At 66.4% G+C, this 57,671-nt stretch carries 48 protein-coding genes and 1 pseudogene (2 of these 49 running past the window's edge); 22 read left to right on the forward strand and 27 right to left on the reverse strand.

From position 1 onward, the window contains the following. Both A5645_RS07925 and A5645_RS07930 read left to right on the forward strand, forming a co-directional pair. Positions 1-2,300, forward strand: the 3' portion of a protein-coding gene (locus A5645_RS07925) for an aconitate hydratase (protein WP_155767898.1). Its footprint begins 532 nt before the window's first position; 2,300 of the gene's 2,832 nt are visible here — the last part of the coding sequence; its start codon lies off the left edge, out of view; it ends in the stop codon at positions 2,298-2,300. A 20-nt stretch (positions 2,301-2,320) separates the two neighbouring features. Then, a complete protein-coding gene (locus A5645_RS07930) occupies positions 2,321-2,896 on the forward strand; it encodes a TetR/AcrR family transcriptional regulator (RefSeq protein WP_065129133.1) in 576 nt (191 codons plus the stop codon). Between the two features lie 59 nt (positions 2,897-2,955). Here A5645_RS07930 and A5645_RS07935 read toward each other — a convergent pair whose 3' ends face one another. From A5645_RS07935 to A5645_RS07955, 5 genes are all read right to left on the reverse strand, one after another. Next, positions 2,956-3,147 carry a helix-turn-helix domain-containing protein gene (locus A5645_RS07935; protein WP_065037646.1) on the reverse strand — a complete coding sequence of 64 codons (192 nt, stop codon included), beginning with the start codon at positions 3,145-3,147 and terminating at the stop codon, positions 2,956-2,958. Positions 3,148-3,224: 77 nt separating this feature from the next. Next, positions 3,225-4,853, reverse strand: a complete 1,629-nt coding sequence (locus tag A5645_RS07940; protein ID WP_065037647.1) for an ABC-F family ATP-binding cassette domain-containing protein — start codon at positions 4,851-4,853, stop codon at positions 3,225-3,227. A gap of 31 nt (positions 4,854-4,884) precedes the next feature. Beyond that, positions 4,885-5,721, reverse strand: a complete 837-nt coding sequence (locus A5645_RS07945) for an enoyl-CoA hydratase (protein ID WP_269199567.1) — start codon at positions 5,719-5,721, stop codon at positions 4,885-4,887. Between the two features lie 36 nt (positions 5,722-5,757). Further along, positions 5,758-6,102 (reverse strand): thioredoxin, encoded by a 345-nt coding sequence (trxA, locus tag A5645_RS07950; RefSeq protein WP_065037649.1) that lies wholly within the window; start codon positions 6,100-6,102, stop codon positions 5,758-5,760. 7 nt (positions 6,103-6,109) lie between these two features. Further along, positions 6,110-8,125, reverse strand: coding sequence for a heavy metal translocating P-type ATPase (locus A5645_RS07955; protein ID WP_065129134.1), 2,016 nt, complete (start codon positions 8,123-8,125; stop codon positions 6,110-6,112). 282 nt (positions 8,126-8,407) lie between these two features. Between A5645_RS07955 and A5645_RS07960 the strand changes: the two genes are divergently transcribed. The 3 genes from A5645_RS07960 (at position 8,408) to A5645_RS07970 (ending at position 12,218) form a co-directional block, all read left to right on the forward strand. Beyond that, a complete protein-coding gene (locus A5645_RS07960) occupies positions 8,408-9,490 on the forward strand; it encodes a PE family protein (protein ID WP_065129135.1) in 1,083 nt (360 codons plus the stop codon). Between the two features lie 79 nt (positions 9,491-9,569). After that, positions 9,570-11,399 (forward strand): acyl-CoA dehydrogenase, encoded by a 1,830-nt coding sequence (locus A5645_RS07965; protein WP_065129185.1) that lies wholly within the window; start codon positions 9,570-9,572, stop codon positions 11,397-11,399. Between the two features lie 69 nt (positions 11,400-11,468). Then, on the forward strand, positions 11,469-12,218 hold the full coding sequence (locus A5645_RS07970) for a hypothetical protein (RefSeq protein ID WP_253866873.1): 750 nt from the start codon (positions 11,469-11,471) through the stop codon (positions 12,216-12,218). A 39-nt stretch (positions 12,219-12,257) separates the two neighbouring features. Here the strand turns inward: A5645_RS07970 and A5645_RS07975 are convergent, their stop codons facing one another. The 7 genes from A5645_RS07975 to A5645_RS08005 are packed head-to-tail and all read right to left on the reverse strand — an operon-like array spanning position 12,258 to position 18,502. Further along, on the reverse strand, positions 12,258-12,626 hold the full coding sequence (locus A5645_RS07975) for a metal-sulfur cluster assembly factor (protein WP_065033748.1): 369 nt from the start codon (positions 12,624-12,626) through the stop codon (positions 12,258-12,260). Then, positions 12,623-13,090, reverse strand: a complete 468-nt coding sequence (sufU, locus tag A5645_RS07980) for a Fe-S cluster assembly sulfur transfer protein SufU (RefSeq protein WP_155767899.1) — start codon at positions 13,088-13,090, stop codon at positions 12,623-12,625. Before sufU ends, A5645_RS07975 begins: the two co-directional genes overlap by 4 nt. Then, positions 13,087-14,331, reverse strand: a complete 1,245-nt coding sequence (locus A5645_RS07985) for a cysteine desulfurase (RefSeq protein WP_065129136.1) — start codon at positions 14,329-14,331, stop codon at positions 13,087-13,089. Before A5645_RS07985 ends, sufU begins: the two co-directional genes overlap by 4 nt. 1 nt (position 14,332) lies before the next feature. Further along, positions 14,333-15,115 (reverse strand): Fe-S cluster assembly ATPase SufC, encoded by a 783-nt coding sequence (gene sufC, locus A5645_RS07990; protein ID WP_065129137.1) that lies wholly within the window; start codon positions 15,113-15,115, stop codon positions 14,333-14,335. Next, positions 15,112-16,281: a Fe-S cluster assembly protein SufD gene (gene sufD, locus A5645_RS07995; RefSeq protein ID WP_065129138.1), complete on the reverse strand. Its 1,170-nt coding sequence runs from the start codon at positions 16,279-16,281 to the stop codon at positions 15,112-15,114. The genes sufC and sufD overlap by 4 nt, the downstream gene beginning before the upstream one ends. 8 nt (positions 16,282-16,289) lie before the next feature. Continuing rightward, complete coding sequence (gene sufB, locus A5645_RS08000) at positions 16,290-17,729, reverse strand: Fe-S cluster assembly protein SufB (RefSeq protein WP_036355684.1); 1,440 nt, start codon at positions 17,727-17,729, stop codon at positions 16,290-16,292. Next, a complete protein-coding gene (locus A5645_RS08005) occupies positions 17,726-18,502 on the reverse strand; it encodes a helix-turn-helix transcriptional regulator (protein WP_253866881.1) in 777 nt (258 codons plus the stop codon). The genes sufB and A5645_RS08005 overlap by 4 nt, the downstream gene beginning before the upstream one ends. Before the next feature lie 60 nt (positions 18,503-18,562). Here A5645_RS08005 and mptB point away from each other — a divergent pair, with 60 nt between their 5' ends. The 4 genes from mptB (at position 18,563) to A5645_RS08025 (ending at position 23,105) form a co-directional block, all read left to right on the forward strand. After that, positions 18,563-20,284, forward strand: a complete 1,722-nt coding sequence (mptB, locus tag A5645_RS08010) for a polyprenol phosphomannose-dependent alpha 1,6 mannosyltransferase MptB (RefSeq protein WP_065129140.1) — start codon at positions 18,563-18,565, stop codon at positions 20,282-20,284. After that, positions 20,281-21,222: an ABC transporter ATP-binding protein gene (locus A5645_RS08015; RefSeq protein WP_155767900.1), complete on the forward strand. Its 942-nt coding sequence runs from the start codon at positions 20,281-20,283 to the stop codon at positions 21,220-21,222. Before mptB ends, A5645_RS08015 begins: the two co-directional genes overlap by 4 nt. Before the next feature lie 59 nt (positions 21,223-21,281). Beyond that, on the forward strand, positions 21,282-21,992 hold the full coding sequence (locus A5645_RS08020; RefSeq protein WP_155767905.1) for an ABC transporter permease: 711 nt from the start codon (positions 21,282-21,284) through the stop codon (positions 21,990-21,992). Between the two features lie 183 nt (positions 21,993-22,175). Then, on the forward strand, positions 22,176-23,105 hold the full coding sequence (locus A5645_RS08025; RefSeq protein ID WP_172830492.1) for a COX15/CtaA family protein: 930 nt from the start codon (positions 22,176-22,178) through the stop codon (positions 23,103-23,105). Here the strand turns inward: A5645_RS08025 and A5645_RS08030 are convergent. After that, the gene (locus tag A5645_RS08030) at positions 23,055-23,882 is read right to left on the reverse strand and encodes a DcsG N-terminal domain-containing protein (protein WP_065129143.1); all 828 of its coding nucleotides are present in this window, start codon (positions 23,880-23,882) and stop codon (positions 23,055-23,057) included. The two genes, A5645_RS08025 and A5645_RS08030, sit on opposite strands and share 51 nt — an antisense overlap. A 19-nt stretch (positions 23,883-23,901) precedes the next feature. On the opposite strand from A5645_RS08030, the gene A5645_RS08035 reads away from it, so the two are divergent. Next, entirely contained in the window at positions 23,902-24,879 is a 978-nt protein-coding gene (locus A5645_RS08035; RefSeq protein ID WP_065129144.1) for a quinone oxidoreductase family protein, read from the forward strand. Here A5645_RS08035 and A5645_RS08040 read toward each other — a convergent pair. Both A5645_RS08040 and A5645_RS08045 read right to left on the reverse strand, forming a co-directional pair. Continuing rightward, positions 24,876-26,423 (reverse strand): PPE family protein, encoded by a 1,548-nt coding sequence (locus tag A5645_RS08040; protein WP_081288229.1) that lies wholly within the window; start codon positions 26,421-26,423, stop codon positions 24,876-24,878. The two genes, A5645_RS08035 and A5645_RS08040, sit on opposite strands and share 4 nt — an antisense overlap. A 347-nt stretch (positions 26,424-26,770) precedes the next feature. Beyond that, positions 26,771-27,697, reverse strand: coding sequence for a heme o synthase (locus A5645_RS08045; RefSeq protein ID WP_065129145.1), 927 nt, complete (start codon positions 27,695-27,697; stop codon positions 26,771-26,773). 270 nt (positions 27,698-27,967) lie between these two features. On the opposite strand from A5645_RS08045, the gene tkt reads away from it, so the two are divergent. From tkt to A5645_RS08075, 6 genes are read left to right on the forward strand one after another with little or no spacing between them, the layout of a single operon-like run. After that, entirely contained in the window at positions 27,968-30,073 is a 2,106-nt protein-coding gene (gene tkt, locus A5645_RS08050; RefSeq protein WP_065129146.1) for a transketolase, read from the forward strand. Positions 30,074-30,089: 16 nt separating this feature from the next. Next, on the forward strand, positions 30,090-31,208 hold the full coding sequence (gene tal / locus A5645_RS08055; RefSeq protein ID WP_065129147.1) for a transaldolase: 1,119 nt from the start codon (positions 30,090-30,092) through the stop codon (positions 31,206-31,208). After that, positions 31,205-32,734, forward strand: a complete 1,530-nt coding sequence (gene zwf / locus A5645_RS08060) for a glucose-6-phosphate dehydrogenase (RefSeq protein WP_065129148.1) — start codon at positions 31,205-31,207, stop codon at positions 32,732-32,734. The genes tal and zwf overlap by 4 nt, the downstream gene beginning before the upstream one ends. Before the next feature lie 37 nt (positions 32,735-32,771). Beyond that, complete coding sequence (gene opcA / locus A5645_RS08065) at positions 32,772-33,683, forward strand: glucose-6-phosphate dehydrogenase assembly protein OpcA (protein ID WP_065033763.1); 912 nt, start codon at positions 32,772-32,774, stop codon at positions 33,681-33,683. Further along, a complete protein-coding gene (gene pgl / locus A5645_RS08070; protein ID WP_065129149.1) occupies positions 33,680-34,420 on the forward strand; it encodes a 6-phosphogluconolactonase in 741 nt (246 codons plus the stop codon). Before opcA ends, pgl begins: the two co-directional genes overlap by 4 nt. A gap of 51 nt (positions 34,421-34,471) precedes the next feature. Beyond that, positions 34,472-34,873 carry an ATPase gene (locus A5645_RS08075; protein WP_065033765.1) on the forward strand — a complete coding sequence of 134 codons (402 nt, stop codon included), beginning with the start codon at positions 34,472-34,474 and terminating at the stop codon, positions 34,871-34,873. A gap of 91 nt (positions 34,874-34,964) precedes the next feature. Here the strand turns inward: A5645_RS08075 and A5645_RS08080 are convergent, their stop codons facing one another. The 3 genes from A5645_RS08080 to A5645_RS08090 are packed head-to-tail and all read right to left on the reverse strand — an operon-like array spanning position 34,965 to position 40,331. After that, complete coding sequence (locus A5645_RS08080; protein ID WP_065129150.1) at positions 34,965-37,268, reverse strand: molybdopterin guanine dinucleotide-containing S/N-oxide reductase; 2,304 nt, start codon at positions 37,266-37,268, stop codon at positions 34,965-34,967. Between the two features lie 21 nt (positions 37,269-37,289). Then, positions 37,290-40,097, reverse strand: a complete 2,808-nt coding sequence (ppc, locus tag A5645_RS08085) for a phosphoenolpyruvate carboxylase (RefSeq protein WP_065129151.1) — start codon at positions 40,095-40,097, stop codon at positions 37,290-37,292. 33 nt (positions 40,098-40,130) lie between these two features. Continuing rightward, complete coding sequence (locus tag A5645_RS08090) at positions 40,131-40,331, reverse strand: hypothetical protein (RefSeq protein WP_065129152.1); 201 nt, start codon at positions 40,329-40,331, stop codon at positions 40,131-40,133. A gap of 254 nt (positions 40,332-40,585) precedes the next feature. Here A5645_RS08090 and secG point away from each other — a divergent pair, with 254 nt between their 5' ends. Continuing rightward, positions 40,586-40,819 carry a preprotein translocase subunit SecG gene (gene secG, locus A5645_RS08095; protein ID WP_036355638.1) on the forward strand — a complete coding sequence of 78 codons (234 nt, stop codon included), beginning with the start codon at positions 40,586-40,588 and terminating at the stop codon, positions 40,817-40,819. A gap of 7 nt (positions 40,820-40,826) precedes the next feature. Here secG and A5645_RS29415 read toward each other — a convergent pair whose 3' ends face one another. Both A5645_RS29415 and A5645_RS29420 read right to left on the reverse strand, forming a co-directional pair. Further along, the gene (locus A5645_RS29415) at positions 40,827-42,089 is read right to left on the reverse strand and encodes a putative bifunctional diguanylate cyclase/phosphodiesterase (RefSeq protein WP_436405477.1); all 1,263 of its coding nucleotides are present in this window, start codon (positions 42,087-42,089) and stop codon (positions 40,827-40,829) included. Between the two features lie 9 nt (positions 42,090-42,098). Then, positions 42,099-42,590, reverse strand: a pseudogene (locus A5645_RS29420) (PAS domain S-box protein); the annotation flags it as partial. A 362-nt stretch (positions 42,591-42,952) separates the two neighbouring features. Here A5645_RS29420 and A5645_RS08105 point away from each other — a divergent pair. After that, on the forward strand, positions 42,953-44,362 hold the full coding sequence (locus A5645_RS08105) for a hypothetical protein (RefSeq protein ID WP_065129154.1): 1,410 nt from the start codon (positions 42,953-42,955) through the stop codon (positions 44,360-44,362). A gap of 11 nt (positions 44,363-44,373) precedes the next feature. Here the strand turns inward: A5645_RS08105 and tpiA are convergent, their stop codons facing one another. Genes tpiA through gap form a run of 3 tightly spaced genes read right to left on the reverse strand, consistent with a single transcriptional unit; the run spans position 44,374 to position 47,440 of the window. Beyond that, on the reverse strand, positions 44,374-45,159 hold the full coding sequence (gene tpiA, locus A5645_RS08110) for a triose-phosphate isomerase (protein WP_065129155.1): 786 nt from the start codon (positions 45,157-45,159) through the stop codon (positions 44,374-44,376). 14 nt (positions 45,160-45,173) lie between these two features. Further along, complete coding sequence (locus tag A5645_RS08115; RefSeq protein ID WP_065033772.1) at positions 45,174-46,418, reverse strand: phosphoglycerate kinase; 1,245 nt, start codon at positions 46,416-46,418, stop codon at positions 45,174-45,176. A 2-nt stretch (positions 46,419-46,420) separates the two neighbouring features. Further along, on the reverse strand, positions 46,421-47,440 hold the full coding sequence (gene gap, locus A5645_RS08120; RefSeq protein WP_065129156.1) for a type I glyceraldehyde-3-phosphate dehydrogenase: 1,020 nt from the start codon (positions 47,438-47,440) through the stop codon (positions 46,421-46,423). 428 nt (positions 47,441-47,868) lie between these two features. Here gap and A5645_RS08125 point away from each other — a divergent pair, with 428 nt between their 5' ends. Beyond that, positions 47,869-48,660, forward strand: a complete 792-nt coding sequence (locus A5645_RS08125; RefSeq protein ID WP_065129188.1) for a hypothetical protein — start codon at positions 47,869-47,871, stop codon at positions 48,658-48,660. Positions 48,661-49,137: 477 nt separating this feature from the next. Here A5645_RS08125 and A5645_RS08130 read toward each other — a convergent pair whose 3' ends face one another. From A5645_RS08130 to A5645_RS08145, 4 genes are all read right to left on the reverse strand, one after another. Next, positions 49,138-50,571, reverse strand: a complete 1,434-nt coding sequence (locus A5645_RS08130; protein ID WP_065033775.1) for a phytoene desaturase family protein — start codon at positions 50,569-50,571, stop codon at positions 49,138-49,140. Between the two features lie 7 nt (positions 50,572-50,578). Then, positions 50,579-52,333 carry a DUF3556 domain-containing protein gene (locus tag A5645_RS08135; RefSeq protein ID WP_065129157.1) on the reverse strand — a complete coding sequence of 585 codons (1,755 nt, stop codon included), beginning with the start codon at positions 52,331-52,333 and terminating at the stop codon, positions 50,579-50,581. A gap of 207 nt (positions 52,334-52,540) precedes the next feature. Then, on the reverse strand, positions 52,541-52,876 hold the full coding sequence (locus A5645_RS08140) for a hypothetical protein (protein ID WP_155767901.1): 336 nt from the start codon (positions 52,874-52,876) through the stop codon (positions 52,541-52,543). Positions 52,877-52,969: 93 nt separating this feature from the next. After that, positions 52,970-54,220 (reverse strand): PucR family transcriptional regulator, encoded by a 1,251-nt coding sequence (locus A5645_RS08145; protein WP_065033778.1) that lies wholly within the window; start codon positions 54,218-54,220, stop codon positions 52,970-52,972. A 242-nt stretch (positions 54,221-54,462) separates the two neighbouring features. Between A5645_RS08145 and A5645_RS08150 the strand changes: the two genes are divergently transcribed. The 3 genes in view from A5645_RS08150 to A5645_RS08160 are tightly spaced (at most 3 nt apart) and all read left to right on the forward strand, a layout consistent with a single transcriptional unit that may run on beyond the window. Further along, on the forward strand, positions 54,463-55,194 hold the full coding sequence (locus A5645_RS08150; RefSeq protein ID WP_155767908.1) for a 1-acyl-sn-glycerol-3-phosphate acyltransferase: 732 nt from the start codon (positions 54,463-54,465) through the stop codon (positions 55,192-55,194). A gap of 3 nt (positions 55,195-55,197) precedes the next feature. Continuing rightward, on the forward strand, positions 55,198-56,820 hold the full coding sequence (gene fadD12, locus A5645_RS08155) for an acyl-CoA ligase FadD12 (protein ID WP_065129159.1): 1,623 nt from the start codon (positions 55,198-55,200) through the stop codon (positions 56,818-56,820). Further along, on the forward strand, positions 56,817-57,671 hold the 5' portion of the coding sequence (locus A5645_RS08160; RefSeq protein WP_065129160.1) for an alpha/beta hydrolase. 435 nt of this gene lie beyond the right edge of the window; the window shows 855 of its 1,290 coding nt (coding positions 1-855); the start codon lies at positions 56,817-56,819; its stop codon lies off the right edge, out of view. The genes fadD12 and A5645_RS08160 overlap by 4 nt, the downstream gene beginning before the upstream one ends.

A 57,671-nucleotide genomic window follows, 5' to 3' on the forward strand; every position in this document is an offset into this window, starting at 1 on the left:
TCGTGCACCAGGTCAACATCGAGTACCTGGCCAGCGTGGTGATGACCCGCAACGGACAGGCTTACCCCGACACCTGTGTGGGCACCGACAGCCACACGACCATGGTCAACGGCCTCGGCGTCCTGGGCTGGGGTGTCGGCGGCATCGAGGCTGAGGCGGCGATGCTCGGCCAGCCGGTGTCGATGCTGATCCCCCGGGTCGTCGGGTTCAAGCTGACCGGTGAGATCCAGCCGGGTGTCACCGCCACCGACGTGGTGCTCACGGTGACCGAGATGCTGCGCAAGCACGGCGTCGTCGGCAAGTTCGTCGAGTTCTACGGCGAGGGCGTGGCCGAGGTGCCGCTGGCCAACCGCGCCACCCTGGGCAACATGAGCCCCGAATTCGGCTCCACCGCAGCGATTTTCCCGATCGACCAGGAAACCATCGACTACCTGAAGTTCACCGGGCGCAGCGAGGAGCAGCTGGCGCTGGTCGAGGCCTACGCCAAGGAGCAGGGCCTGTGGCACAACCCCGAGCGCGAGCCGGCGTTCTCCGAATACCTCGAGCTGGACCTGTCCGAGGTGGTGCCGTCGATCGCCGGGCCCAAGCGGCCACAGGACCGGATCGCGCTTTCGGCAGCGAAAGCTGCGTTCCGCGAACAGATTCCGAACTACGTCGGGGACGACCCGGACAAGAAGGACTACTCCAAGCTGGACGAGGCGGTCGATGAATCCTTCCCGGCCAGCGACCCCGGACAGCCGCAGAACGGGCACGCCGACGACAAGCCCGAGGTGTTCTCCGCAGCCCAGAACGCCCAGGGCCGGGCGAGCAACCCGGTGACGGTGAAGTCCGACGAGCGTGGCGAATTCGTCCTCGACCACGGCGCGGTGGTGATCGCCGCGATCACGTCGTGCACCAACACGTCCAACCCCGAGGTGATGCTGGGCGCGGCGCTGCTGGCCCGCAACGCCGTCGAGAAGGGCCTCGCCTCCAAGCCGTGGGTGAAGACAACCATGGCGCCGGGCTCGCAGGTCGTCAACGACTACTACGAAAAAGCCGGTCTGTGGCCGTATCTGGAGAAGCTGGGCTTCTACCTGGTGGGCTACGGCTGCACCACCTGCATCGGTAACTCCGGTCCGCTGCCTGACGAGATCTCCAAGGCGGTCAACGACAACGACCTTTCCGTGGCCGCGGTGCTGTCCGGGAACCGGAACTTCGAAGGCCGGATCAACCCGGATGTGAAGATGAACTACCTGGCTTCGCCGCCGTTGGTGGTCGCTTACGCCCTGGCCGGCACCATGGACTTCGACTTCGAATCCGACCCGCTGGGTAAGGACAAAGACGGCAATGACGTCTTCTTGAAGGACATTTGGCCGTCGCAGAAGGACGTCTCGGACACCATCGCCTCGGCGATCAACCAGGAGATGTTCACCAGCAACTACGCCGATGTGTTCAAGGGTGACGAGCGGTGGCAGAACCTGCCGACGCCGAGCGGCAACACCTTCGAGTGGGACCCGGACTCGACCTATGTGCGTAAGCCTCCGTACTTCGACGGCATGCCCGCCGAGCCCGAGCCGGTGGCCGATATCGCCGGCGCCAGAGTGCTTGCCCTGCTAGGTGATTCGGTGACCACCGACCACATCTCCCCCGCCAGCAGCATCAAGCCGGGCACCCCGGCCGCGCAGTACCTCGACGAGCACGGCGTGGAGCGCAAGGATTACAACTCCTTCGGTTCCCGACGCGGCAACCACGAGGTGATGATTCGCGGCACGTTCGCCAACATCCGGTTGCGCAACATGCTGCTGGACGACGTGTCGGGCGGCTACACCCGCGACTTCACCCAGGACTCCGAGGATGGAAAAGCGCCGCAGGCCTTCATTTACGACGCGGCGCAAAACTATGCGGCACAGGACATTCCGCTAGTGGTACTGGGCGGTAAGGAGTACGGGTCCGGATCGTCGCGGGACTGGGCGGCCAAGGGGACGCGGCTGCTCGGGGTGCGCGCGGTGATCGCCGAGTCGTTCGAGCGCATCCACCGCTCCAACCTGATCGGCATGGGCGTGATCCCGCTGCAGTTCCCGGACGGCAAGTCCGCCAAGGACCTGGGGCTCGACGGGACCGAGGTGTTCGACATCACCGGTATCGAGGAGCTCAACAACGGGAAGACACCGAAGACGGTGAAGGTCAAGGCCAGCAAGGACTCCGGAGACCCGGTCGAGTTCGACGCCGTCGTGCGGATCGACACACCCGGAGAGGCCGACTACTACCGCAACGGGGGCATCCTGCAGTACGTGCTGCGCAACATGCTCAAGTCTGGCTAGCGGCCACACCAGACCCGCTCGTGCCCAAAGTCAGCGAGGACCATCTGGAGGCCCGGCGCCGTCAGATCCTCGACGGTGCCCGCCGCTGTTTCGCCGAGTACGGCTACGACCAAGCCACGGTGCGACGGTTGGAGCAGGCGATCGGGATGTCGCGCGGCGCGATCTTCCACCACTACCGGGACAAGGACGCCCTGTTCTTCGCGCTGGCGAGCGAGGACACCCAACGAATGGCGGAAGTCGCGTCGCGCGAGGGGCTGATTCAGGTGATGCGCAACATGCTTGCCACGCCCGAACAATTCGACTGGTTGGCCACTCGCCTGGAGATCGCCCGCAAGCTGCGCCACGACCCGGAGTTCAGCCGCGGCTGGGCCGAGCGGTCGGCGGAACTCGCCGCCGCGACCACCGAACGGCTGCGCCGCCAGAAGGAGGCCAAACGGGTGCGCGACGACGTGCCCAGTGACGTCCTGCACTGTTATCTGGATCTGGTGCTGGACGGCTTGGTGGCCCGGTTGGCTTCCGGGGAAGATCCGCAGCGGCTGGCAGCCGTGCTGGATCTGGTTGAAAACTCGGTGCGCACAGCCGATTTGACCGATTGAGCGGACCAGCGCAGCGCTACTGCGAGCAAAGGGATTCTCGCAGTCGCGCTACGCCGCGTTCAGCGGGGCCGGGCGCGGTGGTTGGGCCCGCCGCGGCTGCGCATCGTGGTGCCCGACTCGCGCAGCATGCTGTGGACCGACCCGTAGGACCGACCGGTGGTAGCCGCCAGGTTGCGGATGCTGGCGCCCTTTTCGTAGGCGTTGCGCAACTCGTGCAACATCTCCTCGCGGGTCTTCTTCGACTTCCGCATCGAGAACCTCCACGGCTACCCCCTGGCATTCAGGGTAAGAATCCCGCGGCGAATTGGGGATGTTTTGCCAAAACCGGTCAGGCCAACTCGATGAGGTCCCGGTACTCCTCGGACCAATAGTCCTCGGTGCCGTCGGGAAGCAGCAGGACACGCTGCGGATCCAGCGCCTCGGCCGCGCCCGGGTCGTGCGTCACCAGCACCACCGCGCCCTGGTAGCTGCGCAGCGCGTCCAGCACCTGCTCGCGCGAGGCCGGGTCGAGGTTGTTGGTCGGTTCGTCGAGCAGCAACACATTGGCCGTCGAGGCCACCAGCCCGGCCAGTGCGAGCCGGGTCTTCTCACCACCGGACAGCGTGCCGGCGGGCTGGTCGAGTTGCGGGCCGCTGAACATGAACGCTCCGAGTAGGCCACGCAGATCCTGCTCACCCGATTCGGGCGCGGCGTGGCGGATGTTCTGCCAAACGGTGGCGTCGTTGTCCAGGGTGTCGTGCTCCTGGGCGAAATACCCGATCCGCATGCCGTGCCCGGGCTCCAGACCGCCGGTGTCGGGTGTCTCAACCCCGGCCAACAGCCGCAGCAGGGTGGTCTTGCCCGCGCCGTTGAGCCCCAGCACGACCACCCGCGAGCCGCGGTCAATGGCCAGGTCGAGCCCGGTGAACACCTCGAGGGAGCCATAAGTCTTGCTCAATCCCTTGGCCACCAGCGGGGTACGGCCGCACGGTGCGGGCGTCGGGAACTTGATCCGGGCCACCTTGTCGGCCACGCGTTCCTCGTCCAGGGCGGCCATCATTCGGTCGGCACGGCGCAACATGTTTTGTGCGGCAACGGCTTTGGTCGCTTTGGCGCCCAATTTGGCGGCCTGGGTGCGCAGCGCTGCCGCCTTGCGCTCGGCGTTGGCGCGTTCCCGGCGGCGACGCTGCTCGTCGGTCGCGCGCGCGTCGAGATACTTCTGCCAGGTCATGTTGTAGACGTCGACTTCGCCGCGCACGGCATCGAGGAACCAGACCCGGTTCACGACGTCGGCGAGCAGGTCCACGTTGTGGCTGATGATGACCAGGCCGCCGGTGTGGGACCGCAGGAAGTCACGCAGCCAACCGACCGAATCCGCGTCGAGGTGGTTGGTCGGCTCGTCCAGCAGCAGCGTAGTGGCCGACCCGGCCCCACTGTCGGAGGCAGCGAACAGGATCCGCGCCAGCTCCACCCTGCGGCGCTGACCGCCCGAGAGGGTGCGCAGTTGCTGGGTCAGCACCCGTTCGGGCAAACCGAGGCTGGCGCAGATGCGGCCCGCCTCGCTTTCGGCGCCGTAGCCGCCGAGCGCGACGAATTGCTCTTCGAGTTGGCCATAGCGGCGGATGGCGCGGTCGCGCGCGGCGTCGTCGGCGACCTCGGCCATCAGCGCCTGCTGCTTCTCCAGATCGGTGAGCAGCACGTCGAGACCGCGGGCCGAGAGCACCCGGTCGCGCGCCAGCACGTCCAGGTCGCCCTCTTTGGGGTCCTGCGGCAGATAGCCGATGTCACCCTTGCGGGTGAGCGTCCCGGCATAGGGTTGGCCCTCCCCCGCCAGGATCCGCAGCGTTGTCGTCTTGCCGGCCCCGTTACGACCGACCAGTCCGATCCGGTCGCCGGGCTGCACGCGCAGGTCGGGCCCATCGGGAGACAGCAGAATGCGCGCACCAGCGCGGACCTCGAGGCCCGTAGCCGTGATCACATTCGCTCCCTAGTCATTTGTCTTGCTTGTCTTACTTGTCGTCGGTGAAAGCCGGCGGGCGCTTCTCCGCGCGCGCAGCAACCGCTTCTTCGAAGTTGGAGGTGAGCAGACGGACGAAAAGCTGTCCCAGGCCCTCGGCCTGCATATGCCCCTCAAGGCTGCCGGCGTCCAGTCCACTCCACAATGTGCGTTTGGTCAACTCGATTCCGGGCCGCGAGAACGCCGCGATGCGCGCGGCGATCGCATAGCAGGTGTCGAGCAACTGCGCTCCGGGCACCTGACAGGAGACCAGCCCGATCCGCTCCGCCTCCTCGGCGCTGACGTCCCGGCCGGTGAGCATGATCTCGAAGGCACGGGAGGCCCCGATGGCTCTCGGCAGCAGGTAGCTCAGCCCTAATTCGCTCGCGGTCAGGCCGTTGTTGATGCCGGCCGCCCGGAAATAAGCGCTGGTGGAGGCCACGCGGATGTCGGCGGCCAGCGCCAGGCACAGCCCTCCGCCGATGGCAGCGCCATTGACAGCGGCGATGACCGGTTGGTGCAGCCGCCGCAGCGCCAGGATGATGTCGTCGAGCAACTCCATCGACCGCAGCGCATAGGTCGGGCGGGTCAGGTCCTCGACGTGCGGGACGGTTCCCGCGGACTTGTGGTCAGCGCCCGAAGAGAAGCCGCGCCCGGCACCGGTGAGCACCACCACACGCACCGAGTTGTCGTAGGTGACCTGCTCCAGGGTCTCCTTGAGCGGCACCATGACGTCGAACGCCATGGAATTCATTCGCTCGGGGCGATTGAGGGTGATCAGGGCGATCTCGGGCCGCGGATGTTCCAGAAGGACCAAACTCACCTTTGAACGGTAACGCAGGCCCGAGATTGCTGCGGCGCTGACGAAGTCGCGTGCGCCGGGGGCTCAGACTTCGGTGGCCTCGTCGAACTCGTAGGCCTTGAGTTGCTGGACCAGGTCTTCCAGCGCCGCGGGCGGCAGCGCGCCGGGCTGGTTGAACAGCAACTTGCCCTTCTTGAACGCCATCAGGGTGGGGATCGAGCGGATCTGGGCGGCCGCGGCCAGTTCCTGCTCGGCCTCGGTGTCGACCTTGGCAAACACCACGTCGGGGTGGTTTTCCGAGGCGGCCTTGAACGTCGGCGCGAAGGCGCGGCACGGTCCGCACCAAGAGGCCCAGAAGTCGACCAGCACCATGTCGTTGTCGTTGACGGTGTCGTTGAACTGCGCAGCAGTTAAGTCTTGAGTGCTCACAGGCTGTTCAACGCCCGCCGGCTGGGCGTTGTTCCCGAGTCCGCGGCGTCCCAGCAAACCTTGCCATGGCGGCCCGCCAGCTGCGGTCGGTCAACAGTCGCATGCCGTTCAGCGCGACCAGCAGCGTGGACCCCTCATGGCCCGCCACCCCCAACGGCAGCGGGAGCTGCCCGAACAGGTCCCACAACACCAGCACAGTGATGCAAGCACTTGCGATGGCCAGGTTGGCCATCACCACCCTGCGAGCTTGCCGGGCCAGTGCGACGAGTGTCGGGATGGCGTGGAGCTCGTCGCCGACGGTGACGGCGTCGGCGGTCTGCAGGGTGAGGTCGGCGCCGGCGCCCATGGCCACCGAAGTCCATGCCGCGGCCATCGCGGGGGCATCGTTGACGCCGTCGCCAACGACGAGCACCCGCTGACCCGAGGCCTGCAACTCGCGCACCGCCTCGACCTTCTGCTCGGGCAGCAGCCCGGCGCGCACCTCGCCGATGCCGGCCTCGGCGGCGACCCGTCGCGCCGCGCGCTCGTTGTCGCCGGTCAACAACACCGGCGTCGTCGACGTCAGCTCGGTCAGTGCCGCCACGGAAGCGGCGGCATCGGAACGGATTCGATCGGTGAGCCCGAGCACTCCGACGGCCAGCCCGTTGACGAGCACGACGGCGGCGGTCGCGCCTGCTGCCACTACCGGCGCCAATTCGGCCGGGGCCGCCCGGCGGAAGCCGTGCGGATTGCAGACCTCGACGAAGTCGTGGCCCACGGTGGCACGCACCCCGCGGCCCGGCACGGCCCGAAAGTCCTCGGCGGCGGGAATCGCGACCTCACGGCGCCGCGCCTCCTCTACGACGGCGCGCCCCAACGGATGCTCACTGGATCGCTCTGCGGCAGCGGCCAATTGGAGAACCGCGGCCACGTCGAACAGTTCGGGCCGCAGCGTCTCGACGGTAGTGAGCCGCGGCGTGCCACAGGTCAGTGTGCCCGTCTTGTCCATTGCGACGACGCTGGCGTCGGCGAGGTGTTCCACCACCACCGCGCTCTTGACCAGAACCCCGTGCCGGCCCGCATTGGCCACCGTGGCCAGCAGCGGCGGCATGGTGGCCAGCACCACCGCGCACGGCGAGGCCACGATCATGAATGTCATGGCGCGCAACAGAACTGGTTGCAGCGGGTGGCCCAGCATCAGCGGAATGGTGATCAGGGCGAGGGTGGCGGCGACCACCCCGAGCGAGTAGCGCTGTTCGATTCGTTCAATGAAGAGTTGGGTTTTAGCTTTGGTGGCCGACGCCTCGGACACCAGTTGGACTATCCGGGCGACCACACTCTGCGACGGGTCGCGGGTGACGACGAGATGTAGTGCGCCCGAACCGTTAACGGTGCCCGCGAACACGTCATCTCCGGCTGCCTTGGCCACCGGCATCGATTCGCCGGTGATGGAACGTTGGTCGACTTCTGAAGAGCCCGACAGCACGGCGGCATCGGCGGGGATTCGTTCGCCGGGCCGGACCACGACGCGGTCGCCGACCACCAACTCGGCAGCAGGCACTGCCCTTTCCCGCCCGTCGCCGTCGAGCACGATGGCTCGGTCGGGCGCCAAGTCCAGAAGTCCCTTGACGGAGTCCGCGGTGTGCTTGGTCGCGACCTCGTCGAGGGCGCCGGAGGTCGCGAAAATCACTATCAGCAGCGCACCGTCGAAGATCTGTCCGATCGCCACCGCCCCGATCGCGGCGACGATCATCAGCAGATCCACATCGAGCGCCTTGTTGCGCAGCGCCTGCGCTCCGGCCCATGCCGAACCCCAGCCACCGGCCAGATAGCAGGCGAGATACAGCGTCCACCAGACCGCGTGCGGCGCACCGTTGAGCTGAGCCACCGAGCCGGCCAGGAACAGCACCAGCGCGACCGCCGCCCAGCGCACCGACATCACCGACCACAGCGCCGCATGCCAACTCATCGGACGGCCGACGCTGGGCGAAACGCGGGCGAGAGTGGCCTCAGAAGCGGTCGCTTCCAGGGCGGTCAGGGTCATTCCGGCGGCCTCGCAGGGGTGGGGATCGGTCGGGCTGCCCCGAGTGTATTGAGACCGGCCCGTGCGGAGGTCTCGGTTGTATTTCGGTATGTCATTGAATTGGCCTCTGGCACAAGGCATACGACGCCAATAGTGAATGGCGGTCCGGCCTGGGCGCCGCGACCGGAAACCGGCCTGTGAGCACGCAAATCCGTGGCCTAAAAAGAGTGGGAAATTTTGTGATCAACGTTGCGGAATGGAGATAGGATTCATCCGTTACAGACGCTTCGCAGGAGGTGCGGGATGTCGTTCGTGGTCGCAAATACTGATTTGGTTTCACAAGCGGCTGGGAATCTGTCCCGCGTCGGTGCGCTGATCAATGAAGCCAATTCGGCGGCGGCAGCTGAGACCACCGCCGTCGTGGCCGCGGGAGCCGATGAAATTTCCAGAGCGGTCGCCGCGATCTTCGGCGCACACGCTCAGGGCTATCAAGCCATCAGCACCCAAATTGCGTCGTTCCATGAGCAATTCGTGCGCACCATGGCCGGTGGCGCGAACGCCTACGCGCTCGCGGAGGCGACGAATTTGGGTCCCCTACAACCGGTGCTCGACGCGATCAATGCGCCTACCAATCTTCTGTTGGGCCGTCCGCTGATCGGCAACGGCGCCGACGGCACCGCCGCTAACCCGAACGGCCAGGCCGGCGGCCTCCTGATCGGCAACGGCGGCAACGGGTTCTCGTCAGGCGCCGTGGGAGTAGGCGGTGGCAGCGGCGGGGCCGCGGGTCTCCTCGGTTTCGGCGGGGCCGGCGGTAAGGGCGGATTGGGCGCGAACGGCGGTGCCGGCGGTGCCGGCGGGCTGCTCTTCGGCGGCGGTGGCGCCGGTGGCAACAGTGGTGGTGGCGGCGGCGCCGGCGGTCTCGGTGGGTCCGCGATGCTGTTCGGGAATGGCGGTGTCGGCGGTACCAGCCCCGACGGGATGGGTGCAGGCGGCGGCGGAGGCAACGGCGGCCTGTTGTACGGCAACGGCGGCGCCGGCGGTGGCAGCTCCCTCGGCGGCGCGGGCAACGGCGGCAGAGCCTTCTTCATAGGCGATGGTGGCGCTGGAGGGACCGAATTCAATGCCGGCCAGGCCGGAGCTGGGGGCTCCGCCGGGTTCTTGTACGGCAATGGCGGTGCCGGTGGCAACGCACCGATGGGCGGCATCGGTGGGGGCGGTGGACAGGCCGGGCTGATCGGCAACGGCGGGGCCGGAGGCAATGCCAACGTCAACGCCGGCAACGGCGGCAACGCGTTGCTGATCGGCAACGGCGGAGCGGGCGGCCAGCCAAACGGCCTCGGCGGCCAACGCGGGCTGCTCTTCGGTCAGAACGGCGCGAACGGTTAGCAGCCCTTACTTACGGTTGCGTACGTTTTTTCGCGTCGGACACACTTAGGACCCACCAGCCTGAGTGGAAGGAACCACAGTGGGGCATTACATCGCCAACGTCCGTGATCTCGAGTTCAACCTGCTCGAAGTTCTCGATGTCGGCGCCGTCCTGGGCACCGGTGATTACGCCGACCTGGACGTCGACACGGTCCGCACGATCCTGTCCGAGGCGGCCAGACTGGCCGAAGGCCCGGTCGCCGAAACGTTTGCCTTCGCCGACCGTAACCCGCCAGTGTTCGACCCGGCGACGCACAGCATCAGCGTCGCTCCGGAGTTGGTGAAGACGGTGCAGGCGATCAAGGACGCCGAATGGTGGCGCCTCGGCATGGCCGAGGAAATCGGCGGCATGGCCGCTCCCCCGCCACTGACCTGGGCCGTCAACGAGATGATCTACTGCGCCAACCCTTCCGTGTGCTTCTTCAACCTCGGCCCGGTGTTTTCGCAGTCGCTCTTCGTCGAAGGCAACGACGAGCAGAAGCGTTGGGCCGCTTTGGGAATCGAGCGCGGTTGGCAGGCCACCATGGTGCTCACCGAACCCGATGCCGGCTCTGACGTAGGTGCCGGCCGCGCCAAGGCGATCGAACAGCCCGATGGCACTTGGCATATCGAGGGCGTCAAGCGGTTCATCTCCGGCGGCGACGTCGGCGACACCGCCGAGAACATCTTCCACCTGGTGCTGGCACGGCCCGAGGGCGCCGCCCCCGGCACCAAAGGCCTGAGCCTGTTTTACGTGCCCAACTACCTGTTCGACCCGGAAACCGGCGAAATCGGTTCCCGCAACGGCGTATACGTCACCGGAGTCGAACACAAGATGGGTCTGAAGTCCTCGCCCACGTGCGAGGTCACGTTCGGTGCCACGGATGTGCCTGCCGTCGGGTATCTGGTCGGCGGGGTGCACAACGGGATAGCGCAAATGTTCACCGTCATCGAGCACGCGCGCATGACGATCGGCGTCAAATCGGCGGGCACCCTGTCCACCGGCTACCTGAACGCCCTCGCCTACGCCAAGGAACGGATCCAGGGCGCGGACCTGACGCAGATGACGGACAAGACCGCGCCGCGGGTGACGATCATGCACCACCCCGATGTGCGTCGCAGCCTGATGACCCAGAAGGCCTACGCCGAGGGCCTGCGGGCGCTGTACCTCTACGCTGCGGCACACCAGGATGACGCTGTGGCGGAACGTGTTTCAGGTGCCGATCACGGCATGGCGCACCGTGTGGATGATCTGCTGCTGCCCATCGTCAAAGGCGTGGGCTCCGAACGTGCATACGAGATCCTGACCGAGTCGCTGCAGACTCTGGGTGGCTCGGGCTTCCTCACCGACTATCCCCTCGAGCAGTACATTCGCGACTCGAAGATCGATTCGCTCTATGAGGGGACCACCGCTATTCAGGCGCTGGACTTCTTCTTCCGCAAGATCGTGCGGGACCACGGCCAGGCGCTGCAACACGTGACGACTCAGATCAACAAGACCCTGGAGAACACCGACGAATCACTGAAAGATCAGGCCGAATTGGTCCAGCGCGCACTGGAAGACGTGACGGCCATGACCACCGCGCTGATGGGCTACCTGATGTCGGCCGCCCAACACCCCACCGACATCTACAAGGTGGGTTTGGGCTCGACGCGCTACCTCCTGGCCGTCGGGGACCTGCTGATCGGCTGGCGACTGCTGCACCAGGCCAACGTGGCGCAGGCGGCGTTGGTGGGCGAACCGTCGGACAGCGACCGGGCGTTTTATCAGGGCAAGGTCGCGGTGTCGGCGTTCTTCGCGAAGAACATGCTGCCCAAGCTAAGTGGGGTGCGCAGCGTCATCGAGAACATCGACGACGAAATCATGCGCATGCCAGAAGACGCCTTCTAAACACACAGCTAGTACAAAGCTGCCGCGGGTAGACCCGCTTGTTGGGATCAGCCCACGATTGGAGCAGCTTTGATATCTTCGCGCACTCGCCGGCCCGCCCGGTTCGCCGTCCTGACGCTCGCAGCGATCACCGTACTGCCGCTCGCCGCCTGCGGCTCGTCGAACAAGGCCGGTCCGCCCGCACCACCGGCCACGTCGAGCACGTCGACGACAGCTGCGGCACCGCCGCCCGAAGGCCAATCGCGGGTCAGCGGACTCATCGCCTCGGTCTCCGGCAGCGCGGCGCAGGTGACGCAACAAAATGACCAGGGAAACACCAGCGCCACAGTCGATTTCACGCCGTCAACCAAAATCACCGATGTCACCCCCGCGGTGCTGACGGACGTCACCCCGGGCAGCTGTGTCACCGTGCTGACCCGGGAAGCGCCCAGCGGTCAACCCGCGACCGCAACCCTGGTGCGGATTCGCCCGGCGGCCGACGGCAAATGCCCCCAGCCCAAGGAACCCTCCCCCGGAACACCCGCCAGACGCACTGCCGTCAGCGGCACCACCACTTCGGTTGCTGGTAACACCATCAATCTTTCGACCACCGATACCAGCGGAAAGAGCACGCCCGCCTCGGTCACCGTCACCGCCAAGACGCGTTACACCAAGCAGAACGCCGCGACCAGCCAAGCCATCACTGCGGGTAAGTGCCTGACCGCGCAGGGAACTCAGGGCAGCGGCGGCGTGCTGCAGGCGACCACCATCAAGCTGCGACCGGCGGTCGACGGTAAGTGCGGACCCAGCGGCGGGAAGCCGCACGGGCACGGCGGGTGATCGCCCCGCTAGGCGAGACACCGCATTGGGAAGTCGATGTCAGACGGTGAAACCGAGGGCGCGCAACTGCTCGCGGCCCTCTTCGGTGATCTTGTCCGGACCCCACGGCGGATTCCACACCCAGTTGATCCGGATCTCGTCGACGAGCCCGGCGCCCACCAGCGCGGAACGGGACTGGTCTTCGATGACGTCGGTCAGCGGGCATGCCGCGGACGTCAGCGTCATGTCGATGAGCGCGATGGTCCCCTCGTCGCCCTCTTCGAGATTCATCCCGTAGACCAGGCCGAGGTCGACGACGTTGATGCCCAGTTCCGGGTCGACCACGTCGCGCATCGCCTCCTCGACTTCGGCGAGGAAATTCTGGTCGGTCGCGCTGGTGTCGCTACCGGGCACGGTGGTCTCGCTCATTGATCAACCTCCTCGAGGATCGCGTGGGCCTGCGCCAGGGCGTCCTTGAACGCCATCCAGCCGAGCAGCGCACATTTCACTCGCGCCGGATACTTGGCCACTCCTGCGAACGCTACTCCGTCACCCAGAACGTCCTCGTCACCCTGCACGTTCCCGCGCGAGGAGACCATCTCGGTGAACGCGTCGAGGGTCCGCAGCGCTTCCGGCACGCTCTGCCCGATCACCTGCTCGGTCAGCACCGAGGTCGAGGCTTGACTGATCGAGCAGCCCTGCCCGTCGTAGGAGATGTCGCAGACGGTCGCGCCGTCGTCAGAGAGCGCGACTCGCAGCGTGACCTCGTCACCACAGACCGGGTTGACGTGGGACACCTGAGCGGCGAAAGGTTCGCGCAGCCCGCGGTTATGCGGGTGTTTGTAATGGTCCAGGATCACGTCCTGGTAGATCTGCTCGAGACGCACCGTCAGGTTCTCCCGAAGAATTCGATCGACCGGCGTACCCCGGCCACCAACCGCTCGACTTCCTCGGCGGTGTTGTAGACCGCGAACGAGGCCCGGGCGGTGGCGGCCAAACCAAACCTGCGGTGCAGCGGCAACGCGCAGTGGTGCCCGACCCGCACGGCGACGCCGTCGTCGTCGAGCACCTGACCGACGTCGTGCGCGTGCACACCGTCGACCACGAACGAGACCGGTGACCCGCGGTCGGCCATCGACGCCGGGCCGACGATACGGACCCCGTCGATGCCGGACAGCCCGTCGATGGCGCGGGCGACCAAGTCGCGTTCGTGCGCCTCGACGGCGTCCATGCCGATGGCGCCGAGGTAGCGCGCGGCGGCGGCCAGACCGACCACCTGCGAGGTCATCGGGGTGCCGGCCTCGAAGCGCTGCGGGGCCGGCGCGTAGGTGGAGGTCTCCATGGTGACGGTCTCGATCATCGAACCACCGGTGATGAACGGGGGCAGCGCGGCGAGCAACGCCCCGCGTCCGTACAGCACCCCGATTCCGTTGGGGCCCAGCATCTTATGCCCGGAGAACGCCGCGAAATCGACGTCCAGCTCGTGGAAGTCGACAGGCTGGTGCGGCACCGACTGGCAGGCATCCAGCACGGTCAGTGCGCCGACGGCCTTGGCTCGCGCGACCAGTTCCGGCACCGGCGCCAATGCGCCCGTCACGTTGGAATGATGGCTGAAGGCAACGACTTTGGTGTTGCGGTCGAGTTCCAGCGAGTCCAAATCGATGCGGCCGTCCTCGGTCACCCCGAACCATTTGAGGGTGGCGCCGGTGCGGCGGGCCAGCTCCTGCCACGGGATGAGGTTCGCGTGGTGCTCGAGCTCGGTGGTGACGATCACATCGCCGGGGCCCACCACACGCTCGAAACGGCTGTCCCCCAACACATACGACACCAGGTTCAGCGACTCCGTGGCGTTCTTGGTGAACACCAGTTCGTCGGCATCGGCGCCGACGAACGCGGCGATGTCGGCGCGGCCCTGCTCGTAGGCGTCGGTGGCCTCTTCCATCAACTGGTGTGCACCGCGGTGCACACCGCCGTTGGAGGTGAGGAGAAACTCGCGTTCGGCGTCGAGCACCTGCAACGGCCGCTGCGATGTCGCCCCGGAATCGAGGTACGCCAACTGACTTCCGCCGCGCATGATGCGCTTGAGGATCGGAAAGTCGGCCCGGATCGCCGTGAGGTCCAGAGCGGTGCTCATGTTATGCCCCAGTTGCCGCCGTCTGCGTGAAGCGCACGTACCCGTTCTGCTCGAGTTCGTCGGCGAGTTCGGAACCGCCGGATTCGGCGATGCGACCGCCGACGAAGACGTGCACGTACTCGGGGTGGATGTAGCGCAGGATGCGGGTGTAGTGCGTGATCAGCAGGATGCCGGCGTTTTCGGCCTGGGCGTAGCGGTTGACGCCCTCGCTCACCACACGCAGCGCATCGACGTCCAGGCCGGAGTCGGTCTCGTCGAGGATGGCGATCTTGGGCTTGAGCAACTCGAGCTGCAGGATCTCGTGGCGCTTCTTCTCACCGCCGGAAAAGCCTTCGTTGACACTGCGTTCGGCGAATGCCGGGTCGATTTCGAGCGCGGCCATCGCCGACTTGACCTCTTTGACCCAGTGCCGCAGCTTGGGCGCCTCACCGCGGATGGCCGTGGCGGCCGACCGCAGGAAGTTCGACACCGACACACCGGGCACCTCGACGGGGTACTGCATGGCCAGGAAGAGCCCGGCCCGCGCCCGTTCGTCGACGCTCATCGCCAGCACGTCCGCGCCGTCCAAGGTGATCGACCCCGACGTCACCTGGTACTTGGGGTGCCCCGCGACGGCGTAGGACAGTGTCGACTTGCCCGATCCGTTGGGACCCATCAGGGCATGCGTCTCACCGGATCTCACCGTCAGGTCGACACCCTTGAGGATGGGGATCTCACGCTGCCCATCGCTGGCGTTCGGGTCCGCGACACTGACGTGCAGGTCTTTGATTTCCAATGTGGTCATGCTGTTTTTTCCGTTATTTCCAGTTCGTGTTCGATGGCTTCGGTCAAGCGCTCCCGGATCTCTGGCACCGCGATCTTGGCGATGATCTCGCCGAAGAAGCCGCGGATCACCAACCGGCGGGCCTGCTCTTCGGGGATGCCCCGGGAGCGCAGATAGAAAAGTTGCTCGTCGTCGAATCGGCCGGTGGCGCTGGCGTGCCCGGCGCCGACGATCTCGCCGGTCTCGATTTCCAGGTTGGGCACCGAGTCGGCGCGGGCGCCGTCGGTGAGCACCAGATTGCGGTTCATCTCGAACGTGTCGGTGCCGGTGGCGGCGGCGCGGATCAGCACGTCACCCACCCACACGGTGTGCGCGTCAGGCCGCCGGGACGACGGATCCCCCTGCAGCGCGCCCTTGTACAGCACGTTGGACCGGCAGTCGGGCTGGGCGTGGTCGACCAGCAGCCGCGATTCGAGGTGCTGGCCGTCATCGGCGAAGTACAGGCCCAACAGGTCCGCATCGCCGCCGGGCCCGGCGAACCGCAGGTTGGTCGAGGTCCGGACCACCTCGCCGCCCAGGGTGACGGTGACGTGGCGCAGCACCGCGTCCTTGCCCAGCCGCGCGTGGTGTGCGCTGACGTGCACCATGTCGTCCGCCCAGTCGGCGATCGAGATGACGGTGAGGCGGGCGGCGTCCTCGACGACGAATTCCACGTTGTCGGCGTAGGTTCCGCTGCCCTTGTGGTCGATGACGACGACGGCCTCGGCGAGTTCGGCCAGCCGGATCTGCAGATGCCCGTAGGCGACTGCGCCGGCTCCGGGACCGGTGACGGTGATGTTCACCGGCTCGGCGACCTGGGTGTCGCGGGCGATTGCGACCAGCGTCGCTGAGTTGAACGACGAGAATGCTTGTGCGGCAACGCGGTCCGCGGGAACACCGCCCTCGCCCAGCCGTTCGTCGCCGCGACGCACCGTCTCGGTCTGTACGCCTTCGTGCTCGCTGACGGTGATCGCGGCGCTGCCAGTGGCATGCGCGGACCCGTCGTGCAGGCCACGCAGCCGCTTCAGCGGCGTGAACCGCCAGATCTCATCCCGGCCGTGCGGCACCTCAAAGGCTTCGACATCGAAGGAGGAGAACAACTCTCCTTTGTTGAGTGCGGCGGCGGCTGAACCCGTGGGTGCGGTCATCCGACTCGTCATCCCACAGAGCCCTCCATTTGCAACTCGATCAGCCGGTTGAGCTCCAGCGCGTACTCCATCGGCAGTTCCTTGGCGATCGGCTCGACGAAGCCGCGCACCACCATCGCCATGGCCTCGTCCTCGGTCATGCCGCGGCTCATCAGGTAGAACAGCTGGTTCTCGCTGACCTTGGAGACGGTGGCCTCGTGGCCCATCGTGACGTCGTCCTCGCGGATGTCGACGTAGGGGTAGGTGTCGCTGCGGCTGATCGTGTCGACCAGCAGCGCATCGCATTTCACAGAGGAGCGCGACCCATGTGCTCCCTTGTTCACCTGCACCAGGCCGCGGTAGGAGGTGCGGCCGCCGCCGCGGGCCACCGACTTGGACACGATGTTGCTCGACGTGTTCGGCGCCAGGTGCAGCATCTTGGCGCCGGTGTCCTGGTGCTGGTCCTCACCGGCGAACGCGATCGACAGCACCTCGCCCTTGGCGTGCTCGCCGGTCATCCACACCGCCGGGTATTTCATGGTCACCTTCGACCCGATGTTGCCGTCGACCCACTCCATGGTGGCGCCGGCTTCGGCGCGGGCACGCTTGGTGACCAGGTTGTAGACGTTGTTCGACCAGTTCTGAATTGTCGTGTAACGGCAACGGCCACCGGGCTTCACGATGATCTCGACCACCGCGGAGTGCAGCGAGTCCGACTTGTAGATCGGCGCGGTGCAGCCTTCGATGTAGTGCACATAGGCGTTCTCGTCGACGATGATCAGCGTGCGCTCGAACTGGCCCATATTCTCGGTGTTGATCCGGAAGTAGGCCTGCAGCGGAATGTCGACGTGTACACCCGGCGGGACGTAGATGAACGAGCCGCCACTCCACACCGCGGTATTGAGGGCCGAGAACTTGTTGTCACCGGCCGGGATCACGGTGCCGAAGTACTGCTGGAAGATCTCCGGGTGCTCACGCAGGCCGGTGTCGGTGTCCAGGAAGATGACGCCCTGGGCCTCCAGGTCTTCGCGGATCTGGTGGTAGACCACCTCGGATTCGTACTGCGCCGCCACGCCGGCGACCAGGCGCTGCTTTTCGGCCTCGGGGATGCCTAGCCGGTCGTAGGTGTTGCGGATGTCTTCGGGCAGCTCTTCCCAGCTGGCCGCCTGCTTTTCGGTGGACCGCACGAAGTACTTAATGTTGTCGAAGTCGATGCCTTCCAGGTTGGATCCCCAGTTCGGCATCGGCTTCTTGTCGAACGTGCGCAGGGCCTTCAGGCGGGTCTCGAGCATCCACTCGGGCTCGTTCTTTTTCGCGGAGATGTCGCGGACCACGGCCTCGGACAAACCACGCTGCGCGCTGGCGCCAGCCACGTCGGAGTCGGCCCAGCCGTAGCCGTACCGGCCGAGCGAGTCGATGGTCTGCTCCTGGGTGAGCGGCTCGGCGGTCCGTGCGGCTTCGAGTGTCATGAGGACGCTCCTTTGTTGGTGGTTGAGCGCGGGCTGGGCGCCGGGGTAAGTGGTACGTGGGTGGTGCAGGCGCAGTCGCCGTTGACGATGGTCGCCAGTAGCTGTACGTGGGTGCCGAGCACTTCGGACATGGCTTGCTGCTCGGCTTCGCACAATTCCGGGAATTCCTCGGCGACATGAGCGACTGGGCAGTGGTGTTGGCAGATTTGCACACCGTGGATGGGCCCGCCCACCCGGGTGGTGGTAGCGACGTAACCCGCCTTGGTCAGCGCGTTGGCGATCCGCTCCGAAGCGGCTTCCACGGCGGCCTCGTCCGGACCCTCCGCCGCGTCGACATCGGCCAACAGAGCGTCGATGCGGCGTCTGGCGAATTTCCGCACCGCGTCGTCGCCGCCGATCTCCCGCAGCTGCCGCATCGCCGCGGCGGCCAGGTCGTCGTAGGCGTGGTCGAGCTTGCCGCGGCCCGCGGCCGTCAAGCGGTAGCGCTTGGCCGGCCGGCCGCGTCCGACCTGCTGCCAGGGCGCGGCGGGAACGGACTCGGCGTCACCGGCCTCGATCAGCGCGTCGAGGTGACGGCGCACACCGGCGGCGGTCAGGCTCAGACGGTCGCCGATCTCACTTGCGGTGATCGAGCCGGATTCCAGGAGCAATCGCACGATCGCGCGGCGGGTGTGACCATCCGACCCGGCAGCACCGGCTGCGGGCACGGCAGCGTCCAGCTCGGTTCGGATTTTCACAACACCAGTGTGACGCAATTCCGGCAGGCGGTCCAGGAAGGGTGCCCTACTAACTGCGTTGCGCTGGTCACAGAGGCCCGGCGCTAGTCTGCTCTGATGGCAGCCCGCCACCACACCCTGAGCTCCTCGATCGCCAGCCTGCACGGCGACGAGCAGACGGTGGGCAAGCCGCTCAACGCCACCGAGCTCGCCGCCCTGAAACGCACCAGGTTGTTCGGCGCCACCGGCACCGTCTTGATGGCCATCGGCGCGCTGGGCGACGGCGCCCGGCCGGTCGTCCAGGACCCCACCTTCGGCGTGCGACTGCTGAACCTGCCGTCGCGGATCCAAACCGTGGCCCTGACCATGACCACTACCGGCGCGGTGATGATGGCGCTGGCCTGGTTGATGCTCGGCCGCTTCGCAATCGGGAAACGACGAATGTCGCGCGGCGACGTGGACCGAACCCTGGTGTTGTGGATGCTGCCGCTGCTGATCGCACCGCCGATGTACAGCAAAGACGTCTACTCCTACCTCGCCCAGAGCCAGATTTCGCTGGAGGGACTGGACCCCTACCGGGTGGGGCCGGCGTCTGGCCTGGGCCTGGGTCACGTGTTCACGCTGTCGGTGCCGAGCCTCTGGCGCGAGACACCGGCGCCCTACGGCCCGCTGTTCCTGTGGATCGGCCGGGGCATCTCGTCGATCACCGGGGAGAACATCGTCGCGGCGGTGCTGTGTCACCGGCTGGTGGTGCTGGTCGGTGTGGCGTTGATCGTGTGGGCGACGCCGCGGCTGGCGCGGCGCTGCGGCGTGGCCGAGGTCAGCGCGTTGTGGCTGGGTGCGGCCAATCCGCTGCTGTTCATGCACCTGGTCGCCGGCATCCACAACGAGGCGCTGATGCTGGGCCTGATGCTGACCGGCGCTGAGTTCGCGCTGCGCGGCATCGACGCCACCCGTTCGCTCAAACCGAACTCCTGGCGGATTGGGCCGGACTGGCAACCGCTGGGCATGTTGGTCGGCGGCTCGATTCTGATCGTGCTGTCGTCGCAGGTGAAGCTGCCGTCGCTGCTGGCGCTCGGCTTTGTGACGATGGCCCTGGCGTACCGCTGTGGCGGCACATTCAAGGCGCTGCTGGTGTCCGGTGGGGCGATGGCCGCATTGTCGCTCGCGGTGATGGGCCTGGTCGGCTGGGCCAGTGGGCTCGGTTTCGGCTGGATCTACACGCTGGGCACCGCCAACGTGGTGCGCAGCTGGATGTCGCCGCCCACGCTGCTGGCACTGGGTACCGGCCAGGTGGGCATTCTGCTGGGGCTGGGCGATCACACCACCGCGGTGTTGTCCCTGACCCGTGGCATCGGTGTGCTCATCATCATGGTCCTGGTGTGCTGGCTGCTGTTGGCGGTATTCCGTGGCCGGTTGCACCCGATCGGTGGCCTCGGGGTGGCGCTGGGCCTGACGGTGCTGCTGTTCCCCGTCGTGCAGCCGTGGTACCTGCTGTGGGCGATCATCCCGCTGGCCGCCTGGGCTACCCGGCACGGATTCCGGGTGGCCGTGATCGTCATCACCCTGATCATCGGCATCTTCGGACCCACCGCCAATGGCGACCGCTTCGCGCTGTTCCAGATCGTCGACGCCACTCTGGCCAGCGCGTTCATCGTGGTGGTGCTGATCGCGCTGACCTACACCCGGTTGCCGTGGCGGCCGCTGCCGAACGGTGACGGCGCGACACCGACCGCAGGGGACGCCCGGTCAAGGCCGACCGATCCTGTGAGCCCGGCCACCCCGCGGGCCACTCCCCGTCCCGAGGCGACAACCGACGCCTACGCTGACTCCACGTGAGCTCACTCCCCCACGACCGCGACATCGCGGTGCGGCTGCGCGGGGTATGCAAGCAGTACGGGTCCGTCACGGCCGTGTCCAGCCTCGATCTCGAGGTGCATACCGCCGAGGTGTTCGCGCTGCTCGGTCCGAACGGTGCCGGCAAGACCACCACCGTGGAGATGTGCGAGGGCTTCACCCGTCCCGACGCCGGCACCATCGAAGTGCTCGGTCTGGACCCGATCGCCGACAACGCCCGCCTGCGGCCACGCATCGGCGTGATGCTCCAAGGCGGCGGTGGGTACCCGGCCGCTCGCGCCGGCGAGATGCTCAATCTGGTGGCGTCCTACGCCGCCGACCCGCTGGACCCGCAGTGGCTGCTGGAAACGCTTGGGCTCACCGAAGCCGCCCGCACCACCTACCGTCGGCTGTCCGGCGGCCAGCAGCAACGGCTCGCGCTGGCGTGCGCGCTGGTGGGTCGCCCCGAGCTGGTGTTCCTGGACGAACCCACCGCCGGCATGGATGCCCACGCCCGACTACTGGTGTGGGAGCTGATCGACGCGCTGCGCCGCGACGGTGTGACCGTGGTGCTGACCACCCATCAGCTCAAAGAGGCCGAGGAGCTGGCCGACCGGTTGGTGATCATCGACCACGGCGCGACCGTCGCCGCCGGCACGCCCGCCGAGCTGATGCGCAGCGGCGCCAAAGATCAGCTGAGGTTCACCGCGCCGCCGCGGCTCGACCTGTCCCTACTGGCCTCGGCGTTGCCCGAGGACTACCAGACCACCGAGGTGACGCCGGGCGAGTACCTCGTCGAAGGTCCGGTCGGTCCTCAGGTGCTGGCTACAGTGACGGCGTGGTGCGCGCAGATCGACGTGCTGGCCACCGATATGCGCGTCGAGCAACGCAGCCTCGAAGACGTCTTCCTCGATCTGACCGGCCGGAGGTTGCGGCAGTGAGTGACCCGTTCCCGGCGGGCACGTTCACCCCGGACCCCCGCCCCAACGCCGTATCGAGGATGCTGCTCGCGCAGTTCAGCCTGGAAGCCAAGCTGCTGTTGCGCAACGGTGAGCAACTGCTGCTGACGATGTTCATCCCGATCACGCTGCTCATCGGGCTGACCCTGCTGCCGCTGGGTTCGTTCGGCCCGCACCGGGCCGCGGTGTTCGTGCCGGCGATCATGGCGTTGGCGGTCATCTCGACCGCGTTCACCGGACAGGCGATTGCGGTGGCGTTCGACCGGCGCTACGGGGCACTGAAGCGGCTCGGCGCGACCCCGCTGCCGGTGTGGGGCATCATCACCGGCAAGGCGCTGGCCGTCATCTTCACCGTGTTCCTGCAGTCAATTGTCTTGGGCGCCATAGGTTTTGCGCTGGGCTGGCGGCCGGGCTTGGCGGCGCTGGCGTTGGGCGGTGTGGTCATTGCGCTGGGTACCGCGGGATTCGCCTCGCTAGGCCTGCTGCTGGGTGGGACCCTGCGCGCCGAGATCGTGCTGGCGCTGGCCAACCTGCTGTGGTTCGTGTTCGCCGGCCTGGGCGCTCTGACGCTCGAGACCGCCATGATCCCCACGGCAGTCAAGTGGGTGGCACGGGTGACGCCGTCGGGCGCGCTGACCGAGGCGCTGTCGCAGGCGATGAGTCTGTCGGTGGACTGGTTCGGGCTGGCGGTGTTGGCGGTGTGGGGTGTTCTCGCGGCATTGGCCGCGCGAAGGTGGTTTCGTTTCACCTAGGCCCTTGCCTGGGGCTTCACTCTGCGCTCACGGCGCAAAAGTTCGAGCAGCTGACGCCCTAGACGCAGAGTCAGTGCGATAGCGGGGTGGCGCGGCGCAATCCCCTCGCCAAAGCCCGCTTCTACTACGCACCGTAGTCGTCGCTACGATCGGGCGGTGGCCCTCGGACGAGCACTGCTGCGGGTGGTGGACAAGCTCCCCGACCCCAGCCTGCGTGTGCAGCGCATCATCGCCGCGGCCGTCATCCTCACCCAGGGCGGCATCGCGGTCACCGGTGCGATCGTCCGGGTCACCGCTTCTGGCCTGGGCTGTCCGACCTGGCCACAGTGCTTCCCCGGCAGCTTCACACCGGTAGCGGTCGCCGAAGTCCCCCGCATTCACCAGGCCGTCGAGTTCGGCAACCGGATGATCACCTTCGCTGTCGTCCTCACCGCCGCGCTGGCCGTGCTGGCCGTCACCCGCGCGCGCCGGCGCCGAGAAGTCCTGGTCTACGCCTGGCTGATGCCGGCCTCGACCGTCGTGCAGGCCATCATCGGTGGCATCACGGTCCGCACCGGCCTGTTGTGGTGGACGGTGGCGATCCACCTGCTGGCGTCCATGACGATGGTCTGGCTGTCGGTGCTGCTGTTCGTCAAGGTCGGCGAGCCCGACGATGGCGTGGTCCGGGTGCTGGTCGTCAAACCGCTGCGGCTGCTCACCGTGCTGAGCGCGCTGAACCTGGCCGCGGTGCTGGTGACTGGGACGCTGGTGACCGCGGCCGGCCCGCATGCGGGCGACAAGAGCCCGAGCCGGACGGTGCCGCGCCTCAAGATCGAGATCACCGACCTGGTGCACGCGCACTCGTCGCTGCTGGTGTCCTATTTCGCGCTGCTGGTGGGCCTGGGGTTCGGCTTGCTGGCGGTAAGAGCCGCCCAGCCTGTCATGCGCCGCCTCGGCGTGCTGCTCGTGCTGGTGTTCGCACAGGCCGGAGTGGGCACCGCCCAGTACTACACCGGGGTTCCGGCGGTCCTGGTCGCCATCCATGTGGCCGGCGCGGCAGCCTGCACCGCCGCCACGGCCGCGCTATGGGCGTCGATGCGAGAACGGGCCCAGCCCGAGCCGCTCGAGAGCTGACTCGACGGCAACCGCAAAACCGCGCTGCGCCAGCCCGCGGGTGTCGGCGTCCAACCGCAGCCAGCCCAGCGACGGGTCTATCACTTGCACCTCGAGCACCCGCTCACCGACCAGATGGACCCGCGCATAGAGCAAATCGCCAAGTTCGGCCAACGCGGCGACGCCCACATCCCACAGCTCAAAATCGGCGTCCCCCTGGTGCAACGCATTGTCGACGGCGGTGAACGCATGCGACGGTTTGCCGCCGATGAAGACCAGTACCGTTTCGTCGGCCGATCCGGACTGCACGTAAACGCTGTGGCCGGCTTCCTGGCGTTCGGCGATGTAGGCGTGCGCGTCGGACCGGTCGCTGAAGCGCTTCGTTCCGGTCCCGACGGTCGGGCCGACAAAGATCCGGCCGGTCTGCGGTAACCGGACTTGATCACCCGGCGCATACACCTCGCCCGGGAGCGTCGGGACCCCGCGCCGCGCGAGGTCGGCGAGATAGCGGCGCTCGACGTTCCAGGCGACCACCTCGGGCGCGTTCAGCAGGTTGGGCACCCGTCGCGTCCAGGCCAGGAATTCCTCCTGACGACCGGGATAGTCGTGGGTGGCCCGCAATATGACCAGATGCGCCCCGGCAGTCTCCGGGTCATCCCAGGACAACCAACGGGCGTGTAGGCTACGAGTCCGCAGCGCCTCAACCAGCCCGACGTCATCCGCCTCGCCCGCAGGGATTCGCGGGCACCCGGCCAACACGATGCGCGGATGGAAGGTGTCGGGTCGGGCGAGCTTCATGCACGGGCATGATATCGACATGCATGCGATAGAAGTCAGCCAAACCGGCGGCCCGGAAGTGCTGGGCTACAACGACGTGTCCCGACCGGAGCCCGGTCCCGGCGAGGTGCTGATCCAATCCGAGGCCATCGGGGTCAATTTCATCGACACATACTTCCGCACGGGCCAGTACCCGCGCCCGTTGCCCTTCGTGCTCGGTTCGGAAGTGTGCGGCACCATCGTTGCGCTGGGGTCGGAAGCCGGACCGGATTTCAGCGTGGGCGACCGGGTGGTCAGCGCCTCGGCAAACGGGGCGTATGCCGAACTCGCTACGGCCCCAGCATTTCTCACCGCCAAGGTACCCGACGGCATCTCCCCGCAGGTTGCCGCGTCGGCGCTGCTGAAAGGGCTGACCGCGCAGTACCTGCTCAAGTCCGTGTATCCGGTGCAAAACGGGGACGACATACTCGTGCACGCCGGCGCCGGTGGTGTCGGCCTGATCCTGACGCAATGGGCGACGCACCTGGGCGCCCGGGTGATCACCACCGTCTCCAACGAAGAGAAAGAGCGGCTGTCGCGGCAGGCCGGCGCCGCCGAGGTGCTGCCCTATCCCGAGGACGCCTATGCGTTCGGGCAGCGGGTGCGGGAGCTTACCGGCGGCACCGGAGTGGCGGTCGTGTACGACGGCGTGGGCAAAACCACTTTCGACGCCAGCCTGGCCAGCCTGGCCGTGCGCGGAACGCTGGCCCTGTTCGGCGCGGCCAGCGGACCCGTTCCCCCGTTCGACCCGCAGCAGCTCAACTACGCGGGGTCGGTGTATCTGACCCGCCCGTCACTGGCCCACTTCGTCCGGAGCGCCCAGGAGTTCAGCTGGCGGGCCGAAGAACTGTTCGAGGTGATCGCCAGCGGAGCCATCCGGATCGAGGTCGGCGGCACGTACCCGTTGGCCGAAGCCGCACGGGCGCATGCCGACCTGGAGGGCCGTAGGACCACCGGGTCGATCGTGTTGTTGCCTTAAGCGTCCTGGGCAGGGTCCCAGGACCCCGGCAGCAATGGCGTCGTCGCCCCACCGCCGAACCCGTCGTCGGCCACCACCGCCAGTCCGGCTGCTTGCTGACGGCGTTCTGCCGTGGTGCCGGCAAATCCCAGCGGCCCCGCGCCGGATGCGGAAGCGGCCGGCTCGTCCACGTCGTCCTCAGGTCCCTCGATGTACTCGTCGGCGTAGGCCCGTAGCGGTTCGTCCTGCTGACGGCGTCTGCGCTTGCGGCGGCGTGCCGCGGCCGCTGCGGCCGCCGCAGCGCTGTCCGGCGCGGGCGCCTTGGCCTGGGCGCTGACCGGGCTGCGCGTCTTCGACCCGGAATCGAAGCCGATACCCGGGCCACCCCCAATTGCGTACGGAACGAACGCCGGCCCGGCCGCCGGAGGGGCGGATGGCGGCGCCGAACTGGCGACGGATCCCGCGGCTGGCGCGGGCGCCGCCGGCGCGCCGCCGCCGACGGACCCGGCCAGGGTCGGGGCGATCGCGACCGCCGGCGCAGTGCCCGCCGCCGCGGCTACCGGAGCCAGCGCCGGGGCCAGCGCGGGCACTTCGGCCAGGGGAAGCGGAAGCGCCAGCACGGCCGCGGCCGCGGCGGCACTGGCCGCCGCCGCTGGCAGCGCCGACAACGACGACCACAACGGGGAGGAACCGAGCACCGCTGCCAGCACCGGGTGCGCGACCAAGTACACGACGATCTGAGCGGGGGTGATGCCGCCGAGTGACTGCAGGGCGGCGATCGGATTGGTCAGGAACAGCTGAATCCAGTCCTGCAGGCCCTGAAAGTCCTGCACGAACAGGAACAGCCGGGACACCCAGTAGCCCGGCTGGCCCGGTGTCGTGTACGAGGCGTACGGGATTCCGTTGATGGTGCCGTTGACAGGGTTCCAGTCCATGCCGATCAACCGCAGGGCGAACTGGAAGAGCTGCTGCGGAATCTGCAGAAGCTGTTCCAGTGGGTTTGACGTAGCGGCACTCGCAGCCTCCGATTTCACAATCGGCGGCGCCGTGACGCTCTGCGGGGCGGCCGCCATCGCCGTGCCGGACACGCCTTCGTACGTCGCCATCGTGGTCGCGGCCTGAATCCACATCCGGACGTAGTCGGCCTCGTTCAGCGCGATCGGAATGGTGTTGGTACCAAAGAAATTCGTTGCGACCAGCACGCCGTGGATGACGTGGTTGGCGGCCAGTTCCGGCAAGGTCGGCATCGTTGCCAGCGCGGTCGTGTAGGCGGCGGCCGCCGTCTCGTGCTGGGCGGCGATGGCGCCGCTGTCCGCGCCGGCTTTGGTCAACCAGGCCACATACGGCGCGTGGGCGGCCACGTAGGTTTCCGCGCTCGGCCCCTCCCACGCCGAGCACTGCGCGGCCGCCAGCACGCCGATGAGTTCTTCTGCAGCTGAGGCGTATTCGGCGCTCAATGAGGTCCATGCTCCGGCCGCGGCCAACAAAGGCCCCGGTCCCGGACCACTACTCAGCAACGCCGAATGCACCTCTGGAGGCGATGCCATCCAGATGGGCGCGGCCAAGATCAGCCGGTCGTCGCCGAGCCCGTGTCGAATGCCCCCCCACAGGCACAGGAAGTGTCCAGCCCCCGGAAAATGACGAACAAAGTCATGCCAGACACTCCTCCCTATGACGGGGTGGTTGTTAGAACTGAGCTGTTACAAGCAGATTCGATATCGCGGCGGGAAGTATCGCAACCGATCCAGTGCCGCGATCACCGGCGGAGCAGCACGGACGAGCATCTAGCTCTCACCCGAAAATACGTTGTGGCACAAGCAAAATTGCGGCGGCCGCCGTCAGCATTGAGGGCGACCGATTGTTTTCAAATCGCCCTGGTTCTGAGGAGCGGGCGCCTACCCGCCCGCGCTCATCACAACAGCGTCGGCAGCGCGATCGCCGAGTCGACCGCCAGCGCGCAGAACACCAGGGCCAGGTAGTTGTTCGACTGCAGGAACAGCCGCAGCGGCTTGACCGTCTCCCCCGCGCGCACACCGGCGTACAGCTGATGCGCCATCGCCAGGAACCACACCCCGGCTACCAGGGCCACGGCCGCGTACAGCCAGCCGGTTGCCAGCGCCAGCGTCATGGTCGCCAGCACCGTCAGCCAGGTGTAGATCAGGATCTGTTTGGTGACTTGTTGCTCGGTGGCCACGGCGGGCAGCATCGGCACGCCCGCGACTTTGTAATCTTCCTTGTACCGCATAGCCAGAGCCCAGGTGTGTGGCGGCGTCCAGAAGAAGATGATCGCGAACATCGCCAGTGCCGGCCAGCCGATGGTCCCGGTCACCGCGGACCAGCCGATCATTACCGGCATGCAGCCGGCCGCGCCGCCCCACACCACGTTCTGCGAGGTACGCCGCTTGAGCAGCAGCGTGTAGACGAACACGTAGAACGCGATGGTGGCCACGGCCAGCAGACCCGAAAGCAGGTTGGTGGTCCACCACAGCCAGACGAACGAGCCCACGCTGAGCAGCAAGCCGAAGACGAGCGCGTGCCGAGTCGGCACGGCGGCCCGGGCCAGCGGCCGCCGCGCGGTCCGCTTCATCACCTTGTCGATGTCAGCGTCGGCCACACAGTTCAGCGTGTTGGCGCCGCCGGCCGCCATCATGCCTCCGACCAGCGTGTTGAGGATGAGTAGCGGGTTGACGCTGCCCCGGTGGGCCAGCAGCATCGCCGGGATGGCGGTAACCAGCAGCAGTTCGATGACCCGTGGCTTGGTCAGCGCCAGATACGCCAGCAAGGTGCCGGTGATCCGGCTTGTTGTCCTGCCCGACGCGACGCGCCCGCGAACGCTCACGCAATAACTCCTCGGGAAAATCGCAGCCGCGCGCAGCTTCTACTACACACGATGGTAGACCGCGCAGGCTCAGCCACCGACCTGCAGGGTCGATTCGGACCATTTATTTCGGCATTCGACCCTGTCGAGGCGCCGACTGCACAGCTCACCAACCCGACACGATATTTTCACATCGCCTCCGCGGGGTACACAGAACTGGGCCTGCAGCGGCCACCCATCCCGCACTAGGGTGGGATTGATCAGTTTGATGACCCCAGGACTGAGGACTGAATGACCACACTCGAAGAGATCTCCGCCCTTACGCAACCGCGCCACCCCGATGACTGGACCGAGATCGATTCGGCTGCGGTCGACACGATCCGGGTCCTGGCCGCCGACGCCGTCCAGAAGGTTGGCAACGGCCACCCCGGGACCGCCATGAGCCTGGCCCCGCTGGCCTACACCCTGTTCCAGCGCACCATGCGTCACGATCCCAGCGACGTGCACTGGCTGGGCCGCGACCGGTTCGTGCTGTCGGCCGGACACAGCAGCCTGACGCTGTACCTGCAGCTCTACCTGGGTGGCTTCGGTCTCGAGCTGGAGGACATCGAGTCGCTGCGGACCTGGAAGTCCAAGACCCCTGGGCACCCGGAGTTCCGGCACACCAGGGGTGTGGAGATCACCACCGGCCCGCTGGGCCAGGGGTTGGCCTCGGCCGTCGGGATGGCGATGGCGGCGCGGTATGAGCGTGGCCTGTTCGATCCGGACGCCGCGCCGGGCACCAGCCCGTTCGACCATCACATCTACGTGATCGCCTCCGACGGCGACATCGAAGAAGGTGTGACCTCTGAGGCGTCGTCGCTGGCCGGTGTGCAGCAACTGGGCAATCTGATCGTGTTCTACGACAGCAACCAGATCTCGATCGAGGACGACACCAACATCGCGCTGTGTGAGGACACCCCTGCCCGCTATCGGGCCTACGGCTGGCATGTCCAGGAGGTCGAGGGCGGCGAGAACGTGGTCGGCATCGAGGAGGCGATCGCCAACGCGAAAGCCGAAACCGATCGGCCGTCGTTCATCGCGCTGCGCACCATCATCGGCTTCCCGGCGCCCAACCTGATGAACACCGGCAAGGCGCACGGCGCCGCGCTCGGTGACGACGAGGTCGCCGAGGTCAAAAAGATCCTCGGTTTCGACCCGGACAAAAACTTCGAGGTGCGCGACGAGGTCATCGCGCACACCCGCAAGCTGGTGGACCGCGGCAAGGAAGCCCACGAGAAGTGGCAGCAGGACTTCGACGCGTGGGCCGAGCGGGAACCCGAGCGCAAGGCGCTGCTGGACCGGTTGACGGCAGAGGAACTGCCCGAGGGCTGGGACGCCGACCTGCCGCACTGGGAACCGGACGACGATGCGATAGCCACCCGCAAGGCCTCCAACGAGGTGCTCAACGCGGTGGGACCCAAACTGCCTGAATTGTGGGGTGGATCCGCCGACCTGGCGGGCAGCAACAACACCACCATCAAGGGCGCGGACTCGTTTGGCCCGCCGTCGATTTCGACGAAGGATTACACCGCCCACTGGTATGGCCGGACGCTGCACTTCGGTGTCCGCGAGCACGCCATGGGCGCGATTCTGTCTGGCATCGTGCTGCACGGTCCCACCCGCGCCTACGGCGGCACCTTCCTGCAGTTCTCCGACTACATGCGCCCGGCGGTGCGGTTGGCGTCGTTGATGGACATCGACACCATCTACGTGTGGACGCACGACTCGGTCGGTCTGGGCGAGGACGGCCCGACTCACCAACCCATCGAGCATCTTTCGGCGCTGCGGGCCATCCCGAACCTGTCGGTGGTACGCCCAGCCGACGCCAACGAGACGGCATTTGCCTGGCGCACGATCCTGGCGCGGGGTAACGGCAGCGGACCCGTTGGGCTGATCCTGACCCGCCAGAACGTGCCGATTCTCGAGGGCACCAACCTGGACGGCGTGGCGCGCGGTGGCTACGTGCTGGGCCAGGAGGCCGGTGGCCGGGAAGACGACGACGAGCCCGATGTCGTGCTGATCGGCACCGGCTCCGAGGTGCAGCTGGCGGTCGCGGCGCAGAAGTTGCTGGCGGACAAGGACATCGTCGCGCGGGTGGTGTCCATGCCCTGCGTCGAGTGGTTCGAATCGCAGCCGAGCGACTACCGCGACAGTGTGCTGCCCCCGTCGGTTTCGGCACGGGTGGCCGTCGAGGCCGGTGTCGCGCAGTCCTGGCACAAGCTCGTGGGCGACACCGGGAAGATCGTGTCGATCGAGCACTACGGCGAATCCGCCGACTACAAGACCTTGTTCCGTGAGTACGGCTTCACAGCGGAAGCCGTCGCTGCCGCCGCGGAAGAAGCACTCGATAATTGAGAAAAGGTGATTGAAGATGACCCAGAATCCAAACCTCGCGGCGTTGAGCGAAGCAGGCGTATCGGTATGGCTGGACGATCTCTCGCGGGACCGGATCAAGTCGGGCAATCTGCAGGAACTGATTGACACCAAGAGTGTCGTCGGGGTGACCACCAACCCGTCGATATTCCAGAAGGCGCTGGCCGACAGCGATACCTATAACGACCAGGTCGCCGAACTGGCCGAGCGCGGCGCCGACGTGGATGCCACCATCCGCACCGTCACCACCGACGACGTCCGCAACGCCTGCGACGTGTTGCGGCCGCAGTGGGAATCATCCGACGGCGTCGACGGCCGGGTGTCGATCGAGGTCGACCCGCGGCTGGCGCACGACACCGACAAGACCACCCAGCAGGCCATCGAGCTGTGGAAGATCGTCGACCGGCCGAACCTGCTGATCAAGATCCCCGCGACCGAGGCCGGCATCCCCGCCATCGCTTCGACGCTGGCCGAAGGGATTTCGGTCAACGTCACGCTGATCTTCTCGGTCGAGCGCTACCGCGCGGTGATGGGCGCCTACCTGGAGGGGCTGGAACGGGCCAAGCAAGCCGGCCATGACCTGTCCAAGATCCATTCCGTCGCTTCGTTTTTCGTGTCCCGGGTGGACACCGAGGTGGACAAGCGGCTGGAAAAGATCGACTCCGACGAGGCGCGGGCGCTGTTGGGACAAGCCGCGGTCGCCAATGCCCGCCTGGCCTATGCGGCATACCAGGAGGTCTTCGAGGGCGGTGAGCGGTTCGAGCCGCTCAAGGCCGACGGCGCCCGCGTGCAGCGGCCGCTCTGGGCGTCCACCGGCGTCAAAAACCCCGACTACTCCGACACCCTTTACGTCACCGAACTGGTGGCGCCGAACACCGTCAACACCATGCCGGAGAAGACAATTGACGCCGTGGCCGACCACGGCGTGATCAACGGCGACACGGTGACCGGCACCGGTTCCGAAGCCCAGCAAGTGTTCGACAAGCTGCAGGACATCGGCATCGACCTGGACGACGTGTTCATCGTGCTGGAGAACGAAGGCGTCCAGAAGTTCGAGGAGTCCTGGAGCGAGCTACTCAAGGAGACTCAGGCGCAGCTGGACTCCGCCAAGAAATGACCCAAGCGTGGCATAACCCGCTGCGGGACAAGCGGGATAAAAGGCTGCCCAGAATCGCCGGTCCGTGCGGCATGGTGATCTTCGGCGTCACCGGCGACCTGGCCCGCAAGAAGGTGATGCCGGCGATCTACGACCTGGCCAACCGCGGCTTGCTGCCGCCGACGTTTTCCCTGGTGGGTTTCGCGCGCCGCGACTGGAGCACCCAGGATTTCGGCGACGTGGTCTACAACGCCGTCAAGCAACACTGCCGGACCCCGTTCCGGCAGGAGAACTGGGACCGGTTGGCCGAGGGATTCCGTTTCGTGCCAGGCGCTTTCGACGATGACGACGCGTTCGCGCGGCTCGCCGAGACGCTGGAGAAGCTCGACGCCGAGCGCGGCACCGGCGGCAATCATGCGTTCTACCTGGCCATCCCACCGAAGTCCTTCCCACAGGTGTGCGAACAGCTGCACAAGTCGGGGCTGGCTCGGCCGCAGGGCAGCCGGTGGAGCCGCGTGGTGATCGAGAAGCCGTTCGGGCATGACCTGGCCAGTGCCCAGGACCTGAACAAGACGGTCAACTCCGTCTTCCCGGAGGAATCGGTCTTCCGCATCGACCACTACCTCGGCAAGGAGACGGTGCAGAACATCCTGGCGTTGCGATTTGCCAACCAGCTGTTCGACCCGATCTGGAACGCGCATTACGTCGACCACGTGCAGATCACCATGGCCGAGGACATCGGGCTGGGCGGCCGGGCCGGCTACTACGACGGCATCGGCGCCGCCCGCGATGTGATCCAGAACCACTTGATGCAGCTACTGGCGCTGACCGCGATGGAGGAGCCGGTCAGCTTCAATCCTCATGCGTTGCAGACCGAGAAGATCAAGGTGCTGTCGGCGACCCGGCTGGCCGAGCCCCTCGACGAGACCACCAGCCGCGGCCAGTACGCCGCCGGCTGGCAGGGCGGAGAAAAAGTGGTCGGGCTACTCGATGAGGAAGGGTTCTCCAAGGACTCCATCACCGAGACCTTCGCCGCGATCACCCTCGAGGTCGACACCCGACGCTGGGCCGGGGTGCCGTTCTACCTGCGCACCGGAAAACGCTTGGGCCGCAGGGTCACCGAAATCGCTCTGGTCTTCAAGCGCGCGCCGCACCTGCCGTTCGACGCCACCATGACCGACGAACTGGGCACCAATGCGATGGTCATCCGAGTGCAACCGGACGAGGGCATCACGCTGCGATTCGGGTCGAAGGTGCCGGGCAGCGCGATGGAGGTCCGCGACGTCAACATGGACTTCTCCTATGGCTCGGCGTTCGCCGAGGAATCACCGGAGGCGTACGAGCGGCTGATCCTCGATGTGCTGCTCGGCGAGCCGTCCCTGTTCCCGGTCAATGAGGAGGTCGAATTGGCCTGGGAGATATTGGATCCCGCGCTGGACAACTGGGCATCACACGGGAAGCCGGACCCATATGAGGCGGGTACCTGGGGCCCGGAGTCGGCATTCGAGATGTTGCGCCGGACCGGCCGGGAATGGCGGCGGCCATGATCCTGCGTTGTGAACGCGTTGATGCGCAGGAGCGGCCGTGATAGTCGACATGCCTGACACCACCACCACGGCGGTGAACAAGAAGCTCGACGACATGCGCGAGAAGGCCGGCATTGTCACGATGGGCCGGGTCCTGACGTTGATCATCGCCCCCGACAGCGAGGCGGTGCTCGAAGAATCCATCGAGGCCGCCAACGGTGCCAGCCATGAACACCCCAGTCGCGTCATCGTCGCGATGCGTGGTGACCCGTACGCCGACAAGCCGAGCCTGGACGCCCAGATCCGGGTGGGCGGCGACGCCGGCGCCGGCGAGGTCGTCGTACTCAAGCTGTCCGGTTCGCTGTCCGGTCACGCCAACAGCGTCGTAACCCCCTTCCTGCTTCCCGATATCCCGGTGGTCGCGTGGTGGCCGGACATCGCCCCGGCGGTCCCGGCGCAGGACCCGTTGGGCAAGTTGGCGATTCGCCGCATCACCGACGCCACCAACGGCGTCGATCCGTTGTCGGCGATCAAGAGCCGGCTGGCCGGATACACCGCGGGCGACACCGACCTGGCGTGGAGTCGCATCACCTACTGGCGCGCGCTGCTCACCTCGGCCATCGACCTGCCGCCGCACGAGCCGATCGAGTCGGCGCTGGTTTCGGGTCTGCGTGACGAACCCGCCCTCGACATCCTGGCGGGCTGGCTGGCCCACTGCATCGATGGCCCGGTGCGCCGTGAGGTCGGCGAGCTGAAGGTGGAGTTGGTGCGCAAGAGCGAGACCATCGTGTTGAGCCGGCCGCAGGAAGGAACCACCGCAACCCTGAGCCGCACAGCCAAGCCCGAAGCGCTGGTTCCGTTGGCGCGCAGGGAAACCGGTGAATGCCTGGCCGAAGACCTGCGCCGACTGCACGCCGACGAGATCTTCCACGCCGCACTGCAAGGTATCGAGAAAGTGCAATACCAGTGAGCGCAGAGATCGAAGTATTCGCCGACAGTGAGGCTTTGGTGCAGGCGGCCGGTGAACGGTTGGTCAGCGCCATCAATGCCGCGGTTCAGGCTCGCGGGCAAGCGCTGATCGTACTCACCGGCGGCGGCAACGGTATCGCCCTGCTGCGCTACCTCGCCGACACACAGCAGGTCGACTGGTCCAAGGTCCACCTGTTCTGGGGTGACGAGCGCTACGTGCCCGAGGACGACGACGAGCGCAACGAGAAGCAGGCCCGGGAAGCGTTGATCGACCACGTCCCGGTGCCGGCGAGCCAGGTACATCCAATGGCAGCCAGCAACGGCGAATTCGGTCCCGACATCGATGCCGCCGCGCTGGCCTACGAGCAGATCCTGGCGGCGAACGCCGCACCCGGTGAGACGGCACCCGATTTCGACGTCCACCTGCTGGGCATGGGACCCGAGGGACACATCAACTCACTGTTCCCGGACACGCCCGCCGTGCGCGAGACCGACCGTCTGGTGGTCGCGGTCGAGGATTGTCCGAAGCCGCCGCCGTTGCGAATCACCTTGACTTTGCCCGCGATTCAGCGTTCCCGGGAGGTGTGGCTGATCGTCTCGGGGGCGGGGAAAGCGGACGCGGTGGCCGCCGCCCTCGGCGGCGCCGATCCCGTTTCAGTCCCGGCAGCGGGCGCCGTGGGACGGGAGGCCACTCGGTGGCTGCTCGACCGGGACGCCGCGGGCAAACTTTCCGGTTGACATCGGGCATTTGCTGCCGGGGGTAGGTTCACCGATGTCAATGCGGTAATAATGACCGTCATGGCAGACAGAAGCGGCGGCCGTCCGACCCCGGCTCGGCAAAGAGTGAAGACGCTTACCCAGGCGGCGTTAAATGCCGACAAGACGGTGGAGCAGGTCGAGGACGTCCTCGACGGTCTGAGCACCTCCCTGGTCGAGCTCAACAAATGCCTGGGTGCGCTCAATGCCACCGTTGAGCGCATGGAAGGTGGTTTGAACCACCTGGACAGAACGCTGTCCAGCCTGGACGACCTTGCGCAGCGGCTGGTCGTCCTGCTCGAGCCGGTGGAGGCGATCATCGAACGGTTCGACTACGTGGTCGGCCTGGGCGAAACGATGATGACGCCGCTCTCGGCGACCGAACACGTCCTGCGTGGGGTGCTGGACCGCCTACGAAATCGGTCGGTCCACTAGGTCGTGCCCCGAAAACCTGTGCGCCTCGGTCGACTCCGTTGAACACCTCCACTGACTGCTGAAACGTGTGCTCACCTGTTGGTGGACCGGGTCAACTGAGACGCGGCGGTTCGTGCGCGCGTAGCGGCGGCAGTTCACCGGTGAACTTCTCCACCTGAACCAGCACATGCTGACCGGTACTGCCGTGCGCCAGCGAGGATGTCCCGACGTCGTTGGTCAATGCGTTCGGGTTACCGTGCACGCACATCGAATCGGGGTCGGCCGGGTCGGCGGGGTCGAACCACGCGCCGGTGGACAGTTGCACCACCTGCGGCCGCAGATCGTCGTCGACCACCACACCGGCCAGGCAGGCTCCTCGATCGTTGAACACCCGCACGATGTCGCCGTCACCGAGACCGCGCACTGCCGCGTCTACAGGATGCATCCGGATCGGTTCTCTGCCATGAATTTTCGATGCCATACTGGCGGCGCCGTGGTCGAGTTGGCTGTGCAGCCGGGTGCGCGGCTGGTTGGCGATCATGTGCAGCGGAAATCTGGTGGCACGCGGACCGTGCAACCACTCGGTCGGTTCGAACCAGCTGGGGTGGCCGGCGCAGTCTTGCAGCCCGAACCGGTCGATCGTTGCCGAGAAGATCTCGATGCGCCCACTCGGCGTCCCCAACGGACTATTGACCGGATCGGCGCGGAAGTCGGCAAACCACGTCAGGCCGGTTCGGGTCGGCAATTCGAGCTCGCCCGCGCGCCAGAACTCGGCAAAGGTCGGCACGGCGAAATCCTGTTCGGCCGCCCACTTGCCGTACATGTGCTCCAGCCATTCGTATCCGGTGCGGCCCTCGGTGAACCGCTCGCCGAAGCCCATCCGGTGCGCCAGTGCGGCAAAGGTGTCGTAGTCGTCGCGGGCGTTCGCGTATGGCGGGACCATCGCCTTCATGGCGATCAAGGTGGAATCGGTGCGGCTGCCGCCGAAGTCGTCGCGTTCGAAGCTGGTGGTCGTTGGTACGACGATGTCGGCGTGTTTGGCCATCGCGGTCCAAAACTGTTCGTGCACAACGATTGTGTCGACCCGAGCCAGTGCCCGGCGCAGCCGCGGCAGGTTCTGGTGGTGATGGAACGGGTTGCCGCCCGCCCAGAAGACGCACTTGATGTCGGGCAGATCGAGCAGTTGACCGTTGAAGGGCAGCTTGTCACCCGGCCGGTGCAACAACTCGTTGATGGCGGCCACCGGGATGAACGTGCGCACCGCATTGGCGCCCTGCGGCAGGGTCGGCAAGCCGCAGGCCAGCGGCGGGTTGCCGATGCCGTTGGAGCCGTAGGCATGGCCGTAACCCCCTCCCGGGAGCCCGATTTGGCCGAGCATGGCAGCCAGGGTGGCGCCCATCCACACTGTCTGCTCGCCGTGTTCGATCCGCTGCAGCGACAGGCTGGTGGTGATCAGGGTGCGGCCCGCCGCCATCCGTCGGGCCAGATCCCGCAGCACGTCCGCGTCCACACCGGCCAGATGCGCCGCCCACTCCGGGGTCTTGGCCACCGCGTCCGTACCACCCAGGACGTAGCGTTCGAAGCGCTCGTATCCGGTGCAATAGGTGTCCAGGAAGGCGCGATCGACCAGTGACTCGGTGATGAGCACGTGGGCCAGGCCCAGCATGATCGCCACGTCGGTCCCCGGTATAGCCGGGATCCATTGGCACTTTTCGCCGAGATGCCCGGCGATCGCGGTGATGTCGTCCCGCAGCGGGCTGACCGAGATCAACCGGCCGCCTCCCCCGCGATAGTCGGCGATGTGGTCACGGTCGGGGTGGCGGGTGGTGCCGCCGGGCATAACCGCGGTGTTCTTCAGCGGCAAACCGCCGAACGCCACCAGCAGGTCGGTGTGCTCGACGATGACGTCCCAGGTGGTGGACCGGCTCATCATGTCGTAGAACTCGCCACCGAATATGTGCGGGAAGATCACCTCCGACGCGCCGGCGCTGTAACTGTGCCGCGACGCGGTGTAGCCGCCCAGCAGGTTCAGAAAGCGGTGCACCTGGCTCTGGGCGTGGTGGAACCGTCCAGCGCTGGCCCAGCCGTAGGAGCTGCCGTAAATCGCCTCGTTGCCGTAGCGGTCGACGACCCGGCGCAGCTCGGTGGCCAGCAGCTCGATCAACTCGTCCCAGCCGACCTCGACGAACTCGTCCGCGCCGCGCCGGTCGCTGGGGCCTGGGCCGTTTTCCAGCCAACCGCGCCGCACGGCGGGATTGGCGACGCGGCTGCGATGGCGAATGGCACCGGGCAGATTCTGTAGTTGCGGAGCGGGGTTGGTATCGCGGCCCAGCGCGCTCACCGCCACGATGTCGCCGTCGCGGACCTGGGCGTTGAACGCGCCCCAGTGCGTCGTCGACGTGTGGGTGTGCACCATTGCTGCAGTCTAGGGGGCCGGCTACCCGCTGTTCCGGAGCGCGCTGGCCAACCCGTTCATGGTCAGCAGGATGCCGCGCTGAACGAATTCGTTGTCCTCCCCCGAGCGATAGCGGCGCAGCAATTCCACCTGCAGGTGGTTCAGCGGCTCCAGGTAAGGGAACCGGTTGAACACCGAACGCGCCAGCGCAGCATTGTCGGCGAGTAGGTCTTCCTGGCCGGTGATGCGCTTGTACATAGCGATCGTGCGGCGATGCTCGTCGACGATCTTGTCGAACACCCTGCGCCGCAGGGCTTCGTCGTCGACCAGTTCGGAATAGCGGGCGGCCAGGCCGAGATCGCTTTTCGCCAGTACCTGCGCCATGTTGGAGAGCACGCTGCGAAAGAACGGCCAGCGCTCGTAGAGATCGTGCAGCACCGCCAGCCGTTCCTCCTCACCTTCGGGGCCGGCCGCGATCCACTGTTCGAAAGCCGCTCCGGTGCCGTACCACCCGGGCAGCATGACCCGCGACTGGCTCCACGCCAGCACCCACGGGATGGCACGCAGGTCCGCGATCGATTCGGTGGGTTTACGTGAGCTCGGCCGGCTGCCGATGTTGAGGGACCCGATCTCGCTGACCGGGGTGGAGGCCTTGAAGTATTCGACGAATCCCGCTGTGTCGTGGACTAATTCGGCGTATGCCCGGTTGGCCAGCGTGGCGACTTCGTCGAGCACGGCGTAGGCCGGTTCGGCGGTGTCACCAAGACCTTCGACGTCGAGCAGCGTCGACTCCAGGGTGGCCGCCACCAGGCTTTCCAGGTTGCGCCGGGCGCTTCGGGGCTCGGCATATTTGGCGGCGATCACCTCACCCTGTTCGGTGAGCCGCAACGAGCCGTTCACCGCGCCGGGCGGCTGCGCCAGGATGGCCTGATAGCTCGGCCCGCCGCCGCGCCCGACGGTTCCGCCCCGACCGTGGAAGAGCCGCAACCGAATTCCGTTCTTACGTGCCGCCTCGACCAGTGCCAGCTCGGCGCGGTACACCGCCCAGTTGGCGGCCAGATAACCGCCGTCCTTGTTGGAATCGGAGTAGCCCAGCATCACTTCCTGCTCGTCGTCGCGGGCGGCGACCATGGCCCGGTACAGCGGCAGTTCCAGCATGGTCTGCAGGATCGCCGCCCCGTTGTGCAGATCGTCGATCGTCTCGAACAGCGGCGAGATGCCGACCGGGCAGTACGGCTCCTCCCCCGAGGCGTCCAGCAGTCCCGCTTCTTTCAGCAGGATCGCCACCTCCAAAATGTCGGACACCGACTGGCACATGGAGATGACGTAATTGGGAACCGCTGCGGGACCGTAGGTTTCGACGGCGTGGGTGGCGGCGCTGACGATGTCGAGCTCCTTGCGCGCCAACTCGGACAGATGCGCGCGGTCCCTGATCAGCGGCCGGCGGGTGCTCAGTTCGGTCACCAGCAGTTCCACCCGCTCGTCTTCCGGCAATGAGGCGTAGTCCGGGTGCACGCCGGCCCAGGCCAGCAGTTCGGCGACCACCTCCTCGTGCACGTCGGAGTTCTGCCGCAGGTCCAGGCCACTGAGATGAAACCCGAACACGTGCACGGCTTCCCGCAACAACGCCAACCGGTCGTCGGCCAGCACGGCACTGCCGTGAGTGCGCAAGGACGCGTCGATGGTGTCGAGGTCGGCCCGCAGTTCCTCGGGCGTGTCATACGCCGGCAGACCTAGATCGAGAAGGTGCTGCGGCTGTTCGTCCAGGATCGCGGTGGCGGTGGCGCTCAGCCGGGACCGGATCACCCGTAACGCTCGGCGGTACGGCTCGTCGGCGCGTGCCTTGTCCTGGCAGCCCTCGGCCAGCTCGCCGAGTTCGGATGTCACGTCGAGCAGCCGTGACGACATCGACAGCTCCTGCTCGAGGTGGTCGAGCTCGGTCAGGTAGTGGGACAGCGCGGTGAAGGCGGCGCTGCCGGTAGCAAGCCGGACCACCTCGGCGGTGACGTTCGGGTTGCCGTCGCGGTCGCCGCCGATCCATGAGCCCGGGCGCAGCACCGGTCCAGACAGCAGGTTCGCGTCGGGCCAGCGCTTCTGCAAGGCCTCCCTTACCTCGGCGTTGACCCGCGGAATGACTTCGAAGAACGAGGCCGGGTAATACCGCAGTCCGACGGCGATCTCGTCGCTGATCTGCAGCCGGGACAATCGGATGATCGCGGTCTGCCACAGCGTGAGGATCTGGCGGCGCAACTCCAGTTCGATGCTGCGGCCACTGTCGGTCTCGGTGTGACCTTCGGCGTGCAACCGCATCAGCTCGGTGATGCGGTGCTGGGTGACGAAGACGGTGCGCCGCCGGGTTTCGGTCGGATGGGCAGTGATCACCGGCGCCACCAGCGCGCCCTTGAGAGCCTCGGCGACCGTCGCCGAATCGAGTTCCGCCTCATCCAATTTGAGGTAGGTGGCGGCCAGGCTGCTGTCCTGCGGGGGTTCCCCGGCGGCGACGTGGATGCTGCGGCGGCGCTCCCGATGGATGTCCTCGGCCACGTTGGCCAACAGTGCGAACTGGGTGAAGGCGCGGATGACGGGAAGGGCCTGGTGGATGTCGATGCCGTCGAACATGCGCGACACCTCGGCGCGGTCGATCTCCGAGCGTCGTACCCGGAAGGACTCGACGCGGGCGCGCTCGACGAGGTCGAACACCTCTTCGCCGTTCTGCTCGCGCACCGTGTCACCGAGGATGGCGCCCAGCAGCCGGATGTCGGCGCGCATGGGCTCGGTCGCCTCGCGTCCCAACGCCGTTCGGTGCACGTCGCCGATGGGGTCCAGCGCGGTGTCAGAAACCTCGACCATATGTCCCAGTATTGAGGGGAACCGCCGAGTCGGCTATTTGGCGGCGACCGATGCGATGACGAACACGATGAATATCAGGGCGGGAATCCCCAGCAGCAGGCCGGCAACCAGCCCGAAAACCACCTTGCTGGCCTGGTCGATACCTGCCGTCGGCGGACCGAGCAAACCCGGACCGCCGAACGAGCGCATCCGGTATTCGAGTTCGACCCACTGCCCTGGCGCGACATCGACCATCAGGTCGGCCCGCCCGAACTGTCTTCGATAGAGCCCGTCCTGGCAGTAGGCGTGCAGATGGTGACGACCCGGAGACGCCGGCCGTGAGCGGGTCGGCCATAGGGCCAGCCTGGCTGGGCATTGTTCATGGGCGCGCCCCGATCGACGGCGAATTTGCAGCTCACCGTATCCCTGGTGCAGCCTCACCTGGGCTGATCCCGTTCTATTGCTGCGTCCGTCGCGGGCGGTCCGGCGGCGTTGGGTAGTCTGCCCGTATGGAATTGGCCCTGCAGATCACCCTTGTGGTCACCAGCGTGTTGGTGGTGTTGCTGGTGTTGCTGCACCGCGCCAAGGGTGGCGGCCTGTCGACGCTGTTCGGTGGCGGTGTGCAGTCCAGCCTGTCCGGCTCGACGGTGGTGGAAAAGAACCTCGACCGGCTGACGCTGTTCATCACCGGAATCTGGCTGGTTTCGGTGATCGGCATGGCGTTGCTGATCAAGTACCGCTGAGCGGCCGTCAGAATCTGAACAACTCCGGCGCTACCGGCCTGCCGAAGTGCCAGCCCTGCGCGGAGTCGCAGCCGAGGGCCCGCAACCGGGCCGCCTGGCTGGGGGTCTCGACCTGTTCGGCGGTGACGGTGAGCCCTAGCGTGTGAGCCAGGTCGATCATGGCTCTGGTGATCTGTTCGTCAGCCAGCCGACCGTGAATGTTGCCGCCGAGGTTGTTGATGAACTCCCCGGCCAGCTTGACCACATCGACCGGCAGATCACGCAGGTAGGCCAGGCTGGAGAAGCCGGTGCCGAAATCGTCGATGGCGATCGACACGCCCATGGCCGACAGCTGCTGCATCCTGCGTACTGAGGTCTCGTCCTTGCCCAGGACCGCGTTTTCGGTGAGCTCCAGTTGCAACGCATGCGGCGGCAGTCCGTTGTGGTGCAGGGCGTTCTTGACCACCGAGAGAAAGCTCGGATCACACACATTTCGGACGGCGACATTGACGCTGACGAACAGCGGCGAGTCGACCGCCTGACTGGCTCGCCAGCCCTGCACGTGGCGACATGCTTGCTCCACCACGAACGTCGTGAGCGGCACGATCATGCCGTTGCGCTCAGCGAGATTGATGAATCGGTCTGGCAGCAGTGTCCCCAGCGTCGGGTGCTCCCACCGCACCAAGGCTTCGGCTCCGATGACGGCGTTGTCGGAGAGCCGCACGATCGGCTGGTAGACGAGGCGGAACTCACCGCGATCGAGGGCTTTGTGCATCGGGGTGTTCTCGTGGTGGCGATCGTGGATCACCCACCGGTTGCCGCCGGCCTGCTTGGCACGCGCGAGCGTGACGTCGGCGCCCTTCATCAGGTCGACTTCGGAGATGATGGCGACCTCCTGTTCCATCACTCCCACGCTGGCGGACACGGTGATCGGGTTGCCGTCGACGTCGAAGGGCGACTCGAGAACACGCAGCACCGAGTCGGCGAGCTCGGTGACCTCGTCCGTGCTGGCCGGCTCCGGCAGCAGGAAGACGAATTCGTCCCCACCGAGGCGCGCGACGAATTGTTCGGGCCGCTGCAGGCACAACGACAGCCGCTCAGCGACCTCGACGAGTAGCTTGTCACCGATGTCGTGGCCGAGCGTGTCGTTGACGTCCTTGAAACCGTCGAGGTCGACGTAGCAGATGCCCACCCGGGACTGCGGGTCTTCGAACGCCGTGCTGAGGCGGTCGAAGAACTGGCTGCGATTGGGCAATCCGGTCAGCGGATCGTGTGAAGCCTGATGACGCAACTGTTGTTCGAGCTCGCGCCGGTCGGTGACATCTCCGAACACGGCCAGCGTGTAGATGGGTACGCCGTTGGCGTCGCGGATCAGGGAAACGTTGACGGTGTTCCAGATGGTGTGCCCGTCGCGATGCAGGTGCGGCTTTTCCAGGCTTACCATCTCGACGTCGCCCCGCATCAAGGCCGCGTACTGATCCCACACTTCCATCGTGTCGTCCGGATGGGTGAGATCGGTGACCTGAAACGTCCGGATGAATTCTTCGGTCTCGTAGCCGAACATGTTCGCGAACGCGTCGTTGACCACCAAAATCTTGCCCATGATGTCGGAAATGCCCACCCCGACGCCCGACTGTGCGAATACCGCACGCAGGAGCGCTGCGTCCCGGCCGCTCGCACCGCCGGCGAAAATCGATTCGAGAGCGCCATTGGCTGCCCTCATGTTGGTTGTCTCCCCCGTGAGCACGCCGCCCACGTCGTCTTGACCGTCCATCTCGTTGAGTTCCTCCATCCCCGAGACGACTCATCCACCTTGCAGACCGGTCACCGACACGCGGTCAACACCCGTTAGCAGTAACACACATTTTTCCAACCCGATACCAAACCAGCACCAGCGATGAGATGAACTCACCCCGGGATCCGACATGTGGCGGGTGGTGAGGCAACTAAACGATTGTACTCAACGGGCGTATAATTAGCACAACTTCGAAAGGCCGGTTGACGTTAGCGACTCAGCTGCAGCGGTCGAGTCCAGCAAAGAAAGACCTCGCGATGAAACATGTGATGGAACTGCGCGATGCGGGCCAGGAGGCAGCGCGTAGACATGCGTTTTTCAAGTGGCTTTCTAGCGACCAGGTCCCCGCAAGGGACCGCTTGGCCATCGGGCCGGCCGGCGCGTTCTTCATAATGCAGTTCCGGGACATGAACCGCTGGGTGCTGCGCTTCCCGGAGCCGCGAGACGAATACGAATGGCTGATCAACCTCGGCACTCTCGAAGACGAGAAGCATTCGAGGATGTTTCTGGAAGATTGGCGCAAGCTCGACCTGGATTCCCGGCTGGGTTGGCGTACCAGCGACATGCTCTGGTGGTTGTTCCTCTCACCGGATCAGGAAACGTTCCGCCGCAGTGGAATTGAGTTCATCAGGCTGGCTGTCGACGACGGTGACGATGCGCTGATCCGGTTCGGCCACTCGGAAGCCGGCGAAGCGACCGGACATGTGATGCTCAGCAACACCGCCCGCGTCGCGGCCGAGCTGTCACGCCAGACCGGTCTGGAATACCGCTATTTCGGCCCGTACCACCTGGACCTGGAATCCGGGCACGTCGCCAACACCGAAGGGTTGTTCGAGGCGGTCGTGCTCGATCCCGAGCGCCGCGAACGCGCCGGCGACGCGTGTCGGCGCATGTTCGGCATTTTCGACGACATATTCACCGGATTCCACGACTACGCCACAACGTACCTGGAACCGGGAGTCGTCCCCCACAAACCAGAGGTGGTCTCGCTGGCCCGCGATGACTGGACGGCGCCCTCGCTCGTGGTCAAACCGCGTGATGACCATGACGCCGAGCTGGTTCGTCACATCGAGCAGCACAAAGCGCGTCTGCGCGCGCATCCGTTCTACGACTGGCTGCGCAGCGACGAGCACGGCCCGGCCGACAGGCTTCGTCTCTTCATCCCGATGTGGGTGATGGACATCCTCGGGTACCGCGACCTGACCAAGTACGCCATGACCTATGCGCACCCCGGTAGCGCGGAGGAACAGGCTGTCAACGCGTGGGCGTCGCGCTTGTCCCAGCACAGCAAGCTGTTCCTGTCCGACTGGGAAGCACTGGGACTAGATCAGGTGCTGGGCCACACGGCCAGTGACGCTCTCGAGTGGCTGTTTCTGGATGCCGATATGGATCTGCATCGGCAGAACATGGTCGAGTTCGCCAAAATTGCGTTGCGCCAACGGGATCCGGTGTTGCGCTGGTGGATGCTGGTAGCCCTTGAGTCGACGGGTGAAGAGTTCTTCGCGCAGACACAACCGCTGGCGCTTGCGGCGGAAGCGGAAACCGGTGGCCGGCTGGATTACCTTTGCGGGAGGCATGATCCGCCCAGCCTCACCGGTGATGCGGGCGGCTCGATCGAGATCAGCGCCCCAGCGTCGCTGACCGCCGAGCAATTGGAGCTGGCGAAGCATATCGCCGACCATGTGTTCGCCTCGATGGACCGCCAGTTGTGGCGGTCCTATGCCGTGGCGCGTGCCGGGAAGTATGCGGCACTGGCCAGTCACACGTAGGCCGGGGCCTGTTACGGCAGCGGTCCTCCGGCGGCGATGGCCGCCAGCGTCGCGAACTGCTCGCCGTCCAGTGACGCGCCGCCGACCAGTCCACCGTCGATGTCCTGCTGTGCGACAAGATCGCCGACATTCTTGGCGTTGACCGAGCCGCCGTAGAGCACCCGCACCGTCTCGGCGATCTGCGGGGAGGCCAGCGAGGCGAGCTCGGCACGGATCGCGGCGCACACCTCCTGGGCGTCGGCGGAACTGGCCACCCGCCCGGTGCCGATCGCCCAGACCGGCTCGTAAGCGATGACGACCCGACTGATCTGCTCGGCGGACAGGCCGGCCAGCGATCCGCGCAGTTGTTCCACGTTGTGCGACACGTGGTTTCCCGCCTCGCGGACATCGAGATGCTCGCCGATGCAGACGATCGGGATGAGCTCGTGCTTGAGGGCGGCCGCGGCCTTTGCGGCCACCAGCGCGTCGTCCTCGTTGTGGTAGGTGCGCCGCTCGGAGTGCCCGACGACGACGAAACTGCAACCCAGCTTCGCCAGGAAGGCCCCGCTGATGTCACCCGTGTAAGCGCCGGAGTCGTGCTGCGACAAGTCCTGAGCGCCGTAGGTGAGGCGCAGTTTGTCGCCGTCGACCAAGGTCTGCACGCTGCGCAGGTCGGTGAACGGCGGGATCACCGTGACATCGACCTTGTCGAAGTACTTGTCCGGCAGGGCGAATGCGATCTTCTGCACCAGCGCGATCGCCTCGAAGTGGTTCAGGTTCATCTTCCAGTTGCCGGCGATCAGCGGCTTGCGGCTCACGAGGCTTCTCCCCTTCAGTTCTGCTCGGGCTGCTCGCTGCCGAGCACCTCGATGCCCGGAAGCGATTTGCCCTCAAGGTATTCCAGTGACGCGCCGCCACCGGTGGAGATGTGCGAGAAGGCGTCCTCGGGGATCTTCAGGGCGCGGACCGCGGCGGCGGAGTCCCCACCGCCGACCACGCTGAACGCGCCCTTGCCGGTCGCGGCGACGATCGCCTCGGCCACCCCTTTGGTGCCCTCGGCGTACGTCGGGAACTCGAAGACACCCATCGGACCGTTCCAGAACACGGTTCTGGCGTTGGACAGCAAGTTGGTGAACCTCTTGACCGAACCAGGTCCGATGTCCAAACCCATCAGTCCGTCCGGGATCTCGTCGGCGGCGACGGTCTGCGGCGGCGAATCGGCGTCGAACTTCTCGGTGACCACGATGTCGACCGGCAGTCGCAGCACATCGTGATAGGTCTCCAGCAGGTCGCGACAGGTCTGCACCATGTCCTCTTCGAGCAGCGACTTGCCGACGGAATAACCCTGCGCGGCAAGGAAGGTGAAGCACATGCCACCGCCGATGACGATGCTGTCGGCCTTGGTGGCGAGTGACTCGATCACCCCGAGCTTGTCGGACACCTTCGATCCACCGAGGACCACGGCGTAGGGACGGTCGGTGGAGCTGGTCAACTGCTCAAGGACCTCGATCTCGTCGGCGACGAGCGTGCCGGCGTAGTGCGGCAGCAGCGTCGCGACGTCGTAGACCGAGGCCTGCTTACGATGCACCACCCCGAACCCATCGGAGACGAAAGCGCCTCCCGGACTGACCAATTCGGCGAGCTGCCGGGCCAGGGCGAGGCGCTCGCCGTCGTCCTTGCTGGTCTCGCGCTGGTCGAAACGGATGTTCTCCAGCAACAGGATGTCACCGTCGGTCAAACCCTCGGCCCGGGCCAGCGCGTCGGTGCCGACCACTCCGGACTGGTTGGAACCGGCCAACTGCACGTGCCGGCCGAGTTGCTCGCCGAGTGCGGCGGCGACCGGGGCCAATGAGTATTTCGGGTCCGGGCCGTCCTTGGGCCGGCCGAGGTGCGCGGTGACGACGACCTTGGCGCCGGCGTCGAGCAGCGCCTTCAGCGTCGGCACCGACGCCGTGATCCGGCCCGGGTCGGTGATGTTGCCGTCATCGTCGAGCGGAACGTTGAGATCGGAGCGCACCAGCACGCCGCGTCCGGAAACGCCTTCGGCAAGAAGGTCTTTCAGAGTCGGGACGCCCACGGCTAGAGGGACTTACCGACGAGCTTGACCAAGTCCACGAGGCGGTTGGAGTAGCCCCACTCGTTGTCGTACCAGGACACCACCTTGGCCTGGTTGTCGATGACCTTGGTCAACCCGGAGTCGAACAGCGAGCTGTGCGGGTCGGTGACGATGTCGCTGGAGACGATGGGCGCGTCGTAGTACTTCAGGATGCCCTTCAACGGACCCTCGGCGGCGGCCTTGAAGGCGGCATTGATCTCGTCGACACCGGCGGACTTGGACAGTTCCGCGGTGAGGTCGGTGACCGAACCGGTGGGGATCGGCACCCGCAGCGCGTACCCGTCGAGCTTGCCCTTCAGCTCGGGCAGCACCAAGCCGATCGCCTTCGCCGCACCGGTGGAGGTGGGCACGATGTTCAGTGCCGCCGCGCGGGCCCGGCGCAGGTCCTTGTGCGGGCCATCCTGCAGGTTCTGGTCCTGGGTGTAGGCGTGGATAGTGGTCATCAGCCCCTTGACGATGCCGAACTCGTCGTTGAGCACCTTGGCCAGAGGCCCGAGGCAGTTCGTCGTGCACGAGGCGTTGGAAATGATGTTCTGGCTGCCGTCGTACTTATCGTCGTTGACGCCGAGCACGATGGTGATGTCCTCGTCGGTCGCTGGTGCGGAGATGACGACCTTCTTAGCGCCGGCGTCCAGGTGGCCCTTGGCCTTGGCCGCGTTGGTGAAAATGCCGGTGGACTCCACCACCACGTCGACGCCCAGGTCGCCCCACGGCATCGCCGCCGGACCCTCGCGGACAGCGAGCGCCTTGATCTTGGCCGGACCCACGACGATGGTGTCCTCGCCCTCGAGGCTGACCTCGTGCGGCAACCGGCCCAGGATCGAGTCGAACTTGAGCAGGTGCGCCAGCGTGTTGTTATCGGTGATGTCGTTGACCGCGATCACCTCGATGTCGGCGTCGCCCTGCTCCTGCTGAGCCAGTAAGGCCCGGTAGAAGTTGCGTCCGATTCGACCAAAGCCGTTGATGCCAACTCGGACCGTCACGTGTCTCTCCTTGTGTCCAAAATTTGCGCTGATGATCTGCTCGTCGCCAGCCTAGATCAGTAGCGGTACCCATTGCTGGGCCGGTAAGACCGCCCATCGACTTTGAACCTAATCCGCCCGGCTGCACCATGAACGGCTGGTGCCGGTGTTGTGGCCCCGCTCACGTTTTGGCCGCGCCCTTTCTTTGACGATTCAGCTGCCCCTGGGGCGGCGACCACCGCCATTCGTGGTGCAGCCGTGCCGCCTTTTTCTGTGGCCCGATATGGCCGAACGTCACCATTTGGAAACGGCGCGGCGCGGCGCGGCTCAGGTTGCACACCGACACCTAATTATTGAGCCGGTCGTCAGGCACGGCTTCGGTACGGCTATGCGGTTCTGCTGGACCACCTGATGTGAAATGTGTGAGCGCGAATTAAGGAGTGACGTTGATGGCGATCTTTGATCGATTCAACATCAAGATAATTGCCGCGAGCGCTGGGTTGTGCGGGGCCGCCATCTCGATGAGCCCGGAGGCAGCGGCGGTCCCGCTGATCACGGGTGGCCACGCATGCATCCAGGGCATGTCGGGTGAACTTGGGGGCGCCCCCGCGGCGGGCGGACCTGCCGCCGCGGCCGGCGCGGGGGCCGCGGGCACCCACACCGTGTGCTGCGCGTACGGCGGCGGCGCCGGAGGCGCGAGCGGACCGGCGGGAGCCGGTGGAGGCGGCGGAGCGGGCGGCGGGGGCACACCCGCGGGTGGGCCGGCCGGTGCCGGTACACCGGCGGGCGGAGCAGCGACCGCCGAAGCGTGCGGTCCGGCCAGTGCGCCGATCGCCGATATGTCCGGCGTACCAGTGGTGGTGCCGGGGCCGGTGGCTGCTCCGGTGCCGGTCGGGGCCCCCATTCCGATCGGCGCGCCGGTCCCCGTCGGCGCACCGGTCCCGGTCGGCGCACCGGTTCCCGTTGGGGCTCCGGTTCCCGTCGGCGCTCCGGTTCCCGTCGGGGCTCCCGTTCCCGTCGGCGCGCCGGTCCCGGTCGGCGCACCCGTGCCGGTGGGCGCTCCGGTTCCGGTTGCCGGCCCGCTGATCGCGCTGGGAGCCGACGGCGTCCCGCTGCCGGTGAGCGCCCCGATCACCGATATGTCGGGGACCGGGAAGGGTGTCCCGACCCAGCCCGCTCCCACCGGTGGCCCGGTGCCCGGCCAGCCCACTCCGGCAGGCCCGGCGGGCCCTACCGGCTGAGACCGACTCACGAAGCGGGTTCCCGCGGCCGGCCCGGCCGGGGAACCCGCTTTGTCGTCTCCGTCATGCTTGGCGGCGGAATGGCAGAAATGCGCCGTGCGAACAGGGTTGAGGGCTATTTTCCTTTGGTCTGCCATCGGGGATGGCAATTGCTTGCCTATTCCCATGCATGCGGAATTATCCCACCGCCTGGGGAAGACGGTTCACGCACTAATCGCATTACGAATAAATATGCCGCGCTCAAATCAGATAAAGCGGGCACACCAGGGCGGTCAATTCCTCAGTTCCGCGGAATTGAGCGGCCACCACATTAAGCGTAGGTGGCGGTGCGGAAGGCGTAGGGCCCGAACCTCCTGGGTTAACTGACACGGTTGTAATACTGATGCTAGAGGTGGATCGCGGCGTGAAGTGCAAGCGCGGGTGCGCAATTCGGTGAAGGGTTCGTCACATTTCGGCTCCGGCGAGCCGGCGCGGGCTTCAGCGCCGATGCGTTCGTCGTCCAGACAGCCACCGCAACGCGGATTCGGCGGCGTGATACCCGCACAGCCCGTGGATCCCGGCCCCCGGCGGCGCGGACTGTGAGCACAGGTAGACGCCCGGAACGCCGATGGCATAAGGGTCGAGGGCGATGCGGGGACGGAACAGGATCTGCAGCCGGTCGTTGGCGCCGCCGATGATGTCACCGCCGATGTAGCTGGGGTTGCGGGCCTGCAGCTCAGCGGTCCCGGTGCTCACGGTGGCGACGATGCGGTCGCGGAACCCGGGGGCGAACCGCTCGATCTGTTCGACGACGGCAGCGGTCGCATCCCCGGTGTACCGGAACGGCACGTGCGCGTACGCCCAGATCGGGTTGATCTTGCCGACCGAGCGCGAGCGGTCGGCCAGGTACTGCTGGCCGAGCAGAACAAACGGGCGCTCCACCATCGTGCCCGCCGCCCGCCGCCGCTCGGTGTCGGCAATCTCATCGAAATTGCCGCCTAGGTGGACCGTGCCTGCGCGCCCGCACTCCGGATTCGTCCACGGGATGTCGCCTTCGATCGCGAAGTCGACCTTGAACGCCGATGACCCTTCCCGGTAGCGCCGATAGGACCGTCTGATGCGGGTGGGCATCGCGTCGCCGTAGAGGTCCAGCACCTGAACGGGGCTGAGGTCGAGCATGATGATGTCGGCGGTCGGGATGTCGCGGCGGCTGCGCACCGTCACACCGGTGCTCACACGTCCACCGGCGGCGTCCAGGGCCGCGCCCAGAGCCCGGGTGATGGACCCGGAGCCGCCCTCGGCTACCGGCCAGCCGTACCGATGACCGCTGGCCAAAACCATCAACCCGAGCGACGCCGTCAGCGGCCGGTCCAGCCGCGTATAGGCATGCGCGGCGGCGCCGCCGTACAGGGCCCGCGCCTGTTCGGTGCGGAACCATCCGGCCACCGCGGTGGCCGGTAGCACCGCGCGCGGGCCGAAGAGGGCCAGGCGCAGGGGATGGCGCGGAATGTTGATGACCGGCCGCAGCAGGTCCTCGACGAGCTCGTCGAACCCGGATGCCAGACCGCCCATGGCGGCCCGCCACCGGCGGCGGTCGGCGCCCAGTCCCTTGGCGGTCTTGACGACGGACTGGTAGAGCATGGCGGCGCTACCGTCGTCCAGCGGGTGTGCGCAGTCGGCTTCCGGCCACTTCCAGGTGAGGCCGTAGCTCGTCAGGTCGATCTCTTTCCAGAACGGGGAGCCGACACCGAGCGGATGAAATGCCGAGCAGTGGTCGTGGATGACCCCGGGCACCGTCAGTTCACCCGAGCGCGCTCCGCCGCCGATCGCGTCTTGGGCCTCCAGCACCTGGACCTCGATGCCCTGCCGGGCCAGGTGGATCGCCGCGGCCAGCCCGTTGGGGCCGGCACCGACGACAACGGCCCTGGTCATGAGGTGGTCATGAGGTACCGTGCACCACGGGTTCGGTCGTGATGTGCACTGGGAACTCGTCACCGGGCTCGGGCCAGGGTTGGCGGCTGAGCATGTCAGCCACCTCGACGTAACCGGATTCGATCAATCCGGTCCTGGCGTCCAGGATCCGGTACCACTGCTTCTGAATATGGATCGGCTGGCCTTCCAGGACAATCACCCGCACCTCACCCTCGGCGAAGTTGCACCGTCGCTGAACCGCTTCCAGCAGTTGTTCGTTATGCAGGTGGCCTTCGCCGAAGTTCCAGCCCACCAGCGGGCCGGCCACGATCTCGCCCTCCCGGATCTTGTAAGCGGACTCGTCGTCGATCGCACGCGGCAGCAAGCCGTTGAGCGCGCGTCCGTGAGTGTGCATCGCCCGGAACGCGGCGGTCTTGTCGGCCATGATCTCGGCGGTCGCCTCGTCGTAGAGCTTGGCCAGCTGATTGACAACCAGCGCAGAGCTTTTCACAACGTTGGCCTCAATCTTGTCCTCGGCCCCTTCGCGGAAGCACCACACACTGGTGGCCCAGTTGCCGGCGTAGTAGCGCATGCTCGGCAGGAACGAGATCTTCTCGGGGAAGAAGTTGCCTACCACCGCGATGGTCGCCGAGATGAGCACCAAGGCCAGCAACAGCGGCGAACGCAGGTCGATGGCCCGGATCGAGCCGTAATGGCCGAACAGATAGAACAGCGAGAAGATGAAGAAAACGTTCCACTCCAACGGAACTCCCATCGGGAGGTTGGACAGGATGTTCAGGTGGAAGATCACCATGAACCCGATGAGGAACCACCGCCACGGCTGGTCTCCAGCGATGAACACCAGCACCGTCGGCACGATGAATTCCGCTGTGGTACCGCCGACGTGGGCCATCAGCCTAGGGATGATGGTCGGCCGCAGGTCGTTGACGTGGTCGCGGTACATCCGGCGCTTGACCGGATTGAACAGCTTGCTGCGGAGCAGGGCGTTGTTGCTCGTCATCACCGACACGACGTAGGGGAAATGGTGATTGAGTTTAGAGGTCGCGGCACCCCACCACAGCAGCAGCATGATGAGCTTGAAGGCCGCGACCTGGTCGGCGAACGGGAAGAAGAAAACAAACAGCTTCAGCCAGTAGTGCTCGCCGCGGGCGGCCAGAAAGACGGTCTTGTCGCGTAATCCCAGCAGCGCCAGCGCGACGATCGTCGGGACGACCAGGATCGGATTGAGCAACCCGACGTCACCGGCGCCGGTCACCGGCCCGTCGCCAGGAGCGAGCAACGCCCACACCGCGCTGAGCAAGACGACGGCATACAGCACGACGTCAATGACGCTGCGGGAGTCGCCACTGGTGAACGGAACCTTGCCCGGCCACGGCGGGAGCCGAATTGTCTTCGGGCGCAACCAGTACAGGACTCCGCCGATCGGCGGCATGAACCGCCCGGTGAGCGGACCCGACCCGCAGCCCAACCCCAGGACTTCGAACAGCAAGGTGAAAATGATGGCCTTCTGGTACACGATCGGCTGCGTCCACCACTCGCCGATCCTGCCCAGGCCGCCCAACCCGGGCGTGAGCGAAATGATGGCCGCGGGGACTGCCACGTAGAGGGCGATCTTGATCAGGTAGAGCAGGTAGACCGCGTACGGCGTGCCGAATCCGTTCTCCGCCCAATGCCGGGTCACCACCTGCAGCCGGGTCGCCCGGGGCAGCGTCGGCCAGCTGTCTCGGTCGACATCGGGAAGGTCAGGTGACATGAATCCCATGGCGACCTCGCTTCTTGTTCGAAAACCCTCGGCGAGTCCAAATCTATCCGGCGTGGCAATACCCGCGGCAGCCCAGCCGTACTCGTGTGGGCGCGGACCATTGTCCAGCCGGCTGCCGGCGGAAGCGCCTGCAGGCTACCCCTCAGATGCCCGCAGACGCCCCCGTCGCCTCGACGGTGGTCGCCCGAAATCGCACCCGCCGAGAACTCAGCGGCGCTTGCGGCCGCCGGGCGGACAAAATCGCCGCCGCAGATTGTCCAGCCAGATCTCGACCGCCTCGCGCTCCTGCTGTTCGTCTTCGAGCAGGCTGCGGAATCCGTAGATGTTTTCGATGTCACCGGCCACCTCGGCGGAAGCGATGGCGGCACGGCATCTGGCGATCCGGCGGTCTATCCGCCGTAGGTGCGCAGTAAGCATGGTGACGAAGTACACCGCCTGCCGATGGTCGGCGTTGGGGTGCTTGCGGTCGGCCCGATCGATGTGGGGCCACGGCGTGGGCGAAAACACTTGTGTCCGTTGGTAATCACCCGTAGCGACGGTCATGTCCAGCACGATATGACGGGCGTTGTTGGTCAACCAGGTGCCGGGACAACAAAGCTCACGCGCGCGGTCGTGCGCGCGACACGAACACGGCGGCTATCTGGCCGCGCGCAGCACCCCTGGCGCCATCCACCGGCACACCTCTAGTGCTACCTGCACCTTGAACACCGCGTCCGGGTCGTCGAAGCTCTGTTCCGACAATTCCATTGCCTGCCCGACACGGTACTGAATCGTGTTGCGGTGCAGTGTCATCGCCTGCGCGGTGGCAACGTAACTGCGATTCAGTGACAGGAACTGTCGCAGCGTCTCACGTAACCATTCGCCGCGCTCGTCGTCGACGGCCAGGCCGTTCAAGACGTCGCTGACGTAGCGGCGAAGTTCTTCTACATCGTTGGCCATCAAAGTTATCGGGACGAGGTCGGGGTAGAAGACAACTCGGTCGCCGAACCGACCGCAGCCGGCGACGGCCACCGCCTTGGCCCGCTGGGCCTGCTCCATCGATGCGCGGAAGCCGCGCAGCCCCTGCTCAACCCGACCGAACGCCAGGTGCGCCGGAAGCTTCGCCGACGTGACTGCGGAACGCAGCCGCGCCGCGTCAACCGGCAAGCCTGGCGCAAACCAGAGCCGGGCTTCACACTCGTCGGTCGGCATCATCAGCGAATCCGTTGCCGGCCCGAGTTCCTCGGTAATCAGCGAGCGAACCTCGTCGAACAACGCCACGACCTCTGCCCCCGGCACCGTGGGCTGCACCCACGCCACCGCGGCGATATGCCGGGCGTCCAATCGATAGCGCAACGCCCGCTCGGCGCGCGAAGCGTCGACCGGCGCACCGGCGAGCAACTCGCCGATCCATTGCTGTTGCAACCCGCTGCGACGGCTGAGCCAAAGATCGTGTTCTGCTTCGTAGGCCGCGATCAACTGCTCGGCAACCATGTCGGTAAGCCGACCGGAGCGGTTGACCAGCTCGATGATCGTGGGTGCTTGCTGCGCGGGCTCCAGTGCCGACGCGTGCCGCATCGCCACCTCCAAGAACGCGGCGAGCCCCAGCCGATGGGCGCGCACCAGCGGCGCCAAAGGGACGTCGCGCTGCGCGGCCGCGCGAGCGTATGCCAACGCCGCGGGCGGTGCCTCCAGCAGAGCCGTGGGCGCATCGCGATCCAGGTAGTTGATGGCTGCGATGTAGTTCTCGGTGAGGCTCGCACGCCACAGATCAGTCATCCGCGTGTCGTAGTCGAGCCCGCGAATCTCCACCCGCATTTTCTCGAACAACTCATCAATGAGCTGGTCGCGACATTTGTCGATCCGCCGAACGATCACCGAAATGGGTGGAGCACCGACTCCGGTCATTCCCGCGTCCCTTCTTCGCTGTGCTGCACCAACTGTGCTCCCCCGAACGCAACAATGGGAGACCTTTGCTCGGTGCCGCCTTTGTTATGCCGGGCAAACGCTGGTCGCTACCATCTAGGGACTCGACGGCAAGGGGGCCGCGAGGATAGCCCGAGGGAGCCTCAGTGAGCGAGAGCGACAGCCTGGACGTCGGAGACATCGGCAAGTTCGACCCTGGGTTGACCCAGCGCCTGATCAGCGTGATGCGGCCCATCCTCAAGACGTACTTCCGCGCCGAGGTGCACGGTCTGGACTCGTTCCCCGACGGCGGAGCGCTTGTGGTGGCCAATCACTCCGGCGGCCAGTTCCCGATGGACGTCCCGATCTTCAGCATGGGCTTCTACGACAAGTTCGGCTTCGACCGGCCGGTGCTGACGCTGAGCCACGACATCCTCTTCATGGGTGTCACCGGCGATTTCTTCCGCAAGACGGGCTATATCCGGGCCAATCGCGAGAACGCCGCGCAGGCACTGCGGTCCGGGGGCGTGGTCGTCGTCTTCCCCGGCGGTGATTACGACGCATACCGGCCTACCACCGCCGAGAACACCATCGATTTCAACGGCCGCAAGGGATACGTGCGCACCGCGATCGAAGCTGGTGTGCCGATAGTGCCACTGGTGGGCATCGGCGGCCAGGAGACCCAGCTGTACCTGAGCCGGGGCACCTGGCTGGCCCAGCGCCTCGGCCTGAAACGACTGGTGCGCAGCGACATCCTGCCCCTCTCGTTCGGGTTCCCCTTCGGTTTCAGCGCCGCGATTCCGCCCAATCTGCCGCTCCCCGCCAAGATCGTGATGCAGGTGCTGGAACCGATCGACATTACCGCGCAATTCGGCGAAGACCCCGACGTCGACGAGGTCGACGAACACGTGCGATCGGTCATGCAGGAGGGCCTGAACAAGCTGGCCTCAAAGCGTCGATTCCCGATCCTGGGCTGAGCCATGGATTCTCGGATCGAACAAGCCCTCGGCATCATCGACACATTCCGGCGCGCACGGGTGATCGCACCCATGCGGCCCGACCGCTACCTGAAGATGGCCGCGGCGATGCGCCGCGAGGGAATGGCGATGACGGTCGGCTTCGCCGGAGCGGCTCAGCGGTGCCCGGACCGTCCGGCCTTGATCGACGAGCTCGGCACGCTGACCTGGCGACAGCTGGACGAACGGATCAACGCACTGGCCACGGCCCTGCAGAAATTACCGACCGGGCAACCGAAAGTCATTGGCATCATGTGCCGCAACCACCGCGGCTTTGTCGAATCGCTGGTGGCGTCCAACCGCATCGGCTCCGATGTGGTACTGCTCAACACGTCCTTCGCCGGTCCGGCGATGGCCGATGTGGTCAACCGCGAAGGCGTCGACGCGGTCATCTACGACGAGGAGTTCACCGCGACGGTCGAGCGAGCGATGACCGACCGGCCCGATGCCACCCGCATTCTGGCCTGGACCGACGAGCCGCAAGGCCTGACGGTGGAGAAGCTCATCGCCGATCATGTTGGGCAGCGTCCCCAGCGCACCGGCAACAAGGGCAAGATGATCCTGCTCACCTCCGGCACGACCGGAAGTCCCAAGGGCGCCAAGCAGTCTGGCGGCGGCGCCGGGCTGGGCACGCTCAAGGCGATCCTGGACCGCACCCCGTGGCGCACCGAGGAAACCGTGGTGATCGTGGCGCCCATGTTCCACGCCTGGGGGTTCTCGCAGTTGATCTTCGCCGCGTCGATGGCGTGCACGATCGTGACCCGGCGCAAGTTCGACCCGGAAGCGACGCTGGAGCTCATCGACCGTCACCAGGCCACGGGCCTTGCGGTGGTGCCGGTGATGTTCGACCGCATCATGGAGCTGCCCGAGGAAGTCCGCAACCGATACAGCGGAAGGTCATTGCGGTTCGCCGCCGCCTCGGGATCGCGGATGCGGCCCGACGTGGTGATCGCCTTCATGGATCAGTTCGGCGACGTCATCTACAACAACTACAACGCCACCGAGGCCGGCATGATTGCGACGGCCACACCGGAGGATCTGCGTGCGGCCCCCGACACCGCCGGCCGTCCTGCGGGCGGCACCGAAGTCCGGATCCTGGACTCGGATTTCAACGAACTGCCCACCGGCGAGGTCGGCACGATCTATGTCCGCAACGACACGCAGTTCGACGGGTATACATCCGGCAAGACAAAGGATTTCCACGCCGGTTTCATGTCGTCCGGGGATGTCGGCTACCTCGACGAGAACGGCCGACTGTTCGTGGTCGGCCGTGACGACGAGATGATCGTCTCCGGCGGGGAGAACATCTATCCGATCGAAGTGGAGAAGACCCTCGCGAGTCATCCCGAGGTTGCCGAGGCGTCGGTGATCGGTGTCGACGACGAGCAGTACGGTCAACGACTGGCAGCGTTCGTGGTGCTGGAATCCGGCGCATCGGCCACCGAGGAAACGCTGAAGCAGCACGTCCGCGAAAACCTCGCGAACTATAAGGTCCCCCGCTCGATCACGGTGCTCGACGAGCTGCCCCGCGGCAGCACCGGCAAGATCCTGCGCAACGAGCTGAAAGCCCGGGTGAGTGGTTCATGAACGTTGGGCGGGTATTACGCGAACTGCGTCGGCCCCGGCCGCTGACCCGCGCCGCGGTAGAGGTTGTCAACGCCGCCAACGGTTTACGGCCACTCACCCGTAACCCGTACGCCTCCCCCACGGTGTTCTGGTTCGGCTGGCCGGCATCGGAAGTGCCGCTGATCTACGGTGCCGCCTCGGCGCTGGACGCGGTGCGGCGCGGCCGGCGCGGGGACTTCGCCGGGCCCAAAGGCAAAGTGGCGCTGGCGCTGACGGCCGCGTCCTGGGCGATATTGGGAGTGATCGGGTACCGCGGACTCATCACCCCGGGACCCGTCTTGGAAGCGGCGCTTTCCGATCAGCTGGGTCCCGACTACGCCGATGAGCTCACCGCCCTGCCGACACAACCCACTCAGACCGGCCGGCGCAATCCGCCGCTGCGCACCACCATGGCGCGACGCCGGTTCGTCGAGAAGGAGAACATCGTCCGCTACGGTCCGCACGGGCGGTCGAATCTGGCGGACATCTGGCGACGGCGCGACCTGGAGCGCGACGGCAAGGCCCCGGTCCTGCTGCAGGTGCCGGGCGGCGCCTGGATGATCGGATGGCGTCGTCCGCAGGCTTATCCCCTGATGTCGCACCTGGTTTCGCGGGGCTGGGTGTGCGTGTCGATGAACTACCGAGTGTCCCCGGTGCACACCTGGCCCGACCACATCGTGGACGTCAAGCGGGCGCTCGCCTGGGTCAAGGAGAACATCGCCGCCTACGGCGGTGACCCGAATTTCGTTGCGATCAGCGGGGGTTCGGCCGGCGGTCACCTGACGGCGCTGGCGGCGCTGACCGAGAACCACCCCAAGTTCCAGCCCGGCTTC

Origin of the sequence: Mycobacterium asiaticum, assembly GCF_001673635.1 — a bacterium.
Taxonomy (GTDB): Bacteria; Actinomycetota; Actinomycetes; order Mycobacteriales; family Mycobacteriaceae; genus Mycobacterium; species Mycobacterium asiaticum_C.

Bases quoted from the DNA above. Each gene is read 5' to 3' on its own strand.
- A5645_RS07935 (WP_065037646.1), bottom strand. From the start codon at position 3,147: ATGCGGAAGTCGAAGAAGACCCGCGAGGAGATGTTGCACGAGTTGCGC.
- A5645_RS07955 (WP_065129134.1), bottom strand. From the start codon at position 8,125: ATGACCCTGACCGCCCTGGAAGCGACCGCTTCTGAGGCCACTCTCGCC.
- A5645_RS07960 (WP_065129135.1), top strand. From the start codon at position 8,408: ATGTCGTTCGTGGTCGCAAATACTGATTTGGTTTCACAAGCGGCTGGG.
- A5645_RS07975 (WP_065033748.1), bottom strand. From the start codon at position 12,626: ATGAGCGAGACCACCGTGCCCGGTAGCGACACCAGCGCGACCGACCAG.
- A5645_RS07985 (WP_065129136.1), bottom strand. From the start codon at position 14,331: ATGAGCACCGCTCTGGACCTCACGGCGATCCGGGCCGACTTTCCGATC.
- sufC (WP_065129137.1), bottom strand. From the start codon at position 15,115: ATGACCACATTGGAAATCAAAGACCTGCACGTCAGTGTCGCGGACCCG.
- sufD (WP_065129138.1), bottom strand. From the start codon at position 16,281: ATGACCGCACCCACGGGTTCAGCCGCCGCCGCACTCAACAAAGGAGAG.
- sufB (WP_036355684.1), bottom strand. From the start codon at position 17,729: ATGACACTCGAAGCCGCACGGACCGCCGAGCCGCTCACCCAGGAGCAG.
- mptB (WP_065129140.1), top strand. From the start codon at position 18,563: ATGGCAGCCCGCCACCACACCCTGAGCTCCTCGATCGCCAGCCTGCAC.
- A5645_RS08020 (WP_155767905.1), top strand. From the start codon at position 21,282: ATGCTGCTCGCGCAGTTCAGCCTGGAAGCCAAGCTGCTGTTGCGCAAC.
- A5645_RS08030 (WP_065129143.1), bottom strand. From the start codon at position 23,882: ATGAAGCTCGCCCGACCCGACACCTTCCATCCGCGCATCGTGTTGGCC.
- A5645_RS08035 (WP_065129144.1), top strand. From the start codon at position 23,902: ATGCATGCGATAGAAGTCAGCCAAACCGGCGGCCCGGAAGTGCTGGGC.
- tkt (WP_065129146.1), top strand. From the start codon at position 27,968: ATGACCACACTCGAAGAGATCTCCGCCCTTACGCAACCGCGCCACCCC.
- tal (WP_065129147.1), top strand. From the start codon at position 30,090: ATGACCCAGAATCCAAACCTCGCGGCGTTGAGCGAAGCAGGCGTATCG.
- zwf (WP_065129148.1), top strand. From the start codon at position 31,205: ATGACCCAAGCGTGGCATAACCCGCTGCGGGACAAGCGGGATAAAAGG.
- A5645_RS08075 (WP_065033765.1), top strand. From the start codon at position 34,472: ATGACCGTCATGGCAGACAGAAGCGGCGGCCGTCCGACCCCGGCTCGG.
- A5645_RS08080 (WP_065129150.1), bottom strand. From the start codon at position 37,268: ATGGTGCACACCCACACGTCGACGACGCACTGGGGCGCGTTCAACGCC.
- ppc (WP_065129151.1), bottom strand. From the start codon at position 40,097: ATGGTCGAGGTTTCTGACACCGCGCTGGACCCCATCGGCGACGTGCAC.
- A5645_RS08090 (WP_065129152.1), bottom strand. From the start codon at position 40,331: ATGGTCGATGTCGCGCCAGGGCAGTGGGTCGAACTCGAATACCGGATG.
- secG (WP_036355638.1), top strand. From the start codon at position 40,586: ATGGAATTGGCCCTGCAGATCACCCTTGTGGTCACCAGCGTGTTGGTG.
- A5645_RS08125 (WP_065129188.1), top strand. From the start codon at position 47,869: ATGGCGATCTTTGATCGATTCAACATCAAGATAATTGCCGCGAGCGCT.
- A5645_RS08130 (WP_065033775.1), bottom strand. From the start codon at position 50,571: ATGACCAGGGCCGTTGTCGTCGGTGCCGGCCCCAACGGGCTGGCCGCG.
- A5645_RS08135 (WP_065129157.1), bottom strand. From the start codon at position 52,333: ATGGGATTCATGTCACCTGACCTTCCCGATGTCGACCGAGACAGCTGG.
- A5645_RS08140 (WP_155767901.1), bottom strand. From the start codon at position 52,876: ATGACCGTCGCTACGGGTGATTACCAACGGACACAAGTGTTTTCGCCC.
- A5645_RS08145 (WP_065033778.1), bottom strand. From the start codon at position 54,220: ATGACCGGAGTCGGTGCTCCACCCATTTCGGTGATCGTTCGGCGGATC.
- A5645_RS08150 (WP_155767908.1), top strand. From the start codon at position 54,463: ATGCGGCCCATCCTCAAGACGTACTTCCGCGCCGAGGTGCACGGTCTG.
- fadD12 (WP_065129159.1), top strand. From the start codon at position 55,198: ATGGATTCTCGGATCGAACAAGCCCTCGGCATCATCGACACATTCCGG.